The following is a 56,075-nucleotide window of genomic DNA, read 5'->3' as shown; positions in this document are numbered from 1 at the left end:
CGTGGTCACCCAGCGCCCCTTGCGGATGATGACCGGCGAAGGATGCCCGTAGCACGCCCAGGAGAGCGTGCCGGTCCGCAGGTCGAGCTCGGCCAGCACGGCCGTGACGAACCGTCCGCTGCTGTCCTGCTCGGCCAGCACCTCCTCGATCCCCCGCCCGACGTCGATGAGGTCGGCGCCCCTGAGCCGGTGCTTGCGGAACGCGGCGACGGTGAGGGCGGTGGTCAGCCCCGCGGTGGTGTCGTGGCCCATGGCGTCGAAGACCCCGAGGTGGACGGTCTCGCCCGCCAGCGCGTAGTCGAAGGTGTCGCCGCCGAGCCGGTAGGCGGGCTCCAGCGCCGCGCTGATCACCACCTGGTCGTTGGCGAAGGTGACCGGCGGCAGCAGCCGCCACTGCATCTCCGCCGAGACCGTCATCTCTCGCGTGCGCACCAGCCGGGAGAACGAGTCGCTGTACGGGCCCTTGCTCACGATGATCAGCGCGACCATCCCGGCCAGGTACTCGGCGTCGTCCCGGCTCTGCGGATCGTCCTGCCGGATGGTCGCCCTGATCACCCCGAGCCGCTCCGCGCCGTCGAGGATCGGCATCCAGTACTGGCAGGTGCCGTCGTCGAAGGTCTGGCCGACCACCGGGGCGACGGTCTGGTACGCCCGGCCCGCGATGGTGCCGGAGATCTTGATCTCCGGGAGCTCGTCCCCGGGGTCGGCTCCGGCGTCCGGCCCCTTGCCGGTCAGCAGCCGCAGGACGTTCTGCTGGAGGTCGGCGACGTAGATCAGCACGTCGTGCAGGCCGACGTCGGCGGCGTGCCGGGCGGCCGCGCCCGGCAGCTGCTCCATGGACATCAGGTGGCTCTCCGCCACCAGTTCCCTCAGCATCCGCTCACCGTCCTCAACGGCCCTCGTCCGTACGGGTCCGGGCGTACCTACCCGCCATCGGGCGCGCCATGGGGTCCACCGTCCCCGCCGCGCGGTTCCCTACGCGGCTTCTCGCGCCGGTCGGAGTCGGGCCAGACGTAGGGCAGGTCGTCCGGCACCCCGGGGAAGACGGGCCCGTAGAACTCCGGGTCCTTGCGGACGAGCGCCGAGCGGTGGCTCCGGTGGAACGCCGGATCGCCCAGCCAGGGCGGCAGCTCCCCCGCCGCGGCGAGCAACTCCTGGTCGCGCGGCTCGCGCACGCCCCGCGCGCCGGACAGGTCGGCCGCGAGCGTCGCGGCGCAGGTGTCGGCGTGGCCGAGGTCGCACCACCGGGCGCACATCTCCAGGCCGTACCGGACGAGCGCCTCCTCGTAGCCCGTCCACATCAGCGCGGCCGGGTGGTGGCGCCAGCCGTAGCCGGGCACCGTGAGCGCGCGCAGCACCTGGATCGTCTCGACGCGCTGCTTGCCGAGCCGCCGCCGGTCCAGCACCCGCGCGGTGGCGGCGAAGTCCGCGTACGGCAGAAACGTCTGCACGTCCGTCCCCCTGTCAGTCCCCCGTGCCCCGGTCCTACCCTCGCGGGCGCCGCCGCGCACGGCGGGTGAGATGGGACACACCCGCCGCCGCGGCGGCCGGCGCGGCGGAACGTTCGAAGGCACAGGTCACGGGCCGGGCTTATCGCTTTCTGACAAACCGCTCCGGAAAGGCGGGCCATGAATTCCCGGAAGGACTGTGCTAAAACCCGTCAGGGGTTCGGCGAGGCGGAAGGAACGTCATGGGCGCGGCGGAGTCTCTCGCACAGGTGGCCGACACGGAACGCTATCCGCTGGCCGAGCCGGACGGCCCCGGCTGGGCCGAGGCCGTTTCCCGCACGCGCGCCGAACTGGCGGAAACCGGGTGCTGCGTGCTGCCCGACTTCATTCGCCCCGCATTGCGGGACGTGCTGCGGGATGAATGCGCGCGGATCGCGCCGTCGGCGCATTATGACGTCGAAACGGTGAACGCCTACAACATCGACATCGGCACGCCTTTGCCCGACGACCACCCCGGCCGCATCACGGTCCAGCGGGGGAACGCGTTCGTCGCGCGCGACCGGGTCCCGGCCGGCGCCGTCATCCACCGGCTCTACACCAACGGGCTGTTCCAGCGGTTCGTCGCGAGCTGCTTCGGGCTGCCGCGGGTGCACGAGCTGGCCGACCCGCTGTCGGGGCTGGTCCTCAACGTGGTCAAGCCCGGGATGGAGCACCCCTGGCACTTCGACACCAACGAGTTCACCGTCAGCCTGCTGACGCAGGAGCCCGAGGAAGGGGGCGTCTTCGAGTACTGCCCGAACATCCGGACGGCGGAGCGGGAGAACTTCGCCGACGTCCGGGACGTGCTGACCGGCCGGGGCGGCCGCCTCGTCCGCCGGCTGGCGCTGCGTCCCGGCGACCTGCAGCTGTTCAAGGGCAGGTACTCGCTGCACCGGGTGAGCACGGTCCGGGGGGACACGGCGCGGCATACGGCGATCTTCGCCTACAGCGAGCGCCCGGGGGTCATCGGCAGCGTCGCGCGCACGAGGCAGCTCTTCGGCCGCGTCCTGCCCGAGCACCTGGCGGCGGAGGGGCGCGCCGTCCGGGTGGACCAGCTGCTCGACTAGCGCCTGCTGCTCGACTAGGAGGCCCGCCGTTGCGCGTCGACACGACCGGCAAGATCTCGCTCGACCACATCTACACGCGGCCCGATCCCCGCGCCTATTTCAGCACGCTCCGCGATCTCGGTTACAACATCCCGGAACTGGCCAAACCGCATTTCCAGCGGCTCATCGCCGAATACCGGAAGGCGCGCGGCGTCCCGGTCCCGACCGTCCTGGACATCGGCTGCTCCTACGGAATCAACGCGGCACTCGTGAAACACGGCGCCACCATGGCCGAGCTGTACGATCGCTACAGCGGCCGCGACGCCCACCGGCGGACGCGCGCCGCACTGGTGACCCGCGACCGGGAGCTGGTCGAATCCGGTGCACAGGCGAATGCCGTCCGCTTCCTCGGCCTCGACGCGTCCGGCAGCGCCCTCGCCTACGCGCTGGACGCCGGATTCCTGGACGGCGCCGTCCACGCCGACCTGGAGGACGCCGAGCCGACCGGCGGGCAGCGGGCCCGGCTCGCGGCGGCCGACCTGGTCATCTCCACCGGCTGCCTCGGCTACGTCACCGAGCGCACCATCGCGCGGATCGTCGCCGCCGCCGGGGAGTACCGCGGGGGGCGGCTGCCGTGGATGGCGCACTTCGTCCTGCGCATGTTCCCGTTCGACCCGATCGCCGACACCCTCGCCGCCGCCGGGTACGAGACCGTCCGCCGCGACGGCCTGTTCCGGCAGCGGCGGTTCGCGACGCCCGAGGAGCGGGCGTCGGTCCTGGAGCGCCTCGAAGAGGTCGGCGTCGACCCGGGCGGGCTGGAGACCGACGGCTGGTTCTACGCGCAGCTCTACGTCTCCAGACCGCGCGGCTGAGACGCCGGGCGCCGACGCTCCGGCGCCGGCAGGCGGCCTCCCCCGCACAGCCGCTCTCCCCAGCGCTTTCCGCACACACAGCAGCTCCGGTACCGACAGCAGAGGAACGAAGTGAACGCCAGCGAAGAACTCTCGGCCCGCACCTTCGGCAACGAGGAGGGGCTGCCGCGCGTGCCCCTGCCCACGCTCGACGCGACCTGCGAGCGGTTCATGGAGTGGTGCGGGCCGCTGCTGATTGAGGACGAGCGGGCCCGGACGGAGTCGGCGCTCGCCGCGTTCGTCCGGCCCGGCGGCCCCGGCCGGACGCTGCACGCCGCGCTCGAGCGCTACGACGCCGCCGAGGGCGTGCACAGCTGGCTCGACACGTTCTGGCCGTACCGCTACCTCGGCCGGCGCGACCGGATCGCGCTGAACGCCAACTTCTTCTTCCTGTTCAAGGAGTCGCCGGAGGGGCAGGCCGAGCGCGCCGCCGGGCTCATCGCCGGGGCGCTCGACTACAAGCTGCGGCTGGACGACGAGCGCATCGCGCCGGCCGTGCAGCGCGGCCGCCCCCTGTCGATGGTGCAGAACCGTTTCCTGTTCTCCACGACCCGCATTCCCGGCGCGGAGCAGGACACCGTCCGCGCGCCCTACACCGACGCGTGGCCGGGCCCGTCCGACGCCCGCCACATCGTGGTGTTCTTCCGCGGCACCATGTTCCGGATGGACGTCCTCGGCCCGGACGGCCGCCCGCACACCCTCGACGAGCTGCGGGCCGGGCTCGGCACGATCCTGAAGGCGGAGGCGGCGGAGGAGCCGTCCGCCGGGCACCTCACCACCAAGGCCCGCGCCGAGTGGGCGGCGAGCCGCGACGCGCTGCTGAATCTCGGCAACGCCAAGGCCCTGGACGAGGTCGAGACGGCGCTGTTCTGCGTCTGCCTGGAGGACTTCGCCCCCGCGGACACCCTCGACGCCTGCGACCACCTGCTCCACGGCGACAGCGGCAACCGCTGGTTCGACAAGGCGGTGTCCTTCGTCGTGTTCGCCGACGGCACCGCGGGCATCAACGTCGAGCACTGCGGCCTGGACGGCACCACGATCCTCAGCTTCGTGGACGAGCTGCTCGGCTCACCGCCCGAGGAGCTGTCCCGCCGGTCCGGCGCCGCCGAGCAGGGCCTGCCCGCGATCGAGCCGATCCGGTTCGCCCTGGACGACGACCTGCGCCGCGACATCGAGGAGGCGGCGGCCTCCTTCGCCGCCTACGCCGCCGCGACCGCCACGGCCGCGGTCTCGTTCGACGACTTCGGCTCGACCGAGGCCAAGCGGCTGAAGACGTCCCCGGACGCGTTCGTCCAGATGGCCTACCAGCTCGCCCACAAGCGCGCGAAGGGCCTCACCGGCACCACCTACGAGTCGATCGCGACGCGCCAGTACCGGCACGGCCGCACCGAGGCGATGCGGGTCGTCACCCCCGAGGCGCTGCGGTTCGTCGCGGCCATGGACGACCCGGCGGCCGGCCCCGAGGAGCGCCGGAACGCGTTCCGCGCGGCCGCCGAGGCGCACGTGCGCCGAGCGAAGGAGTGCCAGGCCGGGCAGGCCCCCGAGCAGCACCTGTGGGAGCTGCAGCTGATCGCCAAGCGGCGCGGCGCCGACCTCGGCGTCACGGGGCCGCTCCCGCTGTTCGACACGCCGGGCTGGGTGAAGATGCGGGACGACTACCTCAGCACCAGCTCGGCGCCGTCGGTCAACATCCGGTACTTCGGGTTCGGGTCGACCAGCGAGCAGTGCATCGGCGTCGCCTACGTCCTGCTGCCGGACCGCTTCAACCTCTACCTGAGCACGCCGCGGCCCGTCGCGGACGCCATGTACGCGTTCGCGGACCGGCTGCGCGAGGCCGTCCGCGAGCTGCGCGACCTGCTCTCCTGATCGGCGGCCGGGCCCGTCGGCGGCCCCGCCCGGGGCCGGTCAGCGGTCGGCCCGGGCGGGGCGCTGGCTCCGCCCGGGCGGGTACAGCCAGCGCCGCAGCAGCCGGCTGAGCGCGGGCATGATCACCACGGTGAGCAGCGGGATCACGATCACCGGGAACGTGAGCGCCTGGAGCGGTACCGGCCACGACTTCGTCAGCGGGGTGGCGAACGCGTTCAGCAGCAGGCTGAGCGGATACACCGCGCAGAACGTCACGGCGATCATCTTCGCCTTGGACGGCGCCGGGACCGCCTCCCCGGGCACGCTGAACCACGTCTCCAGCCCGGTGGTGTCGAGCTGGTGCTCCTCGGCGATGCCGGTGAGCCGGTCCAGCCATTCGGCCCGGTCCGCCGACCGCAGCCACCGGTCGAGGGAGTCCTGGTCGGCGAAGTGGACGACGGTGTAGTACCGGTGCCGTGCGCCCTCCGCGCGCAGCCAGGTGGCGCCCAGGTGCCCCGGGTACCCGGTCGCGACCCGGTGGAGGCCCTGCGCCCATCCCTCGAAGTCGCGCTCCCGGCCGGGCTTGACGTCCCAGGTGGCCACGACCGTGACGGGCTCGCTCTCCGCGTTCGCCATACCGGAGGTCTCACCCGTCCCGCCCCGTCCATGCCCGCGCCCCCGGGTGGCGGCGAGCACACACCCGGGTGGCCGCGAGCACGGGCACGGGAGGCGAGCGCGGGGGCACGCGGCGGCGAGCGGGGTCAGGTGGCGGCGAGCGCCTCGGTCGGGCTGAGCCGGGACGCCCGGACCGCCGGGTACAGCCCCGCCGCCGCGCCGATGACCAGCGTCGCCGCGACGCCGCCGAGCACCGCCCAGGCGGGGATCACCACCGGCCACCCCTGGTAGAGGGCGTAGCCCGCCGTGACCAGCGCCCCGATCAGCGCGCCGCCGAGCCCGCCGAGCGCCGACAGCAGCAGCGACTCGGCGAGGAACTGGGTGCGGATCTGGCCGCGGGTCGCGCCGAGGGAGCGGCGCAGCCCGATCTCCGCGCGGCGCTCCAGCACCGAGATCACCATGGTGTTGGCGACCCCGACGCCGCCGACGAGCAGCGCCACCGCGCCGAGGCCCAGCAGCAGCCCGGTGAACGCCTCCCCGGCCGCCTTCCGCGCCGCGAGCGCGTCCGACGGGCGCGACACCTCCACCTCGTTCGGCGCCGCCGGGTTCGCGGTCGGGCCGAGCACGGCGCGGACGTCCTCGACGCTCGCGTCCGCCGACCGGGTGTAGATCGTCGTCGGATGCCCGTCGAAGCCGAGCACGGCGCGCGCGGCGGGCCAGCCGACCAGCGCCGCGGTGTCCAGCTCGGGGGCCAGCGGCACCGGCGCGAGGATGCCGATCACCGTGAACCGGTGGCCGCCGACGAGCACCTGCACGTCCGGTGACGCGTGCCCGATGCCGAGCCGTTCGGCCGCCTTCGCGCCGAGCACCACCGCGGGGAACTCGCCGGTCGCCGCGGTCAGCCACACGCCGCGGCTCAGCTCCGCGCCCGTCGCGGCGCGCAGCCCGGTGCGGGCCGCGTAGGCCGCGATGCCGTTGGTCTCGGTCTCGGGGACCTTGCCGGACCGGTACACCTTCGCGTCGTCCAGCAGCCCGATCGCCGACACCTCCCGCACCGGGGCGATGTGCGCCACCATCCGCTCCGACTCCAGCGGCAGCTGCGCCTCCTCGCCGGTGAGCGTGCTGCCCGGCGACACCGTCAGCAGGTTCGTGCCGAGGGCGGCGAGGGCCCGGTCCAGCTCCGCGCGGGACGAGGAGGACACCCCGACGACGGCGACCATCGCGGCGATCCCGATCGCGATGCCGAGCGCGGACAGGAACGCCCGCATCGGGCGCGTCCGCAGCCCCACCGCGCCGACCTTGACGACGTCCCCCGGACCCAGCCGCGCGGGGCGCAGCGTCCCGGCCGTCACGGCGCCGCCTCGGCCGGCACGGAGTCGGCGGGCCCGGAGACAGCGGGCCCGGAATCAGCGGGCCCGGAATCAGCGGGCCCGGAATCAGCGGGTCCGGAATCAGGGGGCTCGGACTCGGCCGCCCCGGAGCCGGTGCGCGCCGAGTCGGCGACCACGCGGCCGTCGCGCATCCGGACGCGGCGCGGCAGCCCGGCCGCGATCTCCCGGTCGTGCGTGATGACCACCACGGTGGTGCCCGCGGCGTGCAGCTCGCGCAGCAGCGCCATCACCCCGTCCCCGGACGCCGAGTCCAGCGCGCCGGTGGGCTCGTCGGCGAGCAGCAGCGCGGGCTCCCCGGCCACGGCCCGCGCGATCGCGACCCGCTGCCGCTCCCCGCCGGACAGCTCGTGCGGCTCGTGGTCCAGCCGGTGGCCGAGCCCGACCCGCTCCAGCGCCGCCGCGGCCCGCCGCCGGCGGGCCGACGCGCGGAGCCCGGTGTAGAGCAGCCCGTCGGCGACGTTGTCGATCGCCCGCGTCCCGCCCGCCAGGTGGAAGTGCTGGAACACGAACCCGATGCGGGTCGCGCGGAGCGCCGACAGCCTGGCGTCGGTCAGCCGCCCCACGTCGTGCCCGTCGATGCGGACCTCGCCGGACGTCGGCCGGTCCAGCGTGCCGAGGACGTTCAGCATCGTCGACTTGCCCGACCCGGACGGCCCGACGATCGCGACCAGCTCGCCCGCGCCGATGTCCAGCGACACCCCGGCGAGGGCGTGCACGCCGCCCGGATACCGCTTCACCACGTCCCGCAGCACGATCATTTCGGTACCCCCACGACGGTGCCGGCGGTGATGCCCGGCCCGGAGATCTCGACCTTGCCGTCCGCGAACAGGCCCGTCTCGACCGGGACGTACGAGGACGCCGCCCCCTTGACGACCTCCACCCCGAACCCGCCCTCGCTCAGCGCGACCAGCGCGGTCACCGGGACGGTCAGGACGTCCTCCCGCTTGCCCGCGGTGAACGTGACATCGGCCGAGGCCAGCGCGTACCGCGCGGCGGCCTTCTTCGCCTTCGCCGAGTCGAGCCAGATCGTCACCTCGACCTTCGTCGTCGGGTCCTGCCCCTGCTCGCCCGGCTCGATCACGGTGGTGACCTCGTCGATCTCCGCGGTGACGGTCTCGTTCTCCGGCAGCGTCACGGTGACCTTCGCGCCCTTCTTCGCCAGGCGCTGGTCGGCGGTGTCCAGCTCGACGGTCACGGCCTGGACGGTGCCGGTGCACGACAGCACCTTCTTTCCGGGCGCTACCGGCTCCCCCGCGCTCGCTTGCACGCTGTCGACCCGGACGGGCCCGTCGGCGAACGCGACCCGGCCGAGCTCGACGGTCCCGGTCTCCTCGACGCCGATGTCGTCCTGCCATTCCCGGACGGCGTCGGCGGTGTCGGCGGTGTACTCGCCGTCCACGGTGAAGCCGCCGTAGCCGAGCGCGGCGAGGTTCTTCTCGAACCGCTTCACGTCGGCGCCCTCGGTGCCGACGGTGAGCGGCCGGTAGGACGGCCTGGACCCGTACATCAGCACGACCGGGTCGCCGTCGACCTCGTACAGCTCGTGGCCCCGGGTGATCTCGGACCCGCTCTCGGGGAGCTTCGTCAGCGTGCCGCGAAGCTGGCTCGTCACCGCGGTCGCGGGGCCGTAGCCGAGCCGCCCGTCCTCGGTCTGCGCGTCGTCGAGCGTCTGCCGGGCGACCTTCACGGTGGCGGGCGGCAGCGCCGGATCCGCCCCGCCGCCGGAGTCGCCGCCGCCGAGCGCCGCCGCGGTCGCCACCCCGCCGGCCGCGACCAGCGCGGCGACCCCGAGCGCGAGCAGCGGCCGGGGCCGGCGGCGGGCCCGCGCGGGCCCCCGCGCCCGCGCCGGCGCGCTCTCGTCCACGGTGGTCCCGCCCATCACTTCCCGCCCTGGAGGATCTTCTGGCACTCCTGCTCGGCGGCCTCGAAGTCGGGGTCCTGGCCGACCTTCCCGTCGATCCGGATGCCGCGCTGGCCCGGCTTCGGGTCGGGGAACGCCTCGACCCCGTGCTGCCGCATGCACTCGGCGTGCTCGCGCGCCCGCTCCTGCATCTCCGGGTCGGGCGCACCGGTCGCGTTCGCCTGCGGGTTGTACTGCCGGCACGCCTCCATCGCCTTCTCGACGATCTCCTTCTTGCCCTTGACCTTGAGCTGGACGCCCTTGCCGGGCTTCGGGTCCTCCATGTCGACGCCGTGCTCGCGCATGCACTGGGCGAACTTCACGCCCATCTCGTCCGGGTTCGGCTTGGCGCCGCCGGCCGCGCCCTCCTGCTTGGCGCCGCCCGCCGACGCCACGCCGGTATCGCCGCCGTCATCCGAGCCGCAGCCGGTCAGCGCCAGCGCCAGCGCGAGCGGCAGCGCCGCCAGGATCCGCAGTCGCATGTCTCCTCCTCACCGCCGGCCGGATCCGTTCCGGCCCGACGCGGAGCGATGCAACCCGGCCGGACGTTTCCCCCGCGTTTCCGCGGCCCGCGCCCGCGGCGGCTAACGCCGAGGAAACACGCCGTGGGGCACCATCGGCCGTCGGAGGAGGAGCGCCCGGAGGAGGAGCGCCCGGAGGAGGAGCGTTGAGAGTTCTGGTGGTGGAGGACGAGCGGCTGCTCGCGGACGCGATCGCCGAGTGGCTCCGCGACGACGCGCACGCCGTGGACCTCGCCTACGACGGCGCGGCGGCGCTGGAGCGCGCGGGCGTCAACGACTACGACGTGATCGTCCTCGACCGCGACCTGCCGCTCGTCCACGGCGACGACGTGTGCCGGGAGGTCGTGCGGGGCGGGGCCGCCACGCGGATCCTGATGCTGACGGCCGCCGCCGAGATCACCGACCGGGTCGCCGGCCTCGGGCTCGGCGCCGACGACTACCTCCCCAAGCCGTTCGCGTTCCCGGAGCTGGCCGCCCGCGTGCACGCGCTCGGCCGCCGGTCCCGCCCGGCCGCGCCGCCCGTCCTGCACCGCGCCGGGATCACCCTGGACCCGGCGCGCCGCGAGGTGTTCCGGGACGGCCGGTACGTGCCGCTCGCGCCCAAGGAGTTCGCCGTCCTCGCCGAGCTGCTGCGCGCCGACGGCGCCGCGGTCTCCGCCGAGCAGCTCCTGGAGAAGGTGTGGGACGAGCACGCCGACCCGTTCACCGGCGCCGTCCGGCTCACCGTCCTCAAGCTGCGCCGCAAGCTCGCCGACCCGCCCGTGGTCGAGACCGTCAAGGGAGCGGGGTACCGGATCCGATGAAGCTGTCGCTGCGCGCCCGGCTCACCCTCACCTACTGCGGCCTGTTCCTCGTCGCCGGGGTCGTCCTGCTCGGGGTGACCTACGCCCTGTTCACCCAGCAGCTGTCCCGCTCGGGCACGAAGGTCCTCGCGACCCGGCTGTCCCCGGCGCCGGGCACGTCCCCGGCGCCCGGCACCGCGCCCGTCCCGGACCGGCGCGTCCAGGAGGAGCAGATGATGGCCGACAGCGAGAACTGGATGAAGCTGCAGCGCGCCGAGCTGCGCGACGCCGCCGTCACGTCCCTGGTGACGCAGGGGTCGATCGCGCTGCTCGTCGTCGGCGGTGCGGCGGCGGGCCTCGGCTGGCTCATCGCGGGCCAGGTGCTGTCCCCGCTGCACCGCGTCACCGAGACCGCCCGCCGGATCGCCGGGGCGCCCGCCGCGGACCGGGGCCTGCACGAGCGCATCGCCCTCAAGGGCCCCCGCGACGAGGTGAAGGAGCTCGCCGACACCTTCGACACGATGGTGGAGCGGCTCGACCGGTCCTTCGACGGCCAGCGCCGCTTCGTCGCCAACGCCTCGCACGAGCTGCGCACGCCCCTCACGCTGGGCCGCGCCCTGGTCGAGGTCGCGATGCACCGCGAGACGGCGTCCCCGGACGTCCGGCAGCTCGGCGAGACCCTGCTGCAGATCAACGCGCGGCACGAGCGGCTCATCGGCGGCCTGCTGCTGCTCGCGCGCTCCGAGAACGAGATCACCGGCCGCGCGCCCGTCGACCTCGCGGACGTCGTCGCGCACGTCGCGGCGCAGACCGCGCCCGAGGCCAAGGACACCGGCATCACCATCGAGACCTCCGCCGAGGAGGCCATGACGTCCGGCGACGCCCTCCTCCTCGAACGCGTCGTGCAGAACCTCCTGGAGAACGGCCTGCGCCACAACACCGAGGGCGGCTGGGTCACCGTCGCCTGCCGCACCGAGGACGGCCGCGCCGTGCTGGAGGTCGCCAACTCGGGCCCGCCCGTCCCGCCCTACGAGGTCCCGGCGCTGTTCGAGCCGTTCCGCCGCCTCGACGGCGACCGGGTCGTCACCGCGAAGGGCGCCGGGCTGGGGCTGTCGATCGTCCAGTCGATCGTCCGGGCGCACGGCGGCACGGTCGCGGCCGTCCCCCGCGCGCAGGGCGGCCTGGCCATCACGGTCGCCCTGCCCGGCGGCTGACCGCGCGGACCGCGGCGGGAAGGGCTATGTGAAGGGCTGAGGGACGGGGCTAGCCGCGCGGGAAGAGCGCGTCCACGAACGCGTTGCGGAACTTCCCGCCCGGATCCACCGCGGCCGCCAGCCCGGCGAAGTCGGCGGCGCGCTCGTAGCGGGCCGCGACCTGCTCGGCGGGCGTGGTGCTGACCTTGCCCCAGTGCGGCCGCGCCCCCAGCGGGACGAGCCGCTCCTGCAGCGCCTCCACCGCGGGCAGCACCCCGGCGAGGTCGTCGTGCCAGGTGAAGTGGAAGGTCACCGTGTCCCGGCCGTACGCCGGGCTCAGCCACAGGTCGTCGCCGCGGACGGTGCGGATCTCGGAGATGTGCAGCACCGGCGCGACGACGTCGGCGAGCCCCCGCACCGCCTCGATCGCTGCGGCCGCCGCCTCCCTCGGCAGGAACCACTCCGACTGCAGCTCGCGTCCGGCGCTCGGCGTCAGCTCGGGCCGGAAGTGGGGCAGCCGCTCGTGCCACGGGCCCGGCTCCCCGAGCTGGACGGTGCAGGCCGCCGGGTCCATGCCCGGCACCGGATGCTGCGCCGCGTCCGCCGGGCGCCCGCCGCCCCACACCGGCTCGGGCGCGCCCGCGCGGCACTTGAGCCAGACCACGGCCTCGCCGCCGCGCCACCCGGTGAACGCGCTGACGCTGTAGGCGGCGCCGAAGACCTCGTCGAACCGGGCGGCCAGGTCGCCGAGCGGGACGCCGAGCCGGACGTGCTGCGCGACCTCGAACGCGGGCTCGACCTCCAGCGTCAGCCGCGTGACCACGCCGAGCGCCCCGAGCGCGACGACCGCGCCGGGGAAGGCGGCGTCGCGGTCCCGCCGCAGCTCCAGCAGGTCGCCGTCCGGACCGACGAGTTCGAGCGCGGTCACCGACGCGGGGAGGCAGCGCAGGCCGTCCCCCGACCCGTGCGTGCCGGTCGCGCAGGACCCGGCCACCGAGATGTGCGGCAGCGACGCCATGTTCGGCAGCGCGAACCCCTCGCGGTGCAGCTCCGCCGCGACGTCCGCGTACCGCATCCCGGCCGCGACCGTCGCGGCCTGCCGCGCCGTGTCGATCTCCACCAGCGGCGGCAGTCCGTCGAGCCGGACGAGGTCGCCGGTGGTGTCGGCGACGAGGCTGAACGAGTGCCCGCTGCCGAGCGCCCGCACCCGCCGAGCGCCCGCCACGACGCGGCGCAGCGCCTCCAGCGACTCGGGCCGATGCACCCGCGCGGCCCCGTAGCCGACGTTCCCGGCCCAGTTCCTGAGCCGCCCAAGTTGATCCACACCGGCACCGTACGCCGAAGGAGGAGTTACCGGGCGGTCAGCGGGGGCCGGCACCGCGGCGGAGGTCGCGGGGGCTGATGCCGAAGCGGCGGCGGAACGCGTGGCTGAGCGCGCTCGCGGAGGAGAAGCCGCTCGCGTGCGCGAGGTCGGTGATCGTGACGTTCCGGTAGAGCGGATCGCGCAGCCGGTCGCGGACGAGCCGGAGCCGCTCCTCGCGGATCAGCTCGCGCGGCGTGGTCCCGGCCCGCTGCAGCGCGAGCTGGATCTGCCGCAGCGACCAGCCGAGGTCCTGCGCCATCGCGGCGCCGGTGAGGCCGGGGTCGGCGGCGTGCCGGCGGACGTGCCGGCGCACCACCGCCTCCACCTCGGCGAGGTGGCCGGACGCGGGCGGGCGGGCGCGGCCCGCGACGAGCAGGCACAGCAACTCGGTGATCCGGTCGCAGGCGGCGTCGAACTGCGGATCCGACAGGCTCGCGCGCTCCTCCCCGACGGCCCGGACCATGTCGGCGACGACGCGGCCGAGCCCCGCGGTCAGGTCGATCCCGGTCACTGGCAGCGCCGGGAGGTTGAGCCGCCCGGACAGCTCGCGCGCCGGGATCGTCAGCACGAGCGCGCGGCCGGGCCGCCGCCGGTCGACGCGCAGCGGGGCGGCCGGCGGGACGAGCCCGCCCGTCCCGGGGCGCAGCCGCGACTCCCGGCCGCCGGCGAGCATGAGCAGCTCGCCGTTCAGCGGCAGCAGGAACCGGTAGCCTTCCGCGCCGGGCTCGGGGCGGCCCTCCCCGTACAGGACGAGCCGGTAGGCGTCGCGCCGGACCGGCCGGTCGAGGAGGTCGTCCACCCGCAGGCCCCTTCCGCCGGTCCGCACCGCCCCGGACCAGGTCCGGCCGGTGATCGCTTCCGCCCGAGCGTAGTACGCGCGGTACCGCCGATTCACCTGAATCCAGCGGAAAGTAGCGTGATTCGGACTGTCAGTGATCTTGCCGTGCGCCCGGCGGCAGGTTCCTTGCGCGCGGGCACAAGCACGCGCCCGCGAAGCGCCCTACGGTGCCGAACCTGTGGCGTGTACCGCGCCACTCCCCCACCCTCCGGCCCCGCGGCCGGTCCCACCTCGCCCGACACCCCTCTGCACCGAGGATCTGATGGAGCAATTCCTCCTGGCGGCGGCGTTCGTCCTCGTGGCGGGCGCCGGCATCGCCGCCGCCGTCCTGCTGGTCCGCCAGCGGCGGGCGACCGCCGAGCTGCACGAGCAGAACTCCGTGCTCGCCCGCGGACTGGAACTGCGGGAGCGGGAGCTGCGGCACCTCGCCGAGGTCCGGCTGCCCGAACTCATGGAGTCACTGACCAACCCGGGAGTGCGGGTCACCGGACCGCTGCACGACCTCGACCGCGAGGCCCCCGCCTACGGCCAGGCCATCCAGACCGTCGTGGACCTGTTCGCGGGCTCGGCCGCCGGCGTCCGGGAGCGCGCCGACCGGTCGGCGAAGTCGACGCTGCGCGCGATGATGCGCGCCGTGCAGAGCCTCGCCAACGAGCAGCAGCTCGCCATCTCGCACATGCAGGAGCGCCACGACGACCCGGCCGTGCTGGAGGGCCTGCTCCGCATCGACCACATGAACGCCCAGCTCGGACGCCGCGCGCAGGCCACCGCCGTGCTCTGCGGGTCGTGGCCGGGGCAGCAGCGGTCGGCGTCCTCGCTGACCGACGTGGTGCGCGGCGCGACGTCCCGCATCCGCGACTACCTGCGCATCAACCTGGAGGGGTCGCTCAACGCCGCGGTGACCAGCCGGGCCGTCGAGCCGATCGTGCTGACCCTCGCCGAACTGCTGGACAACGCCGCCCGGCACTCCCGTCCAGACACCGCCGTCGAGGTCAACTTCCGCTCCGCGCACAACGGCGTGGCCATCACCATCGACGACGCGGGCGTCGCGATGGACGCCGACGAGCTGCAGCGCGCGTCGGAGCTGCTGTCCGGCGACGCGTCGGTGGACATCCACCGGCTCGGCGACCCGCCCCGCGTCGGGTTCGCGGTCGCGGGCGTGCTCGCCGCCCGGTACGGCTTCCGGGTGTCGGTCGACAGCCACTCCCCCTACGGCGGCGTGCGCGCGGTGGTGTTCGTGCCGTCCGCGCTGCTCACCACCGTCCCGGACGAGCGGGTGCCCGCACCGGCGGCGGCGGAGCGCCCCGCGGCCGCGCCGCCCGCCGCGTCGACGGCCGGCGGGCTGCCCAAGCGCAGCCGCGTCGCCCTCGCCGAACGTCCCGCCGAGCCCGAGGGCGGCGAGGGCGGCGAGGGCGAGGCCGGCGCGGCGGGCGTCCCCGACGGCGAGGACGCCGCCGCGCCGCCACCGCCGCGGCCGCCGCGGGAGACCGCCGCCGGCCTCGGCGCCTGGCAGCGCGGCACGCGGTCCGGCCGCGCCGCGACGCCGTCCGGCGAGGCGCCCGGGTCCGGATCCGGCGCCGACAGTAAGGATCTGCGGGCATGAACGAGGGATGGAACGGCGCGATGGACGACGGAACGAACCGGCTCGGCTGGATGCTGGACGACGCGCTGCGGATGCCGGAGACCCGCTACGCGATCCTGCTGTCGGCCGACGGCCTGCTCATGGCGCACTCCGAGCGGATCGACCGGGACGAGGCGGAGCGGCAGGCGGCCGGCATGGCGGGCCTCCAGTCGCTCGCCCGCAGCACCGCCGAGTTCTGCGGTGACGCGGGCACCACCTGGCGGCAGACGGTCAACGAGTTCGACGACGGCTACGTGTTCCTCGTCGCCGCCGGCCCCGGCGCCTACCTCGCGGTGTCGGCCACCCAGCACGTCGACATGGAGACCGTGTCGTTCCGGCTCCAGGAACTGGTGCAGCGGCTGGGCAAGGAGCTGACCAGCCCGCCGCGTCCCGGCGCGGGCAGTCCCGCATGACCCCCCGGCGGAACGAGCGCGCGCTGGTGCGCCCGCACGTCGTCACCGGCGGGCGGGCGCACCCGACCCGCAACGTCTTCGATCTCGTCACCCTCGTCATCGCCACCGGCGACCTGCCCCTTCACTCCGGGGGGGCGACCCCCCAGGCCCCCCGGCAACCGCTCTCGAATAAGGGCCTGACCCCGGAAAAGGTCCGCATCGTCGAGCTGTGCCGCGGCGGCGCGCTGTCGGTCGTCGAGATCTCCGGCCACCTCGGCCTGCCCGTCGGGGTCGTCAAGGTGCTGCTCTCCGACCTCGTCGACAGCGGGCACCTCACCACCCGGGCCGCCGCGCCCGCCGCCCAGCAGCCGAAGGTCCGGCTCCTTCAGGAGGTGCTCGATGGGCTCCGCGCTCGCCTCTGACCCGTCCTACGTCCGGGACACCGTCCGGACCGCCGTCAAGATCCTCATCGTGGGGCACTTCGCGGTCGGCAAGACCACCTACGTCGGGACGCTGTCGGAGATCCGCCCGCTGCGCACCGAGGAGCGGATGACGCAGGCCGGCGCGACCGTCGACGACCTCGCCGGCATCCGCGACAAGACCACCACCACCGTCGCGATGGACTTCGGCCGCCTCACCCTCAGCGACGACCTCGTCCTGTACCTGTTCGGCGCGCCCGGCCAGCAGCGGTTCACCCGGCTGTGGGACGACCTGGCGCGCGGCGCCCTCGGCGCGCTGATCCTGGTGGACACCGCCCGCCTCCAGGAGTCGTTCGCCGTCATGGACATCGTGGAGAAGCAGGGCCTGCCGTACGCGGTCGCCGTCAACCACTTCGACGGCTCGCCCGTGTTCCCCGAGGCCGAGGTCCGCGAGGCCCTCGACCTCGCGCCCGGCACGCCGCTGGTCACCTGCGACGCCCGCGACCGCAGGTCCTCCACCCAGGCGCTGATCTCCCTCGTCGACCACCTCCTCACCCTGGACACGGAAACGGCATGACCGCGCAGATGACCGAACCGGAGCGCTTCCCCCTCTACGGCCCCGAGTACGCCCGCGACCCCGCCGCCGTCTACGCCCGGATGCGCGCCCACGGCGACCTCGCGCCCGTCGAGCTGGCCCCCGGCGTCCCGGCGACGCTGGTCATCGGCTACGAGGCCGCGCTGGAGATCCTGCGCGACCCGGACACCTTCCCGCGCTGCAGCGAGGTGTGGGAGGAGGAGGTCGGCCCGAGCTGCCCCGTGCTGCCGATGATGATGTCCCGGCCGAACGCGCTGTTCACCAACGGCGCCGTCCACGCGCGGCTCCGGTCGGTGATCGTCGACAGCATGGACCGGATCGACCCGGTGTCGCTGCGCGACCACACCCAGACCGCCGCCGACACGCTCATCGACCGGTTCGCGGCGGACGGCAAGGCCGACCTGATAGGGCAGTACGCCCGCTCGCTGCCGCTGCTGGTGTTCAACCGGATGTTCGGCTGCCCGAGCGAGATCGGCGACAAGCTCGTCCGCGGCATGAGCGCGATCTTCGACGCCGTGTCCGCCGAGGAGGGCAACGCGCTGCTCGCCGAGGGCACCGGCGAGCTGGTCGCCCACAAGCGGGCGAACCCGGGCGCGGACGTGACGTCCTGGATGATGCGCCACCCGGCCGCCCTCGACGACGAGGAGATGGCCCACCAGCTCACGCTGCTGCTCGGCGCCGGCACCGAACCGGAGCAGAACCTCATCGCCAACGGCATCCTCCTGCTGCTGTCGGACGACCGGTTCGCCGGCGACCTGGCCGGCGGCAGCATGCCCGTCGAGGACGCGCTCGACGAGATCCTGTGGACCGACCCGCCGATGGCCAACTACGGGTCGACCTTCCCCCGCCGCGACATCGACTTCCACGGGCACCGGCTGCCCGCCCACCAGCCCGTCCTGATCGGCTACGCCGCCGCGAACACCGACCCGTCCCGGGCGGTCCCCGACCGGAAGGGCAACCGCGCGCACCTGTCGTTCGCCGGCGGGCCGCACACCTGCCCGGCCAAGAGCCACGCCCGGCTGATCGCGTCCGCCGCCATCGAGGTGCTGCTGGACCGGCTGCCCGACGTGGAGCTGGCCGTCCCGCGGGACGCGCTGGAGTGGCGCCCCGGCCCGTTCCACCGCGCCATGGTCGCCCTGCCGGTCGTCTTCCCCCCGGCGGGCCCCGCCGACCCCCGCCCGCGCTGAACCCCGCCCACGCCGCCCCCCGCCCACGCCGAACCCCGCCCCGACTGAACCGGGGGCGGGGCCGGACGCGTACCACCGGCCGTGACGGCACCCGAGGCGACCCCCGGCCCGCCCGCGGCCCGCACCGACCGGACGATGCTCGGCATCGGCGCCGCCGCGGTCGCGCTGGTCGTCCTCGCGCTCGTGGTGCGGCTCGGGGGCGCGTTCAGCGAGACCGCCGTCCCCGGCCTGTCGCGGGCGGGGGCGCTGACCAAGACCGGCCTGTCGGTCGCCAAGCTCGGCGGCGACGTCGCGGCGGTCCTGACGGTCGGGTGGCTGCTGGTCGCCGCCGTGTTCGTGCCGGGGACGTCCCGCACCGGCCGCCGCTGCCTGCGCGCCGCGTCGCTGACCGCGCTGGCGTGGGCGCTGTGCACGCTGGCGCTGATCGTGTTCACCGTCCTCGACCTCTTCGGGACGGGCCTCGGCGGCGTCACCGGGAACATGCTGCGGACGCTGCTCGTCGAGCTGCCGCAGGGCCGGGCGCTGCTGCTGGTCCTCGCCGCCGCGCTCGCCCTCTCGGTCGCCGCGAGCCTGCCCCGCGCGGCGGGCGGCGCCGGGTACCTGCTCGCGGGCGCGCTCGCCGCCATGCTGCCGCCGCTGTTCACCGGGCACGCCGCGAGCGCCGCGAACCACGCGCTCGCCGTCTGGAGCCTCGCCGCCCACGTCACCGGCGTCGCGCTGTGGGTCGGCGGGCTCGTCGCCCTGGTCACCCTCGCGCCGGACATGCGGGGCGGCCTCCCCCGCGTCGCCGAGCGCTACAGCGGCCTCGCGCTCGCCGCGTTCGCCGTCGCCGGCGCCAGCGGCGCGGTCAACGCCTGGGTGCGGCTCGGCGGCGTCCACCTCGGCTCCCGGTACGGGATGCTGGTCGTGGCGAAAGGCGCCGCGCTCGTCCTGCTCGGCGCCATCGGCTGGTGGCACCGCCGCGCGACGCTCCCCGCGCTGCGGGACGGGACGGGCCCCCGCCCCTTCCTGCGCCTCGGCGCGGTCGAGGTCCTCGTGATGGCGGCGACGATGGCGCTCGCCGCCGGGCTGTCCCGCACGCCGCCGCCCGAGAACGCCCCGGACACCCTCGACGTCGTCGCGCTGCGGCTCGGCTTCCCGCTGCCCGGCCCGGCCGGCGTCGGCCCGTACCTGCTGGACTGGTGGATCGACCCGCTGTTCGCCGTGCTGATCGCCACCGCGGCCGTCCTGTACGGGGCGGGCGTCGCACGCGTCCGGGACTGGCCGCCGCGCCGCACCGCGGCCTGGGCCGCCGGCCTGCTCGTCCTGCTGCTCGCCACCGCGAGCGGCATCTCCCGGTACAGCATGGTGCTGTTCAGCGCGCACGCCATCCAGCACGTCCTCGTCGGGCTCATCGCGCCGCCGCTGCTGCTGTACGGGGCTCCGGCGCGGCTGGGGCTGCGGGCCATGCGCGGGGAGAGCCGCGCTCTGCTCACCGCCGCAGCGGACAGCCGGGGGCTGCGGGCGCTCAGCCGTCCCGTGGTCGCGTGCCCGCTGCTGCTACTCAGCCTCTACGCGTGGTACGTGTCGCCGCTGTTCCCGCCGTCGCTCTCCAACCACGCGCTCCACTCGCTCACCATGGTCGCCTTCCTCGCCGCCGGACTGGCCTACTTCCACGGCTCGACGGGCACCTCGGCCCCGGCGGCCGTCCTGCCGCTGCACGTGATCGCCGGGGTGGCGCTCATGCGGGACGGGACCGTCCACGGCAACTGGTACGAGGACCTCGGCCGCACGTGGGGCGCACCACCGCTGGACGACCAGCACCTCGGCGCGCTGCTGCTGTGGACCACCGCCGCGGCCGTCACCGCGGCGCAGGCCGCCCACACGCTCGCCCGGCGCCGCCGCGGGCCGTCCGCGCGTCATGGACCGTTCGCACGTTACGGACGGGGCCGCCGGTCCACGACGCGGCTCAGCGCCTCCACGACCGTCGGGTCGTACTCGGCGGCCGAGTCGAGCCGGAGCCGCTCCAGCACGGCGGCGCCCCGGTCGCGGTCGGCGGAGTCGCCGACGAGGTCGTCATAGGCGTTGGCGACCTTGATGATGCGGCTGGCGAGCGGCGGCGGCAGCGGCCGGTCGGCCGCGTCGCCGGACGCGTCGCCCGCCGGGTCGCGGCCCGTCCGGTACGGGTGCGAGGACAGCTGCACGACGTGCGCCACCCGGTCCAGTACCCCGGTCTGCTTGATCACCTCGGCGCCCAGCTCAGCGATGCGGCGCTGCTCGGCCGGGGAGGCCAGCACGGTCGCGCCGCCCGGGATCGGGTCGCCGAGCGACAGCTGCCCGATGTCGTGCATCAGCGCCGCGTACTCCAGTTCGAGCAGCTCCTCCTCGGCCATGCCGAGCTCGCGGCCCATCGCGACCGCGAGCCGCGCGACCCGCCGGGAGTGCCCGGCCTCCACGTACCCGCCGACCTCGGTGACCCGCGACAGCGCCCGGACGGTCTCCAGGTAGGTGGCGCGGATCCCGGCGTAGCGGCGGAACGCGAACTGCGTCACCAGGATCGGCACGGTGAAGATCAGCAGCGCGGCCGCGCCCATCGCGGTCGTCGCGACCGCGATCAGCATGGCGGTCGCGCTGGTCGCCGCGCACAGCGCGATCTTCGCCTCGATCTCGTCGCGCAGCGCGATGCCGAACCGCGCCCGGACGGCCTCCGCCCGGATCACCGCGGCGATCAGCACGTCGCTGAAGCAGGACGCGACCACGACCAGGCCCATCACGGCCAGCAGCAGGTACCAGGCGAGGTCGAGGGTGAGCACCGGCCGGAAGCACAGCGCGATGACGGCGACGTTGAACAGCCGGCGGGCCATCGCGTCCGGCCGCGGCATCCGGCCCACCGCGATGTGCGGCAGCGAGCCGACCAGCATGCCGACCGCGGTGACGGCGACGACCTGCAGCGCGGAGTGCGCGGCGGGGACGACGCCGAGCGGCGCGTCCGGCGGGGCGCCCTCGGGCCCGACGCCGACCAGCAGCGCGTACCCCATCGCGCCCGCGGTGGCGATCGGGGCGACCTCCCGGTTGCCCGGCATCACCATGCGGAACAGCTCGCCCAGGGCGATCAGCACGCCGAAGATGATCGCGATGTCGGCCTGCCGGAGGCCGACCGCGGCGACCTGGGTGACGGCGACGACGACGAACAGCCCGGCGGTCGCGATCAGCAGCAGCTGGCCGGAGTCGATGGTCTGCCACGCGGCCCGCTCCCGGGCGTGGAGGCGGCCGGTCGTCACTGGTGCCGCACCTCGTCGCCGCCGGTGACCCGCAGCGGCGCGCTCGGGTCGTCGTGGTCCTGACGGGTGGTCTCGACGATGTCGTCGTCCGGCAGCACGACCGGGTCGGGCGGCTCCCAGCCCTCGCGGTCGAGCGCGCGCAGGAACGCCTCGACCATCTCGGGGTCGAAGTGGTCGCCCATCCCGCGGCGCAGCTCGGCCACCGCCTCCTCGATGCTGCGGGCGGCCCGGTAGGAGCGCGTCGAGGTCATCGAGTCGAACGCGTCCGCGACCGAGATGACCCGGGCGAACTCGGGGATCTCGTCGCCGGCCAGGCCCATCGGGTAGCCGCGGCCGTTCATCTTCTCGTGGTGGTGCATGATCCCGGCGAGCGCCTCGTCCAGGAACCCGATCTCGCGGACGATCTCCAGCCCGCGCATCGGGTGCAGCTGGATCGCGGCGAACTCCTCCTCCGTCATCGGCCCGTTCTTCTGCAGCACCTTCGTGGGGACGCCGAGCTTGCCGACGTCGTGCAGCATCCCGGCGTAGCGGATCGCCTCCACCCGGTCGGCGCGCATCCCGATCTCCTGGGCGATCATCACCGAGCCGCGGGACACCCGCTCGGAGTGGCCGCGGGTGTAGAAGTCCTTGGTCTCGACCGCCTGGCAGAGCGCGGCGAGGGTGGCGGCGTGCGCCTGCTGCTGCGCGTACGCCTGGTCCATCGCCCACCGGGCGATGAACAGCGGGAGCAGGACGAGCACGGCGGCGAACGGCCCGACCCGCGGCCACAGCCCGGCGATCAGCAGGCCGACCATGCCGTAGCCGAGGCAGCCGACGGCGAGCTGGCCGCTCTCGTGCAGCAGCTCGCGCGGCGCGGCCTGCCGGCTGAGCAGCAGGACCCCGGCGGTGAGCGCCAGGTTGACCACCACGAACGCGACCAGCGCGCCGAGGAACGGGCCGATGACGTGCTCGACCCAGCGGGCCTTCTCCGGGTGGAAGCGGTCACCGCCGAGCAGCTCGAAGACCGTCCCGGAGGCGAAGCCGCTGAGCGCGAACTGCGCGCCGTTGAACACGCGCTTGACGGGGGCGAAGAACCGCTGCCCGGTGACGACGGCGACCAGGCCGAGCAGCGCGGCGCCGGTGGGGCCGAGCAGGACCACCGAGGCCAGGCTCGCGGCGAAGCTCAGCGACACCCTGGCGCGCGCGACGTTCAGCCGCGCGGGCGCCGAGTCGCAGACCAGGAACAGCAGGGCCAGCACGACCAGCTTGCCCCAGTCCAGCTCCGCGAAGGACGAGGTCGCGATGAGGCCAGCCGCGACGGCCACCACACCGCTGACGTACGCCCAGGCAGCGAGAGGAAGTCCACGCATTGCCGCCCCTCGGGGAGTGACGAGATGGCGGGCCGCCGCCGGGGTGCTGTGCGCCTGCCGACGCCTAGACCCAGGACACGCCCTTGGTCAGCATCAACGACGACGCCGAGGCGATCGGGCTCCGGCCGTGTCCCGCCGGCGACACGCGTTCGTGCATGGCTCCTTGCCTCCCCCCGCCGATCCGGGCCGTCCCGGCCTCGCGGCCGGCCTACCGAGGGGCCGGGCGCGGGGCCCGGCTTCCCGGGCGAGCACATACCCCGAATTGCATCGGCGCGCACGTGCTCCCGTCGCTGATTTCGGCATAAGCCTAACGCGAACTGCCCAGGTCACACAGGCGTCAGGGAAAAACTGAGCAAAGCGTGAACCGACCGTCACCATAGGTGATCAATTGCCCCGGGGAATACACCCAACGTAAGCGCACAATCCGGCTGCACACCAACATGCACGTGCATCGGCAAACTCGGCGCCAACCCGAGCCTTTTTCATCCCCGCCGGTCACGGCGCCGCCGCGATACCGTACCTCTCGGATAAAAAAGACTCACCCCATGGAAATAACCGCAATGCGACAACGCCGTGTTTCGGGGTATGCAGCCGAATTCAGCCGGTCCACCGCGGATCAGCCGCGCACGGCGTAGCCGATGAGCCGCGCACGGCGTAGCCGATGAGCCGCGCACGGCGTAGCCGATGAGCCGCGCACGGCGTAGCCGATGAGCCGCGCACGGCGTAGCCGATGAGCCGCGCACGGCGTAGCCGATGAGCCGCGCACGGCGTAGCCGATGAGCCGCGCACGGCGTAGCCGATGAGCCGCGCACGGCGCCCGGGAGCGTGCGCGCACCCCGTCAGCCGTGCACGGCGCCGCGCTCGCGCGCCCAGGCGACGGTCTCGGCGATCCCCTCCGGAAGGGCGGTCATCGGCTCCCAGCCGAGCACCTCGCGCGTCGCCGCCGGGTCGACGGCCATCGCGGGCAGGTCGCCGAGCCGGGGCGGGGCGAACTCCGGGTCGTCCGGCGCGCCCGCCGCCTCGGCGACCAGCGTGTGCAGGTCCCGGTCGGTCGTCTGGAGGCCGGTGCCCACGTTGAAGCGCCCGCCGCCGCCCGCCTCCCCGGCGGCGCGCGCGAACGCGTCGACCACGTCCAGGACGTAGACGTAGTCGCGGGTCTGCGTGCCGTCGCCGTAGACCTTCGTCGGACGGCCGGACAGCAGCGCGTCGGTGAAGATCGACACGACGCCCGCCTCGCCCTCGGGCGTCTGCCGCGGCCCGTACACGTTCGCCAGCGTCAGCGTCGTGAAGTCGATGCCGTGGAGCTGCCTGTACATCCCCGCGTACACCTCGCCGGCGACCTTCGAGGCCGCGTACGGCGACGCGGGACGAAGCTCGGCGTCCGCCGGGACGGGGAGCGCGTCCGGCACCCCGTACACCGCGCAACTGGAGGTGACCACGACCTTGCGCCCGCCGGCGGCGCGGGCCGCCTCCAGCACGTTGGCGGTGCCCACCACGTTCGTGCGGGCGTCGCCGAGCGGGTCGGACACGCTCACGCGCACGCTGACCTGCGCGGCCAGGTGGCAGATCACCTCCGGGCGGCGGGCCGCGGCCCTCTCCACCAGCGCCGGGTCGGCGACGTCCATCTCCCACAGCTCGACGCCCGGCCGGATGTTGGTGCCGGACGACAGGTCGTCCACGCCGATGACCTCGTGGCCGTCGGCGAGGAGCCGGTCGACGAGGTGGGAGCCGATGAACCCGGCCGCGCCGGTGACGAGTGTCAGCACCCGCAGCACGATACCGAAGCGCCCGCCCGGCGCCCGGCCGTCGGACGCTCTCGGACAGGCGTCAGACGCTCTCGGACCTGTCCGCGCCTCCGGACGCCTGGATCTCGCCGCAGATCTCCTCGATGCGGCCGAGGACCTTGGCGCGCAGGTCGGTGGGCGCCTGCTCGCACCCGCAGGACTTGTTCACCAGTTTCTTGACGGCCTCTTCGAGCCCGTACTCGCGCAGGCACGGCCCGCACTCGTCGAGGTGCTGGCGCACCTCGCCGCAGCCGCCCTGGTCGAGCTCGCCGTCCAGGTAGGTGTAGACCCGCGCGAGGACCTCGTCGCAGGGCGTCTCGTGGTGGTTCCCACAGCTCATGATGACCCCCTGGTGGCGCGCGTCAGGCCGCGCTCCTCAGCGTAGTCCTCCAGCATGCCGCGGAGCTGCCGCCGGCCGCGGTGCAACCGGGACATCACCGTGCCGATGGGCGTGCCCATGATCTCGGCGATCTCCTTGTAGGCGAAGCCCTCGACGTCGGCGAGGTAGACGGCGATCCGGAACTCCTCCGGCAGGTCCTGCAGGGCCCGCTTCACGTCCGAGTCGGGCAGGTGCTCCAGGGCCTCGGCCTCCGCCGACTTGAGCCCGCTGGAGGTGTGCGACTCGGCGCGCGCGATCTGCCAGTCCTCGATGTCCTCGGTGGCGGCCTGCTGCGGCTGGCGCTGCTTCTTGCGGTAGGAGTTGATGAACGTGTTGGTCAGGATGCGGTAGAGCCACGCCTTGAGGTTCGTCCCCTCCTTGAACTGGTGGAAGGACGCGAACGCCTTGGCGAACGTCTCCTGGACGAGGTCCTCGGCGTCGGCCGGGTTGCGCGTCATGCGCAGCGCGGCCGAGTACAACTGGTCCAAGAACGGGAGCACGTCGCGCTGGAACCGCTCCTGGCGCTGCTCCACGGTCTCCGTGGTGCCCGGTACCTGTCCCACCCCCTCGGCTGTGGCGCCCTCGGCCCTGGCCCGGCCTGCGGCGTCGTGTCCCACAGACGATATCGGTCCGCGCGGCCTGCCGATGCGGACGGGTGGTCGCGCGTCGCCGCGGGACGCGGCGGTACCCGCCTCCCGCTGCTGGTCGGCGACGGCTGTGGTCATCGGCACGCACCTCCGTATTGCTCGTGTGAGACGGTGCAACACCGGAACGGCCCCGCCGATTCCCGGGGTGGGGCCCCGGCCGGATCCCCGTCGCGCCCGCTGCCGCGTCACTCAGGGTGATGATCGGGGCCGGACGGGGAAGGTAGTGACATACACGGCGAGAACAGGAGCATTTGGTGCACTCCGTGCCATCGGCGCGACCTTCCGAGCCCAGCATCGCCAGCCTGCGCGACACCTCCGGAGCCGCGGCCGGGGATTCCCTGGCCAGCTACTGGAGGTTCTACCGGGCGGTGGCCGACGCCCAGCTCGCCCGATGGCTGCCCCGCCGGCCGTCCCGCGTGCTGGACATCTCCGGCGGCCAGGGCCACAGCGCGGGCCGCGCCGCGGGCGCCGGCCACGCCGTGCTGGAGGTGCGCGACCCCGACCGCCCCGGCAGGCCCCCCGCCCGCGCACACCTCGACGCCACCCTGCGGGACGGCCCGCTCCCTGACGGGGCGCTCCAGGACGGGCGGGGCCGTCCGCTGCGGGGGCCGGTACCGGTGGTGGGCGACTCCGGCGCTCTCACCTACCTCACCGACGCCTCGATGGACGCCGTGGTCGCCGAGAACCGGGTGCTGTCTCGGCACCTGGCCACCGAGGCGACCGTCGCCGAGATCGCGCGCGTGCTGCGTCCGGGCGGCCGCGTCCTGTTGTGCGTCGACTCCCTCACGCTCGGGATGGCGCTGCTCGCGGAGCGGAACTACTGGGCGCACCTGTCGGACGTCCCGAGCGCCGAGGTCGTCCTCGTGCCGTGGCCGGACGGGACGATCACCCGCTCGTTCTCCGCCCACCAGCTCCGCGAGCTGCTCGCCGACGCGGGCCTCGACGTCGAGTGGATCAGGCCGCGCACGGTGCTCTCCCCCTCCACGGTCGAGCACGTCCTCGGCGAGTCGCCCCGCGCGCTCGCCCGCCTGGTGCGGACCGAGCTGAACGCCCGGCAGACGGACGAGTCCCTGGGCATCCACCTGCTGGCGAGCGCGCGCCGGACCGCCTAGGAGAGCGCCGGACCGCCTACGCCCGCGCCGGACTACCTAGGCGGGCACGGGTCCGCGGTCAGTGCCCGCGGTCGCGCCTGGACTGGCAGCCGATGCAGCGGGCGGCGTCCGGGCGGGCCTCCAGGCGTCCCTCGGGGACGGTCTCACCGCAGTCGACGCACAGGCCGTAGGCGCCGGCGGCGATCCGCTCCAGGGCGGCGGCCACCCGGCCGCGCCGGCGTTCGAGGGAGCCCAGCGCCGCCTCCACCCGGTCGTGGTCGGTGAGCCCGGCCCCGGCGTCCGCGGCGGAGCCGTCCCGCTCGGGCGACTCGCCGCGGAGAATGGCGATGGAACGGTCCAGGTCGATCAGCATGGCCTCAAGGCGGGAACGGGCGGCGGCGGTGTCCACGGGCGGCGCACTCCTCGCGCTGGAGCCGCCTCCCCCCGCGGCGGCGCGGTCCGGACGACCGGTCAGAACAGGCTGCCGGCCTGATCATCAGGACTATCCCCGGAAATGACCGGCTCTATGAGTTCCGGGCCGTTGTTCCGGACGCTGTTGACCGCCTTCGACACCGGGTAGGCGTCCATCGTCCCGGCCATGGCGGGCACGAGCAGCCCGCGGACCTGCTCGGTGTCGGTGAGCTCCGGGTCGAGCCAGGCGTCCCAGCGGTCCCGCTCGACGATCATCGGCATCCGGTCGTGGATGCGGCCGAGGTCGTCGGGGGCGTCGGTGGTGATGACGGTGCACGTCCACACCCACTCGCCCTCCTCGAGCCCGGCCTCCGCGGCGGCGTCCTTCGGCGCCTTCCACAGCTCGTAGAGCCCCGCCATCGCCATGACCTCGCCGTCGTTCGGCCTGATGAAGTAGGGCTGCTTCTGCGGCTTCTTCTTCTTGGCCCTCTTCTCGCCCTCCGCGGGGTCGGGCGAGCCGCCCTGGTCCTGGATCGTGTACCACTCGAAGTAGCCGTCCGCGGGCAGCAGGCACCGGCGGCGGGCGAACGCCCGCCGGTACGACGGCTTCTCGTGGACGGTCTCGAACCGCGCGTTGATCATCCTGGAGCCGATCGAGAGGTCCTTGGCCCAGGACGGGACCAGCCCCCACCGCACCGTCCGCAGCTGGCGGACCGCGGCCTCGCCCTCCGGGGCGTCCTTCGGGCGCCGGTTCAGCACCGCCGGGACCTGCTTCGTCGGCGCGACGTTGTAGTCGGGCTGGATGTCCCCGTCGACCGCGTCGACCTGAACCTGGAACTCGTCCAGGAGCTCCTGACGCGCGCGGGTGGTGGCATAGCGTCCGCACATGGGTCCCATAACACCACGAGCCGGCGACAGCCCGCCGCCACGGCGCGGCGGCGGGCGCGACTCCCCTTCCCACGGCGCTTGAGGCGCGGCGCGTTGGGCATGTAGCCGGTCATGCGACCCTTCACGACCATGGCCCGCCCGCTTGTGGCGGCGCCCTACATCACGACCGGCCTGGACGCCATCCGCGATCCCCGCGAGCGCGCCGAGCGGGTCGGCCCGGCCGTCAAGCCGGTCGCCGACCGGATCGAGTGGATGCCCAAGGACCCCGAGACGCTCGTCCGCATCGAGGGCGCGATCAGCCTCGGCACGGGCGCGCTGCTGCTGACCGGCCGGTTCCGGCGGCTGACGACGCTGCTGCTCGCCGCGCAGCTGGTCCCGGCGCTGGCGACCGAGCACCGCTTCTGGACCGAGGACGACCCCGAGCGCCGCGCCGACGAGCGCGCGCACCTGCTGAAGAACGCCGCGCTGTTCGGCGCGCTGCTGATGGCGGCGACCGAGCCGCGCCGCCCGCCGCGGGCCGCGGAGCTGCGCCGCGCGGTGCGCGAGTCGCAGATCAGGAGCGGCGCCGAGGCGAAGGCGATGCGCCGGGAGGCCGCCGCCACGCTGCGGGACGCCCGCCGGGAGGCCGCCCGCCAGCTGCGGATCGCGCGCGCGGAGGCCGCGCGCAAGACCGCCCGGCAGGGGACGAAGGCTGCGAAGATGAAGGCCGCCACGATGCGGAAGGGCGCCAAGCCCGGCGGCATGCTGAAGGCTCTGGGCATGGCCAAGCAGGGCATGGCCAAGCAGGGCGGTAAGGCCGGCAAGGCGGGGGGCAAGGCCGGCGGCATGCTCACGAAGGCGGGTGCCGCGGGCGCGTTCAAGGCGGGGAAGGCGACGAAGGCGGGCAAGTCCGCGGGCAAGAGCGTGAAGGCGGGCACCGCCACGCAGGCGGCGAAGGCGATGAAGGCCGGCAGGACGGTGAAGAGCGGAACGGCCGTCCAGGCGGGCAAGGTCCTGGAGGCGGTCAAGCGCTGACTTCCCGAAGAGAGCCTTAAAAGAATCTCAAGACGGTTGAACCCGGGGGCGGAGCGGTCCCGTACTGCTTGACGACCGCCCGCGACGAGCACCCCGGAGACGCCCCGGCCATGGCACTTCCCGGATCGACCGGCCGCCGGCCCGGCGGGCTGCGGAGCCTGCTCCGCCGCCCCGGCCCGGCACGCCCGCCCGACGGCGCCGCAATCGACGACGAGGACATGGTCACCGCGCTCTACCGCGAGTACCATCGGCCCCTCCTCGCGTTCGTCCTCCGGCTGACCGGCGGTGACCGCCAGTGGGCCGAGGACGTGGTGCAGGAGACCATGATCAGGGCGTGGCGCAGCGCGGACCGGCTGGACGACCGGACTTCCTCGCTGATGCCGTGGCTGGCCACGGTCTCCCGTCGTATCGTGATCGACAACCGGCGGCAGCGCGAGGTCCGGCCGCCGGAGGTCGGCGACGGCCCCCTGGAGAACGTGCCGATGGCGGACGAGCTGGACGGCCTGCTGCGCAAGGTCGTCGTGGCGGAGGCGCTGGAGTCCCTGTCGCCCGCGCACCGGCAGGCGCTGACGGAGACGGTGCTGCGCGACCGGACGGTGAACCAGGCCGCCGAGTACCTCGGCATCCCGGTGGGGACGGTCAAGTCCCGCGTCTACTACGCGCTGCGCGCCCTGCGCGTCGCCTTGGAGGAGAGGGGGGTGACCTCGTGAGCTCCCAGATCGAGCACACCGATGTCGGTGCCTACGCGCTCGGCCTTCTCGAGGCCCGCGACCGGCAGGCGTTCGAGGCGCATCTGGCCGGCTGCGCGCGCTGCCAGGCCGAGCTGGGGGAGCTGTCCGGGACGGCCGGGGCCCTCTTCGCGCTGGCGTCCGAGCCGGGCGCGGTCCCGGGAGCGGACGAGGCGGAGGCGGGTGAGGACGAGCCGTCCACACCCCCGCCCGCAGTGCTCGACATGGTGCGCGGCCGCCGGCGCGCCGACCGGAGGTTCCGCCGGGGCGCGTACGTCGTCGGCACCGCCGCCGCAGCGGTGGCGCTAGGCGCGGGCGTCGCGATCGGCGCGGTGCTGAACGACGAGGGCGAGCGGCAGGCGCCGCCGGTGGCGCAGTCCGTCACCGGACGCCAGTTCCACGCGACCGACCCGGGCACCGGCGCGTCCGGCACCGTCGGGCTGGTCGACAAGGGCTGGGGCACCCAGGTCAGCCTGGAGCTGCGCGGTATCAAGGGGCCGCTGCGGTGCCACCTGGAGGCCGTGTCGCGGGACGGCGAGCGCAGCGTCGTCGCGGGCTGGCGCGTCCCCGACAAGGGCTACGGCGTGCCGGGCCAGCCCAAGCCGCTCGTCATGCAGGGCGGGACGGGGCTCGACATGGAGCAGATCAGCAGCTTCGTGGTGCGGCTGGACGGCGCCGACGGCGGGACGCTCCTCACCATTCCGCTGTGACCCCGCCGTCCGCTGTGACCCCGCCGTCCGCTGTGACCGCCCTTCCGTTATGACCCGCCGGGGCCCGATAGCCTTGGGGCATGCCCTCTCCGCACTGGTCCGCCCCGGTCGCGCACGCCCCGGTGGACGCCGTGGTCCCGCTCCCCGGCTCGAAGTCGATGACGAACCGGGCGCTGGTGCTGGCCGCGCTCGCCGAGGCGCCCGGCCGGATCGTCCGGCCGCTGCGCAGCCGCGACACCGACCTGATGGCCGGGGGGCTGCGCGCGCTGGGCACGCGGGTGGCGGAGGACGGCGACGACTGGCGCGTCGTCCCCGGTGAGCTGCGCGGCCCGGCGAGCATCGACACGGGCCTGGCCGGGACGGTGATGCGGTTCCTGCCGCCGGTCGCGGCGCTCGCCGCCGGCGAGGTGGCGGTGGACGGCGACCCGCGCGCCCGGGAGCGGCCGATGGGCCCGATCATCGCCGCGCTGCGGGCGCTCGGCGCCGCGATCGACGACGGCGGGCGGGGCGCGCTCCCGTTCACCGTGCGCGGGACGGGCGCGCTGGGCGGCGGCGCGGTCGTGATCGACGCGTCCGGGTCGTCCCAGCTGGTGTCGGGGCTGCTGCTGGCCGCGCCGCGCTTCGCGAAGGGCGTGGAGGTCCGGCACGAGGGGCCGCCGGTGCCGTCCGGCGCGCACCTGGCGATGACCGTCGAGATGCTCCGCGAGGCGGGCGCGGCGGTCGAGACCGGCGACGACCTGTGGCGGGTGGCCCCCGGCCCGCTGCGCGGCCGCGACTGGGTGATCGAGCCCGACCTGTCGAACGCGGCGCAGTTCCTCGGCGCCGCGCTCGTCACCGGCGGGCGGGTGACCGTGCCGGGCTGGCCGGCGCGGACGACGCAGCCGGGCGACGCGCTGCGCGGCCTGCTCGCCGAGATGGGCGCCGAGGTGTCGCACGGCCCGGACGGCCTGACCGTCCGGGGCCCGGCGGGCGGGTTCCGCGGGCTGGACGCCGACCTGCACGAGGTCGGGGAGCTGACCCCGGTGCTCGCCGCGCTGTGCGCGCTGGCCGGCTCGCCGTCCCGGCTGACCGGCATCGCGCACCTGCGCGGGCACGAGACCGACCGGCTGGCGGCGCTGGTCGCCGAGATCAACGGGCTGGGCGGCGACGCCGCCGAGCTGCCGGACGGGCTGGAGATCCGGCCGCGCCCGCTGCACGGCGGCGTGTTCCGCACCTACGACGACCACCGGATGGTCATGGCGGCGGCGGTGCTGGGGCTGGCCGTTCCCGGCATCGAGGTAGAGAATCCGCAAACCGTGGGCAAGACTCTTCCGAACTTCACCCGGTTGTGGGCGTCCATGCAGGCGCCCGCCTGACGGCAGGGGCGGACACTGGCTCGACGAGCACACGACTACGACGAGGACGACGTCCGGGTGCGGCCCGGGCGCCGCGGGTCGCGGCCGCGCACCCGCCGCCGTCCCGCGCACGAGGACGCCTCCCCCGGCTTCGTGACGGCCGTGGACCGGGGCCGCTACCGCTGCCTCGTCGACCCGGGCACGGACGACGAGCGCGCGGTGACCGCGATGCGCGCCCGCGAGCTCGGCCGCAAGGGCGTGGTCGTGGGCGACCGGGTGGCGCTGGTCGGGGACGTGTCCGGCGCCGCCGACACCCTCGCCCGGATCGTCCGGGTGGAGCCGCGCACCTCGGCGCTGCGCCGCACCGCCGACGACACCGACCCGTTCGAGCGGATCATCGTCGCGAACGCCGGCCAGCTCGCGATCGTGACCGCGCTGGCCGACCCGGAACCGCGCCCCCGCATGATCGACCGGCAGCTCGTCGCCGCCTACGACGCCGGGATGGACCCGCTGCTCTGCCTGACCAAGGCCGACCTCGCGGACGCGGACGCGCTGGTCGCCGAGTACGCGCCGCTCGGCGTCCCGTACGTGGTGACCCGGCGCGGCGGCGACCTGGCGGAGCTGCGCGAGCACCTCGCCGGCCGCACCACCGTCCTCGTCGGGCACTCCGGCGTCGGCAAGTCGACGCTGGTGAACGCGCTCGTGCCGGACGCCGAGCGCGCGGTCAGCCATGTGAACGCGGTGACCGGACGCGGCCGGCACACCTCCTCGTCGGCGATCGCGCTGGAGCTGCCCGGCGGCGACGGCTGGATCATCGACACCCCGGGCGTGCGGAGCTTCGGGCTGGCGCACGTCGACCCGGAGAACGTGATCAACGCGTTCGACGACCTGGCCGAGGGCGCCGCCGAGCGCTGCCCGCCGCACTGCGACCACTTCCAGGACGACTGCGGCCTGGACGGGTGGGTCGCCGACGGGCACGCCTCGCAGGCCCGGCTGGACTCGCTGCGCCGCCTCCTCGCGAGCCGGGACGCGGACGCCGAATAGCGCCGCCATTCCCCGCGCCGGACGGGGCGTACGTCGGTAAGGTCCCCTTCATGCCTCAGTTGATCGCGGCGCGGTACGAGCTCGTGGAGCTGCTCGGCCGGGGAGGGATGGGCGCCGTCTGGCGTGCCCGCGACCGGACGCTGGACCGCGAGGTCGCGATCAAGGAGGTGACGCTGCCGCAGGGCCTGGACGAGGCGCAGGTCGAGCGGCTGTACGCGCGCACGTTCCGGGAGGCGCGGTCGGCGGCGCGGCTCGACCACCCGGGCATCGTGACGGTCCACGACGTCGTCGAGGAGGACGGCCGCCCGTGGATCGTCATGCAGTTCGTCCGGGCCGAGGGGCTGGACCGGGTCATCGCCCGGGAGGGGCCGCTGCCGCCCGCCCGGGTCGCGGCGATCGGCCTCGACCTGCTGGACGCGCTCGGCGCCGCGCACGCGGCCGGGGTCGTGCACCGCGACGTCAAGCCGGGGAACGTGCTGCTGCCGGACGGCCGGGCCGTGCTCACCGACTTCGGGATCGCGACCGTCGCGGGCGACGAGACCCTGACGCAGGCGGGCGCGATCGTCGGCTCCCCCGCGTACCTGGCGCCGGAGCAGGCGCGGCACCAGAAGGCGACCCCGGCGTCCGACCTGTGGTCGCTGGGCGGGACGCTCTACGCGGCCGTGGAGGGGCGCCCGCCGTTCGGCCGGCCGGACGTGTGGGGCGTGATGGCCGCCGTCCTGTCGGACGACCCGGACCCGCTGCGCCTCGCCGGGCCGCTCGCGCCGGTCCTGCACGGGCTGCTGCGCAAGGACCCCGCGCAGCGGATCGGCCCCGACGAGGCCCGGCGGCTGCTCCGGCAGGTCGTCCACGCGGCGCCGCCGCCGGCCCCGGCCCCGATGGCTCCCGGCCCGCCGCCGCACGACGTCACGCTCCCGCCGCTCGGGGCCGCCCAGACGGCGCCCGCTCCCCCTCCCCCGGCGCCGCGGCGCGTGCCGTGGCCGCTGATCGTGCCCGCGGGCGCACTCGCGGCCACGCTGGTCGCCGCCGCTGTCGTGCTCGTCGTCTTCATCGGCAACGGCGACGAGGAGAACCCGGACGGCCGGCCCGGCGGCTCGTCGGGGACGCCGTCCGCGGCGTCCTCCACGGGACCGTCCACGGGGTCGCCCACAGAGCCCTCCACACCGGCCGGCTACCGGATCTACCGGGATTCGAACTTCGTCGCGGCCGTCCCCCAGGGGTGGAAGGACGAGGCGGAGGGCGACGACGTGACGTTCACCGACCCGACGAGTGGCCTGACGCGCGGGCTGGCGTTCCAGCGCATCGGCTTCTCCCTGCAGAGCCCGGGGGACGGCGTGGCATCGGCGCTCAGCCAGATGAAGAACGACAGCGCGGCGTATCCCGACTTCAAGCAGGAGAGCTTCAACCGGAGCGTCCCGTTCAAGTACGGGGAGGCGGCCGAAGCGCAGTTCACCTTCACCAAGAACGGCACGCCAGGCCGCGCGCGCGTGCGGGTGTTCAAGCACGGCGGCATCTTCTACCAGGTCCTGCTGGCGACCGACCAGGCGCACTGGGACGAGAGCGTCACGTACTACGAGTCGTTCCTGCACAGCCTGACGATGAAGTAAGCCCGCCCGGGGCTACCCGCGGGACTCCTCGAACAGGGTGCGGGCCCTTGCCTCGGCCTCGTTCAGCGCCTCGACGTGCTGGGGGGCGAGTTCCTCCACGCAGCGGGTCATCTCCTCGGTGACGTGGCTGAACGCGCTCTCCTCCGCGCCGCGCAGCGCCGCCCGCACGGTCGCCGACCGGGCGCCGAGCGCGGACCACTCCAGCTCCAGCCGCGCGACGGCCTCGTCGAACGCGCGGGACGTCTCGGCGCCCGCGCCCCTCAGCTCGTCGGGGACCGGCCCGCGTCCCGCCTTGCGGGCGTGGCCCGACAGCGCCGAGATGCGGCTGGCCAGCTCCAGCCCCTCGCGGGCGAGCGGCAGCACGTCGTGGATCAGGTCGGTGACGGCCTTGGCCAGCTCCTCCACCCGCGTCAGCAGGGTCTGCGTCGCCGCCTCCAGCGCCTTGGAGGTGCGCTCGGCGACGCGTCCGGCCACGTCCTCCTGCTGCCGGGACAGGGCGGGCACGATGTCGCGGTCGAGCAGCCGGCGCAGCTCGCGCTCGCGCGCGCCGCGGTCGCCGGGCCCGGCCCGGCCGGCCCAGTCGGCCCAGACCCGCTCGATGCGCTCGGCCCCGGACGCGGCGATCTCCGCCGTGATCTCGTCCAGGGCCTCGCCCACCCGGGCCTTCAGCCGCTCCACGCGCCCGTAGAGCGCCTCGCGTTTGAAGGGGTCGTTCAGCTCGTTGAGCTGCGCCTGCAACCGGCGGGAGACGTCGATCGCGTGCTCGGCGAGGGGGACGAGGCGGTCGGCGAGCTCGTCGAGCGTCTCCGCCCGGCGCGGGTCGGTCAGCTCGGCCACCCATGCGGGAAGGTCGTGCGCCATGGCCCCCATGCTGCCACCAGACGCCCGCCGAAACCGGCGATCGCGGCCCGGCGCGCCCCGTCCGGGCCGGAAAAGCCGGAACGGCCCGGACAGGTGTGTCTGGACGGGGGGCGATCAGGGTAGCGTTGCACGCCGTGGCGGGCTATTCCGATGACCTCCGTCTCGCGCACGTACTGGCGGACGGGGCCGACGACATCACGACCAGGCGTTTCCGCGCCCTGGATCTCGACATCGAGACCAAGCCGGACCTCACGCCGGTCAGCGACGCCGACCGCAGCGTGGAGGAGCAGATCCGCGGCACGCTGAAGCGGGCCCGCCCGCGGGACGCGGTCATCGGCGAGGAGTACGGCAGGACGGGCTACGGGAACCGCTGCTGGATCATCGACCCGATCGACGCGACCAAGAACTTCGTGCGCGGCGTCCCGGTGTGGGCGACGCTGATCGCGCTCATGGAGAACGACGAGATCGTGGTCGGGGTGGTGTCGGCGCCCGCGCTGAACCGGCGCTGGTGGGCGGCCCGGGGCGGCGGCGCCTGGACGGGCCGCAGCCTCACCCGCGCCACCCGGATGACCGTGTCGTCGGTGGGCGACCTCGCCGACGCGTCGCTGTCGTTCTCCAGCCTGAGCGGCTGGGAGGAGCAGGGGCGCCTCACCCAGTTCCTCGACCTGACCCGGTCGGTGTGGCGGACGCGGGCGTTCGGCGACTTCTGGTCGCACATGATGGTCGCCGAGGGCGCCGTCGACATCTCCACCGAGCCCGAGGTGTCGCTGTGGGACCTCGCCGCCCTCCAGGTCATCGTAGAGGAGGCCGGCGGCATGTTCACCGACCTGACCGGCGTCCCCGGCCCGGACGGCGGCAGCGTGGTGTGCACGAACGGCCGGCTGCACGCCGACGTCCTGCGCGCCCTGGGCGGCGGGCAGCTCTCCCTGCGCATCTGAGACCGGCGCATCTGAGACCGGCGCATCTGAGACCGGCGCATCTGAGACCGGCGCATCCGAGACCGGTGCGTCCGACCCGCGCATCTCCCCCGCGGGCACTGGGCATACCCACCTCGGGTCCGATCATCATGGCGGTTCGCCAACTCGCGACATATCGTGGAACAAGCGTCACGACACGGTCGTTCTCTCGGTAAGAGCCCGGAGGTGCAGGTATGGGAACGAAGGTTGTCTATGTCATCGGCGGTGTGGTGGTCTCGCTCATCGCCCTCAAGATTCTCGGCCCGCTCATCGCCTTCCTCATCGTGCTGGGCGTCGTGGCACTGCCCGTCGTCGGGTACATGATGCTCGACCCGTCGCAGCGCAGGCGGCTGCGCGCGCAGGGCCGCAAGCGGCTCGGGAGCTGACGCCCGGCGCCCGTTAGGGTGCGGGGGTGGCGGAAACACGGGTCGGCGTCGTCGGCGCGGGGATCATCGGGCTGGCGATCGCGCGCCGGCTGGCGGAGACGCGTCCCGGCGTCCGGGTGACGGTCCTCGATAAGGAGGACCGCGTCGCGGCGCACCAGACGGGCCACAACAGCGGTGTCGCGCACGCGGGCCTGTACTACGCGCCGGGCTCGCTCAAGGCGACGCTGTGCAGGCGCGGGATCGGGCTGCTGAAGGAGTACTGCACCGACCGCGAGCTCCCCTACGAGGAGTGCGGCAAGGTCGTGGTGGCGCGCGAGGCGTCCGAGCTGGCCGCGCTGGACGAGATCGAGCGGCGCGCCACCGCCAACGGCGTCCCCGGGCTGCGGCGGCTGACGGCGGGCGGGCTGCGGGAGATCGAGCCGCACGCGGCCGGGGTCGCCGCGCTGCACTCCCCCACCACGGCGATCGCCGACTTCCCGGCGGTCGCCCGCGCGTTCGCCGCGGACGTCACCGCTGCCGGCGGCGAGATCAGGCTCGGCTTCGAGGCCGTCCGGATCGGCCGGGCCGGCGACCGCGTCACGGTCGCGTCCCCGCACGAGAAGCTGGTCTTCGACCGGCTCGTGGTGTGCGCGGGCCTCCAGTCGGACCGGGTGGCGCGCCTGGCGGGCGACGCGCCGGCCCCCGCGATCATCCCGTTCCGGGGCGAGTACTACCGGCTCGTCCCGTCCCGGACGGACCTGGTCCGCGGCCTGATCTACCCGGTGCCCGACCCCCGCTACCCGTTCCTCGGCGTCCACTTCACGCGCCGCGTCGACGGCGGCGTGGACATCGGCCCCAACGCCGTCCTGGCGCTCGCCAGGGAGGGCTACCGGCGCCGGGACGTCCGGCCCGCGGACGTGTGGGAGACCGTCCGCTGGCCCGGCTTCCGGCATCTGGCGCGGCGGCACTGGCGGACCGGCGCCAGGGAGCTGTACGGGTCCGCGGTGAAGCGGGCGTTCGTCGCCGCGGCGCGCGGGTTCGTTCCGGAGCTCGCGGCGGCCGACGTCGTCGCGGCGCCCGCCGGGGTCCGCGCGCAGGCGGTGGACCCCGACGGCTCGCTCGTCGACGACTTCCGGATCGGGCGCGTCGGGCCGGTCGTGACCGTCCGGAACGCCCCCTCACCGGCGGCGACGTCCTCCCTGGCCATCGCCGAGCACGTGGTCGAGCGGCTCTAGTCCCAGAGCTTGCGGACGTCGCCGCGCGGGTCGGCGGCGGTCGCGTCGCCCGCACCGTCGAACGTCCGCACCGCCCGCGTGGACGGGTCGAAGCGCTCCCAGCCGGGGTCGCCGTTCGCCGCGAAGTCCACCCAGTGGCGGTGCATCCGGTCGGCGAGGTCCTGCGGCGGGTTCGGCCCGGTGAGCCCCTCCGGTTCGGCGGTGAGGTTGTCGAACACGAAGCCGAGTTCGAGGGCGTGGCAGGCGCCGAGGCCGTGGTTCGGCGACCGCCACGCGAACTCGTACATCCAGGTGCGGCCGCCGGAGGCGGCGTGCCCGGCGGCGGCGCGGTGGGCCGGGATCCGGAACAGGTGGTCGGTGATGACCGTCGCCATCAGCTCGCCCTCGGTCTGCTCCGCGTACCGGTCCCGGTAGGCGGCGGTGAGCGCGGGAGGGACGCCCATCCCGGCGGTGACGAAGTCGACGGCCTCCCGGTCGAGCTGGTCCGCGATGCCGGCCGGCATCAGGAAGAGCCGGAACTCCTCGGAGGTGTAGCCGGTGAGGAGATCGACGTCGCGGCCGGCGCCGGCGGCGATGGCGTCCTCGGGCCGCCGGGCGAGCAGCGCGCCGTCCAGTACCGGGGTGAGGGACATGCCGCCCGCCGCGGTGGTGGCGCCCCACCGGCCGGGGTCGGGCACCATCGAGACGTCGGCGGCGACGGACGCCTGGGCGGGCAGGATCGCGGCCGGGTCGAGCGCGGCGAACGCCTCCGCGGTCGGCTCTATCCCGAGCCGGGCCGCCATCTCCTTGGTGACGAGCATGGCGTCGTCCGGGTCCTGCGCGATGCTGCCGGCGCCGCTCTGCGCGATCGCGCGCCGGAACAGCCCGAGGTCGAGGGAGAGCAGCGTGGTGACGCTCATCGCGCCCGCGGACTCGCCGAACACGGTGACGTTCCCGGGGTCGCCGCCGAAGCCGGCGATGTTGTCGCGGACCCACTCCAGCGCGGCGATCTGGTCGAGCAGCCCCCGGTTCAGCGGGGCGCCCGGCAGGTTCGCGAAGCCCTCGACGCCGAGCCGGTAGTTGATGGTCACGCAGACGACGCCGTCGCGGGCGAAGTTGCGCCCGCTGTACACGGGGACGGCACCGGACCCGTTGCGGAACGCGCCGCCGTGGATCCACACCATGACCGGCAGCCCACCGGCCCCGCCCACCGGCGTCGTGTCGTTCAGGGGGGACGACCCCCCTGTACCCCCCGCGAAGTGGGGCGTCCAGACATTCAGGTTCAGGCAGTCGTCACCGGGGATGTCGGGGTCGGGCAGCAGCGTGTCGAACGGCTTGGGATAGCCGGGCTTCGGCGCGGTCGGTCCGTATGCGAAGGCGTCGCGGACGCCGTCCCACGGCTCCGGCGGGCGCGGCTCGCGGAAGCGGTTCGGCCCGAACGGCGGCGCGGCGTAGGGGATGCCGAGGAACGCCGTGACGCCGTCCCGCGTCCTGCCGCGCACCTTCCCGTGGGACGTCTGGACGACCGCCTCCATGCCACGCCTCCGGTTCTAGAACGAAATTCGACAACCCAGAGCGTACGGGACGGACCGGCGGCGGCGGAACGGCCCCCGGCACCCGTCGGTCATCCGTGCCGGGGCGCGGGGTGCAGCATGCGGGTGAGGTAGTCGCGGGCGAACGCGCGGGTGGCGTCCTCGTCGTCCAGCCGCAGCCCGCCGCCCGGCACGAGCAGCAGCGACACCGCGAGCCGCAGCAGCACCTCGGCGACGGTGTCGTAGTCCTGCGCGTCGCCGGGGCGGGCGCGGCGCAGCCGGTCGGCGAGGATGTCGCGGGCGGCGAGCATCACCGCGCCGCCGTTCATGCTGAGCTGCGGCAGGAACGCCTCCGGCTCGCTCTCCAGGACGCGCCTCATCAGCGGATGGGTGCGAGCGCTGCGCAGCCCCACCACGAACCCCTCCACCACGGCCTCCTCCGCGGAGCCGAGGTCCTCGGTGGCCTCGGCGATCGCAGTGAGGAACCGGTGGCACTCGCGCAGGATCACCGCCTGGAGCAGTTGCTCCTTGTTGGTGAAGCGCCGGTAGATGGTGGTGCGCGCGACCCCGGCCCGCTTGGCGACGTCCTCGACGCTGACCCTGCGCAGCCCGTAGGTCTCGAACTCCGCGAGCGCGGCGTCCAGGATGCGGGTGTCGAGGTCGTCGGCCCCGGTGTCGGGCTCGGCCAGGCGCGCGAGCAGCCCGTCCGAGGTGGTCGCGTCCGTCGTCATAGCCGCACCCTAGCCGGATCGGGCACCCGGCCCGTGACCGCCGGATGCTACACAGATACAATAATCGTCGTTCTGTACTTCTGTCTCACACTCGCGGTGGTGCACATGACGGACCAGGCCGAGACGCAGTCCCCCGCCCCGCTCGGACCGGGCTCGCTGACTTGGCGCTACTTCGGCGACACCCGGATGGTCCTCGTCGGGCCGCGGGCGGCCGTCCTGCAGAACATGCTCCCGGCGCTCGGCCAGGGCGTCCTCGACCACTCGGTGTTCTTCAAGGAGACCTTCGCGCGGGTCAAGCGGTCCGCCGGGCCGATCCTGGACACCGTGTACGGCGCGGAGCGCTCCGCCGAGACGGGCCGCAAGGTGCGCGACTACCACCGCGACATCAAGGGGACGATGCCGGACGGCACCCGCTACCACGCCCTCGACCCCGAGACCTACTACTGGGCGCACGCGACGTTCCTCGACAACATGCTCTACGGCGTCGAGACGTTCATCCGCCCGCTCGGCGAGGCGGAGAAGCGCCGCATCTACGAGGAGTCGAAGACCTGGTTCCGGATGTACGGGGTCAGCGACCGCGCCATGCCGGACGACTGGGAGGCGTTCCAGGCGTACTGGAAGCGGATGCTGGACGAGGAGATCGTCCCGCACAAGACCGCCCGGTACGGCGTCGGCTACGTCACCAAGGGCCTGCCGCGCCCAAAGCGGGTGCCGGCGCCGCTGTGGCGGGCGGTGTCGCCGCCGCTGAACGCCGTCGCCCGCTTCATCACGGTCGGCGGCATGCACCCCCGCATGCGCGAGCTGCTCGACCTGCCGTGGAGCGCCGCCGACGAGCGCCGCCACCGCCGCTTCGCGGCGGCCGTCCGCGCCGGCAACCGGCTGTGGCCGCTGCTGCCCGAGTCCGTCCGCTACCTCCCGCAGGCCCGCCGTGCCTTCCGGGAGGCACGGAAGGCACGGCGGGCCTGAGCGAGAGGCTCGAGAGGGCGGGGATCCGCCTCGCTCAAGAACTAGAGCGGATCCTCGCGTCGTACTCCTTGCGGGCGTCGGGGTCGTACTCCAGGAAGATCTTGTCGAGGCCGAGGCGGCGGGAGGTCGCCTGGCGGAGCCGCTCGGGGAGCAGCGCGCCGAGCCGGACCTGCGTGCCGAGCTTCTTCGGCACCGCCACCTGCGGGCGCGGCTTGCCGATCAGCTCGACGACGGCGGCGGCGATGTCCTCCGGCTCGCAGTTCTTCTGCCCCTTCGGGCTGCGCGTCCCGGCGACCAGCTCGGTGTTGGTGAACGTCGGCAGGACGGCGCTGACGTGGACGCCGCGGTCCTGCACCTCCAGCCGGGTCGCCTCGGTGAAGCCGACGACGGCGGCCTTGCTGGCGTTGTAGAGGGCGAGGCCGGGGGTGAACATCACGCCGGCGAGCGAGGCGATGTTGACGATGTGGCCGGACCCGCGCGGCAGCATCCGGGCGAGGGCGAGCTTGGTGCCGAGCATCACGCCGTGGACGTTGATGTCGATGCAGCGGCGGGCGTCGGCGTCGCTCTCGTCGGTGACGGGCCCGATCGGCATGATCCCGGCGTTGTTGATGAGGACGTCGAGGGTCCCGGCGGCCTCCTCCGCCGCGTCGAGGAACGCGGTGAACGACTCGCGGGAGGTGACGTCCACGGTGAGGCCGGTGACGCCGAGCGACGCGGCGGCGTCCTTGACGGCGGCCTCGTCGATGTCGCCGATGACGACGGTGGCGCCCTTGGCCTTGAGGGCGCGGGCCGTGGCGAGGCCGATCCCCCGCGCGGCTCCGGTGATGGCGATGACCTTGCTCATGAGTGCTCCAGGCGGTCGAGCCGGACGGGAAGCCCGTCCTTCGGCGAAGGGAGGGACGTGGTGTCCAGGGGCCATTCGTACCGCGCGGGGACGCTCCAGCGGTAGCGCTGGAGGACCTGGTGCAGGATCGTCTTCACCTGCATCCCGGCGAAGTACAGCCCGATGCATTTGTGCGCGCCGCCGCCGAAGGGGGCCCACGCGTACTTGTGGACCTTGTCCTCGCGGCGCTCCGGGGCGAAGCGCTCGGGGTCGAAGCGCTCCGGGTCCGTCCACCACTGCGGCATGTGGTGGTTGCTGAGCATCGGCACCACGACCAGCGTCCCGGCGGGGATGTGGTAGCCGAGGATCGAGGTGTCCTTGACGACCTTGCGGGGCAGGGCCGGGACGGGCGGCAGCAGCCGCAGCGACTCCTTCATCACCATGTCGATGCCGGTGAAGGCGTCGAGGTCGGCGTAGGACGGCTGCGCCTTGCCGAGGCCGAGGGACTCCTCGCGCAGCCGCTCCTGCCATTCGGGGAACTTGGCGAGGTAGTACGCCATCGTCGTCAGCGTGATGGTGGTGGTGTCGTGCGCCGCCATCAGCGCGAAGATCATGTGGTTGACGACGTCCTCGTCGGTGAACCGCTGCCCATCGTCGGTCTCGGCCTGGCAGAGGGCGGCGAACAGGTCGTCGCCGCCGTCGCGGCGCTTGGCCGGCAGGTGCCGGTAGAAGAACTCCTCCAGCACCTTGCGGGCCTGCAGGCCGCGGTGCCAGCGCAGCCCCGGGACGGGGAACCGCACGTAGGCCGTCCCCGCGCGGACGGCGTCGATGAACGCGCCGTTGACCCGGGTGCGCTCCGCGTCGTCCAGGTCGACGCCCATGAACACGTCCACGGCGAGGTCGAGGGTGAGCTTCTTGATGCTGTCGTACACCTTGAAGCCGGGGCCCGGCCGCCACGCCTCGACGCCCTTGACGATGCCGGGCGCCATGGCGTCCATGTAGGCGCGCAGCCGCGCGGGCGTGAACGCCTGCTGCATGATGCGGCGGTGGTGCAGGTGCTCCTCGAAGTCGAGGAGCATGATGCCGCGCTTGAAGAACGGGCCGATGAAGTAGCTCCACGCGGGCCCGCTCGAGAACGCCTTGTCCCGGTTGACCAGGACGACCTCGGCGGCCTCCGGCCCCTGGACGGTGCAGGTCCGCTGCCCGAGCAGCCAGCCCCACGCGACGGGCCCGTACTGGTCGTAGCGCTTGCGGGCCATCCCGATCGGGTCGCGCATGACCGCGAGCGTGCTGCCGATGTAGGGGAGGCCGGGCACGCCCGGAACCGGTTTCAGGCCGCTGCCCTGCGGCGGCGGCGCGAGGACGCTCGTCATGGACCCTCCGGGACGCGTGCAACAAAAGACCGGTTTCTGTTGCTTTGTTCTAACGTAGCGGACGCCCGTAAGTCCAGACTTATCGCTCGTGAGTTGCGCGCCGGCGCGCCGCGCGGGCCGGCTCAGCGCGCCTCGCGGGCCGACGGGGCCCGGAGCAGCCGCCGCCGCGCCGCGTCCGTCAGCGGCCGGTACGCGCCCGCCCGGTCCCGGTAGTAGGCGCGGCCGTCGCCGGCGGCGGGGACGCCCTCCTCGCGCAGCGGGGCCGTGCGCAGCCGCCGTCCCGCGGTCACGGGGATCTCGTCCACGACCCGCACCAGCGCGGGCCGCAGCCCCGGTTCGACGCGCAGCAGGGCCTCCGACAGGTCGATCGCCTTCAGCTCGCCGCCGTCCCGCAGGCTGACGGCGGCGGCCGCCAGCTCCGTGTCCCCGACCGGGATGCCGTACACGGCGACGCTGTCGACGTACGGCAGGTCGCCGAGCGCGTCCCTGATCGGGCCGGGCGGGACGATGCCGTCGGCGGTGCGGATCAGCTCGGTCTCCCGGCCGACGAGCCAGTAGTCGCCGTCGGCGTCCCGGCGGAACAGGTCGCCGGTGATCGTCCAGGCGTCCTCGGGCCAGAACACGCCCCGCACCGGGCGGGCCGCGGCACCGAGCGCCGACAGCCGGACGCGGGCGAGCAGCATGCCGATCTCGCCGGGCTCGCTGCGGACCGCGAACCCGTCCGGGCCCTCGGCGAGCCGCCCCCGCTCCAGGTCGTAGCGCGCGAGCCGGACCCGCGCGCTGCCGGGCAGCGGGCGGCCGAGCGAGCCGGGCTTCTTGCCGCTCAGGTTGACCAGCACCGCCTCGCCCTCCGTCGAGGCGTAGAACTCCAGGACCCGCGCGGGGGCGAACCGCTCCTCGACCCGCCGCCACAGCCCGCGCGGCATCCCCGACCCGATGAACAGCCGGACGGCGTGGTGCCGCTCGGCCGGGTTCGGCGGCGCGTTGACGAGCTCGCGCAGCATGGTCCAGGTGTAGGACGCGACGGTCACCCCGTAGCGGCGGGCCTCGTCCCAGAACGGCTCCGGGTCGAACGAGCTCGCCAGGGCGAGCCGCGCGCCTCCCGCCACCGCGCCGCCGAGGCTCATCAGCAGCGCCGACGGATGCTGGAGCGGGGTGATGCTGTAGACGGTGTCGGACGAGGACAGCGCCGCCGACGAGGCCGTCCCGAACGCCGACAGGGCCCACCGCCGGTTCGTGATGCGGCTGGCGCGCAGCTGGTCCCCGTCGCCGCGGAACACCACGAAGGCGAGGTCTCCGGCCCGTCCCGGATTGGCCCGGTACCACCCCGGCAGCTCCACTTGCGCGGGGTCGATGGTCTCCATGTCGGTCAGCGCGCCGCGGTCGCCGCGGCCCGCGCCGCCGAGCAGGTAGCCCTGGACGCCCTCCAGCCGCGCGGCCATCGCGGCGTGCTCGGGGTCGGCGATGACCCGCGTCACCCGGCCCAGCCGCGCCTCCGCGGCCGGGTCGCCGTCCGGGCGCAGCAGCACCGCGACGGCGCCGAGCCGGCTCAGCGCCGCGACGAGCGCCAGCGCGGTCGGCCGCGTGCCCATCAGCACGCCGACCGCGTCGCCGCGCCGCACCCCGATGTGGATCAGCCCCCGCACCACCGCGTCGATGCGGCGCTTGGCGGCGTCGTGGGTGTGGGCGCGCCCGTGGTACAGGAAGAAGACCTCGCCGGGCCGGTCGCGGGCCTGCTCGTCCAGCAGCAGCCCCATCGACATGCGCGTGTCGGACTGGATGCGCTCCAGCCGCGCGAGCCGGGGCAGGTTCTGCGCGGCCTCCCCGCCGAGCTGCCGGGTCCCGTGGACGACCTGCGAGGCCGTCCGCAGCGCCGACCGCGCGGCGCTGGTCCCGATGCCCATCGCCAGGTGGAGCCCGTACCCCGCGGCGCCGCCGGGCAGGCCGGCGGGCTCGGCCTCCTCGTCGCCCGCGACCGGCGCGACGATGTCCGGGAGCTCGCTCCCGCCCTCCCGCCACAGCGCCCACGACGCGACGGCGGGCCACGTCTGCGCGATCGCGAGGCTGCCGACGACGAGCCCGAAGTGCCCGGCGCGCAGCGACGCCTCGTACACCTGCGCGCGCGGCGCCGCGCGCCGGATGCCGCGCACCATCGGCGGCGACGCGATCTCGTCGACCTCGCCGACGAACGTCAGCACGGGGCAGGTGATGTCGGCGAGCGTCACCAGCCGGTCGCCGATGACGAATCCGCCGGTGAGCATCCGGTTGTGCTGGATGAACTGGCGGAGGAACTCGGCGAGCGCGGGACCGGGCCACGACACCCACCCGTCCCGTTCCAGGAACCGCCGCTGCCGCTCCCTGGGCGCGAGCCGCTCCCGGTCGTGCAGTTGCAGGATGAAGTCGACCCGCGACCGGACGGACTTGACCGGGCTCAGCACCTGGAATCCGAGGCGCGTCACCCATCCGGGGACCGCGAACCCACCGAGCATCCAGTCGGGGATGCGCTCGACGCCCTCCGCCGCCAGCCAGCCGGGGAGCCCGAAGGGCAGCCCCTGGCTGGTGTCGGCCGGGCTGCCGAACGTCACGACCGACTCGATGCCGTCGCTGCGCCGGTAGGCGGCGGCCTGGTAGACGAACATGCCGCCCTGCGAGTACCCGGCGAGGTGGACGTCCCGCCCGGTCTCCTTGCGGATCCGGTCGACGGCGTCGCTGACCGCCAGCACGTGGTCGCTGACGGTCCGCTCCAGCCCGCCGGGCTCGCGCTCGGGCGCGCCGAAGTCGACCACCCACGGGTCGGCGCCGCGGTCGTGCAGCACGCGCACGGCGCTGACCCGCGAGGAGATGTCGTACACCTCCGCGGTGATCATCAGCGGCGGGACGAGCAGCACGACGGGCCCGCCCGCCGCGTCCGGGAAGTAGTGCCGCAGCCGGTAGACGCGCTGCTCGGTCACGACCTCGCACGGGGAGGCGTCCTCGTCGGTGTCGAATCCGCCGAAGCGAGCCACCTCCAGGGCGTTTTGTGCAGTGGAGCCTAGGCGGGAACCCAGGCGAAGGAGCGTTCTGGCAACAGCCGGCATCGTCGACCTCTCACAGCGTCACCGCCATGTTGTCGTGTTATCACCGGCTTTAGCAATCAGCGGACGACCCGTGCGCCGTCCATCTGCCCGCTCTGCAGCCGCTCCCACATGTACCGCCGCCGGGGCTTGCCGCTGGAGGTGCGCTGGATCAGCCCGGTGCCCACCACGATCGTCAGTTCGACGTCGTCGCCGACCCGGCGCCGCAGCGTCTCGCGCACGGCCGGGATCCAGTCCTCGTTCTGCGTCTCGGCGAACAGCGCGAGCCCCTTCTGCCCGGCGCCCGGCACGCCGACGACCACGATGCGGCCCTTGCCGAGCCCGCTCACCTCGGCGATCTTGGACTCGAGGTCCTCGACGTAGACCGACCGGCCGCGCACCTTGATGCTGTCGCCCATCCGCCCGAGGACGAACAGCTGCCCCTCGTGGAAGAACCCGGCGTCCCCGGTGTAGACCTTGCCGTCGGCGAACCGCGTCGACTTGGCCTCGGCGCCCGCGTAGTACCCGGGGCAGGCCGAGGCGCCCCCGACGACGATCTCGCCGAGGAGCCCGTCCTCCAGCTCGCGGCCCTCGTCGTCGACGATGGAGACCGGCACGTCGCTCTCGGGCGTCCCGCAGCCGACGACCCACCCGGCCTTGGCGCCGAGCGACTGGGACCCGAGCCGGTGCTGGTCCAGGATCCGCACGGGCTGCCCGAAGGCCAGCGCCTCGGGGTCGGGCCGGACGGCGAGCGGGTCGCGGGGCGCGTTGTCCATGGTGACCAGCAGCGTGGTCTCGGCCATCCCGTACGCCGGCTTGAACATCGTCCGCGAGAACCCGTAGGGCTCCGCGAGCTGGGCGAACACCTCGAGCGTGTGCGGGTCGATCGGCTCGGCGCCGATCAGCGCCATCTTCCACCCGGAGAGGTCGAGGCCCTCCAGCTGCTCCGGCTTGACCCGCCGCGCGCAGTACGCGTAGGCGAACGGCGGCGCCGCCGTGTGCTGCGCCTCGGCGAAGCAGCGGATCCACCGTGCGGGGTCGCGGATGAAGTGGTCGGGCCGCATCAGCCGCAGCATCCCCTGCCGCGCGATGGGCGTGATGAACGTCCCGATCAGCCCCATGTCGTGGTAGAGCGGCAGCCACGTCGCGACGACGTCGCCGTCCTCGTAGCCCGCCATCCGGGCGATGAGGTCGCTGTTGGCCTCCAGGTTCTCCCAGGTGACCATGACGCCGCGCGGGGCGCCGCTGGACCCGGACGTGAACTGCAGCAGCGCCAGCTCCCCGGCGGGCTGGACGTCGGCCTCGACGCCCTGCCTCGGCTGCCAGGGCTCGCCGCCCAGCCCGGCCTGGTCCATGGCGCGGCCGGCGTACTCGGACAGCTCCTTGGACGCGATCACGAGCGCCGGCGACGCCTGCCGCAGGATGGCCGCGACGTGGGCGACGTAGTCGTCCCCGTCCTGGAAGAGCGGCGGCGTGATCAGGCAGACGGTGGCCCCGGCCGCCCACACCGCGAAGTAGGTCTCGATGCAGGTGAAGTCCGTGGGCAGGATCAGGCAGACGACATCGCCCGGCCGGACGCCCTCCTCGATCAGCGCACCGGCGGTGCGCCGCGCGGCGGACGCCAGCTCACCGTAGTCGCGGTACTCCCAGCCGCCGTCGTCGGCCGCCAGGTGCACGCCGCGTCCGGTGTTCGGCCGCTCCAGCCATTCGCGCAGCGCAGATGCCATCGTCTTCCCTTCACCCTGATCCGCCACCCACGTGACTCGCGGGTAACTTCACCAGGACGGGGCGTCTCCGTCAACCGGTTCTCCCGGCCAAAGAGACCGGGCGGTCATTTGGAGGTCCCCGACAAGCGCGTCACCCCGCGGGGGCGGACGTCCGGCGGCCCGCCGCGACCCGCGCCACGAGCCGCCACCCGAGCAGCGCGGCCCCGAGGAACAGGGTGGCGACGATCACGAACGGGAGCGCCGTCCCCTGCCCCGAGACGGCCCGCAGCAGCATGCCGACGGCGACGGCCGACACCCAGACGCCGACCCCGGCGGGCACCAGCGCGTCCGCCCGCCGCCAGGCCCGGGTCAGCCCCCACCCGACCCCCGCTCCAGCAAGGAACGGCCAGGCGGTCGTGGCGAAACCCGCCAGGCTGGCGGCCTCCTCATGGGAGGCCCGCCCGATCGCCACGAAGACGAGCACGGAGCAGACGTCCGCCAGCCCCGCCAGATAGTTGCGCATATCTCCAGGCTAGAGCTGGAACCCCGTGCCCTGACACGGGGCCACCGGGTGCATCGTCACACCACCGGCGGGGTATCAGCCCACGACCCGGTCACCCGGTGACGACCAGTCATTTTGGAGGCGTGATGCCCGAGCGAGGCGACGACGGAAGCTGGCCGAGGCTGCGGCTCGCGGACTGGCCCGATACCCGCACGACCCTGCACATGTGGGCACAGATCGTCGGGAAGGTCCGGCTGGCGCACGAGCCCCTGCTGAACCACTGGTGGCAGGTCACCCTGTACGTGAGCCCGAGGGGCCTGACGACGTCCTCGATCCCGTACGGGAACGGCGTCTTCGACATCGAGTTCGACTTCGTGGACCACGTGCTCCGCGTCCGGCGCAGCAACGGCGAGTCCCGCGAACTCCCCCTGGCGCCCCGCCCGGTCGCGGAGTTCTACCGGGACCTGATGGCCACGCTGGACGACCTGGGCCTCCAAACCCGGATCAACGCGACCCCGAACGAGGTGGACCCCGCGATCCCCTTCGCCGAGGACGACCGGCACTCGTCCTACGACCCGGAGGCCGCGAACCTGTTCTGGCGGCAGCTGATTCAAGCCGACCGCGTCCTGGGTGCGTTCCGCGCCCACTTCACCGGCAAGGTGAGCCCGGTGCACTTCTTCTGGGGCGCGATGGACCTGGCCTGCACCCGCTTCTCCGGCCGCCCGGCCCCGACCCACCCCGGCGGTGCCCCGAACTGCCCCGACTGGGTGATGACGGAGGGCTATTCCGGCGAACTCTCCAGCGCGGGCTTCTGGCCGGGCGGAGGCGAGGAGGGCGCGTTCTACTCGTACGCCTACCCGGAACCGGAGGGCTTCGCCGACCACCCGGTCCCCGCGGGCGCCCGCTACGACCAGGCACTGGGCGAGTACGTCCTCCCTTACGAAGAGGTAGCGACGTCCAAGGACCCAGACGCCACAGCAGCAGCCTTCCTACAGGCCACCTACGAGGCAGCAGCAGAAAACGCGAACTGGCCGAGAGAAACCCTGGAAGACACCCCAACCCGCCTAAACGACCAAATGGGGGCCTAGGGGCAAAGCCCCAAGGGGGTCTAGGGGCGAAGCCCCAGGGGCGGGCGGGCGGGGGAGGAGGCGGAACGGGGGGTCCGGGGGGTCGCCCCCCCGGGAAATGGCGAAGGGTCCCCTCGGGGAAGCCGCAAAGCGGCGACCAAGGGGACCCTAGGACCAGTAGCGGGGGCAGGATTTGAACCTGCGACCTCTGGGTTATGAGCCCAGCGAGCTACCGAACTGCTCCACCCCGCGGTGATGAGTTAACTGTATGGGGTGGGCAGTGCTTAGGCAAACGGGATGGGCGGGGCGTCGTCCGGCTGTCGTGGAGGGGGTCAGCCCATGTGCGGGTAGCGGTGGTCGGTCGGCGGGACGAAGGTCTCCTTGATGGATCGCGGTGAGGTCCATCGGAGGAGGTTGAAGATGGATCCGGCCTTGTCGTTGGTGCCGGATGCGCGCGCGCCGCCGAAGGGCTGCTGTCCGACGACGGCGCCGGTGGGCTTGTCGTTGATGTAGAAGTTGCCGGCGGCGTATCGCAGTACGTCGGCGGTGTGGGCGGCGGCGGCGCGGTCGTTGGCGATGACGGCGCCGGTGAGCGCGTAGTCGGCGACGGATTCCATCTGGGCGAGCATCTCGTCGTACTGGTCGTCCTCGTAGACGTGGACGCCGAGGATGGGGCCGAAGTACTCGGTGCGGAAGATGTCGTTGCCGGGGTCGTCGGAGACGAGGACGGTGGGGCGGACGAAGTAGCCGACGCTGTCGTCGTAGGTGCCGCCCGCGAGGACGTGGACGGCGGGGTCGGCGTGGGCGCGGTCGATGGCCGCCTTGTTCTTGGCGAACGCCCGTTCGTCGATGACGGCGCTCATGAAATTGCTCAGGTCGGTGACGTCGCCCATGGTGAGGGAGTCGACTTCGGCGGCGAGTTCTTCCTTGAATCCCCCGTCCCAGAGGGACCGCGGGATGTAGGCCCGCGACGCGGCGGAGCACTTCTGCCCCTGGTATTCGAAGGCCCCCCGGATGAGCGCGGTCTTGAGCACCGCGGGGTCGGCGGACGGGTGGGCGACGACGAAGTCCTTGCCGCCGGTCTCGCCGACGATCCGCGGGTAGCCGCGGAACTTCTCGATGTTGTTCCCGACGGTCTTCCACAGGTGCCGGAACGTCGCGGTCGATCCGGTGAAGTGGATTCCGGCCAGGTCGGGGTGCTGGAGCGCGACGTCGGACACGGCGAGCCCGTCTCCGGTGACGAGGTTGATGACGCCGGGTGGCAGCCCTGCCTCCTCCAGCAGCCGCATGAGCAGGACGGCCGAGTACGTCTGCGTCGGCGACGGCTTCCACACGACGACGTTGCCCATGAGCGCGGGCGCGGTCGGCAGGTTGGCGGCGATCGCGGTGAAGTTGAACGGGGTGATCGCGTAGACGAACCCCTCCAGGGGCCGGTGGTCGGACCGGTTCCACACCCCGTCGCCGCTGATCGGCTGCTCGGCGAGGATGCGCCGCGCGAAGTGGACGTTGAACCGCCAGAAGTCGACCAGCTCGCACGGGCTGTCGATCTCCGCCTGCTGGACGGTCTTGGACTGGCCGAGCATGGTCGCGGCGAGGAGCGTCTCGCGCCACGGCCCGGCGAGGAGGTCGGCGGCGCGCAGGAAGATGGCGGCGCGGTCGTCGAAGGCCATGTCCCGCCAGGCGGGCGCGGCCTTGAGCGCGGCGTCGATGGCGTCGCGCGCGTCGTCCTGCGTGGCGGTGCCGAAGGTGCCGAGCACGGACGCGTGCCGGTGCGGCTGCACCACGGCGACCTTGGGGCCGGCGCCGAGCCTCCGCTCGCCGCCGATCGTCATCGGCAGGTCGATCGGCGCCTCGGCGGTGAGCTCGGCGAGGCGCGCCTCCAGCCGGGCCCGTTCGGCGCTGCCCGGCGCATACCCGCGGACCGGCTCGTTGGCCGGTGCCGGCACGTTGGTCACGGCGTCCATCAGGGGGCCTCCTTAGCGGGAGATGAACGAACGGAGAAAGAAGACGAGGTTGGCCGGACGTTCGGCCAGGCGCCGCATGAAGTAGCCGTACCAGTCGGCGCCGTAGGGGACGTAGACGCGCATCCGGTGGGCTTGGGCGAGCCGCCGCTGCTCGGCGGCCCGGATCCCGTAGAGCATCTGGAACTCGTACGACCCGGGCTGCCGCCGCGCGGCGAGCAGCTGCGCGATCTCGATCATCCGCGGGTCGTGGCTGGCGACCATCGGGTAGCCGTCGCCGTCCATGAGCAGCCGCAGGCCCCGCGCGTAGGCGCGGTCGACCTCGTGCCGCCCCTGGAAGGCCACGGAGGCGGGCTCGGCGTAGGCGCCCTTGACCCACCGGACCCGGGAGCCCTCGTCCACCAGGTCGCGCAGGTCGCCTTCGCTGCGCCGCAGCATGGCCTGGACGGCGACGCCGACCCAGGGGAAGTCGCCGCGGAGCTTGCCGAGGACCTCCAGCGTGGAGTCGACGGTCGTGTGGTCCTCCATGTCGAGGGTGACGGTCATGCCGATCCGCCCGGCGGCGGCACAGATCTCCCGCGCGTTGTCGAGCGCCAGCTCGCCCGGCAGCGCCTGCCCGAGCGCGGACAGCTTCACCGAGGCGTCGGCGCCCGCGGCGAGCCCGCCCTCCTCGAAGACGGAGAACATCCGCAGGTAGGCGTCCCGCGCGGCCTCGGCCTGCGCGCGCTCCCGGGTGTCCTCCCCGAGGTGGTCGAGGGTCACCGAAAGCCCGGCCGCATTCAGCTCCCGCACCGCCCGGACCGCGTCGTCGAGACCGTCCCCGGCGACGAACCGGTCGACGACGCCCCTGGTGAGGGGCATGGACGTGACGAGACCGCGCATCCGCTCGCTGCGCGCGGCGGCGAGGAGGGCAGTGCTGAGCATGGGAGCCTCCAACGTCGAGGAACACCTCGAACGGTAGAAGCGCGGCTCCCGTCCCCCAATAGCCGAATGTCACTTTCGAGCGAGCTACTCTTCATACAAACGTATGAAGGGAGCCTGATGCCTCCGGACCTCCAGGAGATCGCGGAACAGGCGGCCGACCTCCTCCAGGCGCCCGCCACGCTGGAGGACCGCGACTTCCACCTCGTCGCCTACGCCGCCCACGGCGACACGATCGACCCGGTCCGCCTGGACTCGATCCTGCGCCGCCGCTCGTCCGAGGACGTCCGGGCCCGGTTCGAGCGGCACGGCATCGCCCGCGCGACGGGCCCGGTGCGGATCCCGGCGGACGCGTCCCTGGGCCAGCTCGCCCGGCTCTGCCTGCCCGTCCGCTGGCACAACGTGACCTACGGCTACCTGTGGCTCCTGGACGACCAGGAGCGCATCACCAGCGCCCAGGCCGCCAAGGCCATGCCGCTCTGCGAACGGGCCGCGCTCCTGATGGCCCGCCAGGCCCGCGAGCGCGACGACCTCGGCTGGAAGGTCGCCGATCTCCTCTCCGCCCACCCGGACACCCGCACCCAGGCCGCGGACGGCCTGACCGAGGCCGCCTCCCCCGAGCCGCCGTTCGCCGTGGCGGTGCTGCGGACCCCGAGCCCGGAGCCGCTCAACCCGTGGCAACTCCCCCACTCCGTCCTCACGACGGTGTGGCAGCGCGACCACGTCCTCGTGATCCCGGCATCGACCCCCACGCCCTCGACCGTCGACCGGGCCCGCCGCCTCCTGGAGGAGCGCAACGCCCCCGTCCAGGCCGGCGTCTACGCGCCCTGCGCGACCCTGGAGGACGTCCACGAGGGCTGGCTGCGCGCCCGCGTGGCAGCGCGCGCCGCCACCCCTGGTGAGACCCGTGACTGGACGACCCTGGGCGTCCTGCGCCTACTCCGCACCGCGGGCGACGAGGCCCTGACCCAGGCGATCCAAACAGCAGCCACCAACCGCCTGCTACAGGACAAGGACTTGGCAGAAACGGCCCGCACCTACCTGGACCTTGCAGGCAACGTCCAGCAGACGGCGAAGGCCCTGAACATCCACCGCCAGACCCTCTACCACCGCCTGCGCCGCATAGAGGAGCTGACGGCCCTGAGCCTCACCGACGGCCAGGACCGCCTGACCCTCCACCTGGCCCTGACCCTGGCCCCTCACCTGTCTCCCTCGCCCTAGGAGAGATCACCCCTCGGCGAGGTCGGCGTGCCGTTGCCGCAGTTCCCGCTTGAGGATCTTGCCGCTGGGGTTCTTGGGCAGCGCGTCGGCGAACACGACGTACTTGGGCCGCTTGTAGGGCGCGAGCCGCTCCCGGGCATGAGCGCTGACGTCCTCGGCGGAGAGCCCCGACCCCGCCTTTGGGACGACCACGGCGGTCACGGCCTCGATCCAGTGCGGATGGCTGATGCCGAAGACGGCGACCTCCGCGACGCCGTCCAGCTCGTAGATGGCCTCCTCGACCTCGCGGCTGGCGACGTTCTCCCCGCCCGTCTTGATCATGTCCTTCTTGCGGTCGACGACGGACAGGTAGCCGTCGGCGGTCATCACCCCGAGGTCGCCCGAGTGGAACCATCCGCCGCGGAACGCGTCGGCGGTCTTCTCCTCGTCCCGGTAGTACCCGAGGGCCGCATGCGGGCTCCGGTGGACGATCTCGCCGATCTCCCCCGCCGGCACGGGGTTCCCGTCGTCGTCGACGACCATGGTCTCGACGTTGATCGCGGCCCGCCCCGCGCTCCCGGCCCGGCCGAGCTGCTCCTCGGGCCGCAGGATGGTCGCCAGCGGCGCCATCTCGGTCTGCCCGTAGAAGTTCCACAGCCGCACGTCCGGCAGCCGCCGCAGCAGCTCCCGCAGCACCTCGACCGGCATGGGCGAGGCCCCGTAGTAGCCCTTCCGCAGGCTGGACAGGTCGCGCCGGTCGAAGTCGGGGTGCCGCAGCAGCGAGATCCACACGGTGGGCGGGCAGAACAGCTTGGTGACCTTCTCCCGCTCGATCGTCTCCAGCAGCGCCCCGGGTTCCGGCGACGGCAGGATGATGCTGGTCGCGCCGAGGTAGACGTCGACCGAGAAGAAGCAGTCGAGCTGCGCGCAGTGGTACATCGGCAGCGTGTGCACCTCGACGTCGTCCGGGCTCATCTCGCCGTCGACGACGCAGCTGACGTACTGGGAGATCAGCGAGCGGCTGGACAGCATCACGCCCTTGGGCCGCGACTCGGTCCCGGACGTGTACATGAGCCGCAGCGGGTCGTCGTCCCCGACGAGGACGTCCGGCGCCGTCTCGGGCCCGGCCGTCCACCAGGCGTCGACGTCCTCCCAGCCCTCACCCGCCGGGGCCCCGGAGAGCCCGATCCACCCCCGCACGCCGCCCTCGACCCCGGCGGCCGCGAGCGCCTTCTCCGCCGTCGGGGCGAGCGCGTCCTCGGCGATGATCCCGGACGCCCCCGAATGCCCGACGATGTAGGCGACCTCGTCGGCGTTGAGCATGAAGTTGACGGGCACGAGCACCACGCCGAGCTTCGCCGTCGCGAAGGCGATCACCGCGTACTGCCAGCAGTTGTGGCTGAGCAGCGCGATCCGGTCCCCCTTGGCGAGCCCCCGCGCCGCCAGCGCGTGGGCCGCCCGGTTGACCGCGACGTCGAACTCCGCGTACGTGACCCGGAGCTCCCCGCTGACCACGGCGAGCTTCTCCGGATACCGCCGCGCGGTCCGGTGCAGCAGATCACCCACCGAGTGCTGCCGTGCACGAGCCACCGAGTCGGACATAGGCCGTCCCTCCCCCAAAGTCCCAGGTGAGCCGCATGAAACCACACCCGAGAACCCGGCCACCACCCCCGAAAGGGGGTATAGAGACGCCCGAAAGGGGCCTACCCCTCCGGATAGAACAGGAAGAGCGTGCAGCCCTCCGCCGACTGGGGCACGTGGCTGGATCCCGCGGGCGCGTGGATGAAGGAGCCGGCGGGATAGTCGCGCTCGCCGTCGTTGAAGACGCCGGACACGACGAAGACCTCCTCGGGCCCGGGCGAGTGCACGTCGACGCCCTCCCACCGGCTGCCGGGGTCCATCTCCAGCACGAACGCCTTCGCCGTGTCACCGGCCCACAGGGGCCGCAGCCGAATACCAGGGAAGAGCTCACGCACAGGGGCGTCCTGCACCGACGCCCACACATATCCAGGAGTCATAAGACCACCCTGGCCGCGAACCACGCCTCGGACCGAGTGTCAGAAAAGACGTCTTACGGTACTTTCCTGCCATGCACCGCGTAGTGGCGCTGGTCCGCCCGAACCAGTCGACGTTCGAACTGGGCTGCGCCGCAGACGTCTTCGGAACAAGACGCCCCGACCTGGCCCCCCGCTACACGTTCGACGTGTGCGCGGAACACCCCGGACGCATGACCACAAGCGCCGGCTACGACCTCGTGGTGCCCAACGGCCTCGAGAAGCTGGACGAGGCCGACACAGTGATAATCCCAGGCTGGCTCCCAGTAAGAGAGAAGCCGTCCCCCGCCCTGGCCGAAGCACTCCGCGGAGCACACAAACGCGGAGCCCGCATGGCCAGCATCTGCACCGGCGCCTTCGCCCTGGCGCACACGGGCCTCCTGGACGGCCGCCGAGCAACGACACACTGGGCGCGCACAGACGACCTGGCCGCATGGT

At 73.7% G+C, this 56,075-nt stretch carries 52 protein-coding genes, 1 tRNA gene and 1 pseudogene (2 of these 54 running past the window's edge); 25 read left to right on the top strand and 29 right to left on the bottom strand.

The window, feature by feature from the left end:
• Nucleotides 1-876, bottom strand: partial view of a PP2C family protein-serine/threonine phosphatase gene (locus CHF16_RS13150; RefSeq protein WP_089326274.1) — the 5' portion only. It extends 363 nt beyond the left edge of the window; only the first 876 of its 1,239 coding nucleotides appear in the window; its start codon is at nt 874-876; its stop codon lies off the left edge, out of view.
• 47 nt (nt 877-923) lie between these two features.
• Nucleotides 924-1,451 (bottom strand): MSMEG_6728 family protein, encoded by a 528-nt coding sequence (locus CHF16_RS13145; protein WP_089326273.1) that lies wholly within the window; start codon nt 1,449-1,451, stop codon nt 924-926.
• A 266-nt stretch (nt 1,452-1,717) separates the two neighbouring features.
• Here CHF16_RS13145 and CHF16_RS13140 point away from each other — a divergent pair, with 266 nt between their 5' ends.
• The 3 genes from CHF16_RS13140 (at nt 1,718) to CHF16_RS13130 (ending at nt 5,310) form a co-directional block, all read left to right on the top strand.
• Nucleotides 1,718-2,554 carry a HalD/BesD family halogenase gene (locus tag CHF16_RS13140; protein ID WP_245868445.1) on the top strand — a complete coding sequence of 279 codons (837 nt, stop codon included), beginning with the start codon at nt 1,718-1,720 and terminating at the stop codon, nt 2,552-2,554.
• Nucleotides 2,555-2,583: 29 nt separating this feature from the next.
• Nucleotides 2,584-3,405: a methyltransferase type 12 gene (locus tag CHF16_RS13135; protein ID WP_089326271.1), complete on the top strand. Its 822-nt coding sequence runs from the start codon at nt 2,584-2,586 to the stop codon at nt 3,403-3,405.
• A gap of 111 nt (nt 3,406-3,516) precedes the next feature.
• The gene (locus tag CHF16_RS13130) at nt 3,517-5,310 is read left to right on the top strand and encodes a choline/carnitine O-acyltransferase (protein WP_089326270.1); all 1,794 of its coding nucleotides are present in this window, start codon (nt 3,517-3,519) and stop codon (nt 5,308-5,310) included.
• Nucleotides 5,311-5,349: 39 nt separating this feature from the next.
• On the opposite strand, the gene CHF16_RS13125 is transcribed toward CHF16_RS13130, so the two are convergent.
• The 5 genes from CHF16_RS13125 to CHF16_RS13105 all read right to left on the bottom strand — a co-directional run bounded on the left by CHF16_RS13125 (nt 5,350) and on the right by CHF16_RS13105 (nt 9,677).
• Nucleotides 5,350-5,925, bottom strand: coding sequence for an antibiotic biosynthesis monooxygenase (locus CHF16_RS13125; protein WP_089326269.1), 576 nt, complete (start codon nt 5,923-5,925; stop codon nt 5,350-5,352).
• 125 nt (nt 5,926-6,050) lie between these two features.
• Entirely contained in the window at nt 6,051-7,256 is a 1,206-nt protein-coding gene (locus tag CHF16_RS13120) for an ABC transporter permease (RefSeq protein ID WP_089326268.1), read from the bottom strand.
• Nucleotides 7,253-8,053 carry an ABC transporter ATP-binding protein gene (locus CHF16_RS13115; protein WP_089326267.1) on the bottom strand — a complete coding sequence of 267 codons (801 nt, stop codon included), beginning with the start codon at nt 8,051-8,053 and terminating at the stop codon, nt 7,253-7,255. Before CHF16_RS13115 ends, CHF16_RS13120 begins: the two co-directional genes overlap by 4 nt.
• A complete protein-coding gene (locus tag CHF16_RS13110) occupies nt 8,050-9,174 on the bottom strand; it encodes a peptidoglycan-binding domain-containing protein (protein ID WP_089326266.1) in 1,125 nt (374 codons plus the stop codon). The genes CHF16_RS13115 and CHF16_RS13110 overlap by 4 nt, the downstream gene beginning before the upstream one ends.
• Nucleotides 9,174-9,677: a hypothetical protein gene (locus CHF16_RS13105; RefSeq protein WP_089326265.1), complete on the bottom strand. Its 504-nt coding sequence runs from the start codon at nt 9,675-9,677 to the stop codon at nt 9,174-9,176. The genes CHF16_RS13110 and CHF16_RS13105 overlap by 1 nt, the downstream gene beginning before the upstream one ends.
• 185 nt (nt 9,678-9,862) lie before the next feature.
• Here CHF16_RS13105 and CHF16_RS13100 point away from each other — a divergent pair, with 185 nt between their 5' ends.
• Both CHF16_RS13100 and CHF16_RS13095 read left to right on the top strand, forming a co-directional pair.
• The gene (locus tag CHF16_RS13100) at nt 9,863-10,519 is read left to right on the top strand and encodes a response regulator transcription factor (RefSeq protein WP_089326264.1); all 657 of its coding nucleotides are present in this window, start codon (nt 9,863-9,865) and stop codon (nt 10,517-10,519) included.
• Nucleotides 10,516-11,712, top strand: a complete 1,197-nt coding sequence (locus tag CHF16_RS13095) for a sensor histidine kinase (protein WP_089326263.1) — start codon at nt 10,516-10,518, stop codon at nt 11,710-11,712. Before CHF16_RS13100 ends, CHF16_RS13095 begins: the two co-directional genes overlap by 4 nt.
• A gap of 49 nt (nt 11,713-11,761) precedes the next feature.
• Here the strand turns inward: CHF16_RS13095 and CHF16_RS13090 are convergent, their stop codons facing one another.
• Together CHF16_RS13090 and CHF16_RS13085 are read right to left on the bottom strand one after the other, a co-directional pair.
• A complete protein-coding gene (locus tag CHF16_RS13090) occupies nt 11,762-13,015 on the bottom strand; it encodes an FAD-binding protein (protein WP_089326262.1) in 1,254 nt (417 codons plus the stop codon).
• A gap of 37 nt (nt 13,016-13,052) precedes the next feature.
• Nucleotides 13,053-13,853, bottom strand: a complete 801-nt coding sequence (locus tag CHF16_RS13085; RefSeq protein ID WP_245868443.1) for a helix-turn-helix domain-containing protein — start codon at nt 13,851-13,853, stop codon at nt 13,053-13,055.
• A gap of 301 nt (nt 13,854-14,154) precedes the next feature.
• Between CHF16_RS13085 and CHF16_RS13080 the strand changes: the two genes are divergently transcribed.
• From CHF16_RS13080 to CHF16_RS42050, 6 genes and pseudogenes are all read left to right on the top strand, one after another.
• On the top strand, nt 14,155-15,495 hold the full coding sequence (locus CHF16_RS13080; RefSeq protein WP_089326261.1) for an ATP-binding protein: 1,341 nt from the start codon (nt 14,155-14,157) through the stop codon (nt 15,493-15,495).
• On the top strand, nt 15,492-15,926 hold the full coding sequence (locus tag CHF16_RS13075) for a roadblock/LC7 domain-containing protein (RefSeq protein ID WP_245868441.1): 435 nt from the start codon (nt 15,492-15,494) through the stop codon (nt 15,924-15,926). The genes CHF16_RS13080 and CHF16_RS13075 overlap by 4 nt, the downstream gene beginning before the upstream one ends.
• Complete coding sequence (locus CHF16_RS13070; protein WP_089326260.1) at nt 15,923-16,327, top strand: DUF742 domain-containing protein; 405 nt, start codon at nt 15,923-15,925, stop codon at nt 16,325-16,327. The genes CHF16_RS13075 and CHF16_RS13070 overlap by 4 nt, the downstream gene beginning before the upstream one ends.
• Nucleotides 16,305-16,901, top strand: a complete 597-nt coding sequence (locus CHF16_RS13065; protein WP_089326259.1) for a GTP-binding protein — start codon at nt 16,305-16,307, stop codon at nt 16,899-16,901. Before CHF16_RS13070 ends, CHF16_RS13065 begins: the two co-directional genes overlap by 23 nt.
• A complete protein-coding gene (locus tag CHF16_RS13060; RefSeq protein ID WP_218826650.1) occupies nt 16,898-18,106 on the top strand; it encodes a cytochrome P450 in 1,209 nt (402 codons plus the stop codon). Before CHF16_RS13065 ends, CHF16_RS13060 begins: the two co-directional genes overlap by 4 nt.
• Nucleotides 18,107-18,241: 135 nt before the next feature.
• Nucleotides 18,242-19,969 (top strand): annotated as a pseudogene (locus tag CHF16_RS42050) (bifunctional copper resistance protein CopD/cytochrome c oxidase assembly protein); the annotation flags it as partial.
• A gap of 53 nt (nt 19,970-20,022) precedes the next feature.
• Here CHF16_RS42050 and CHF16_RS41325 read toward each other — a convergent pair.
• The 5 genes from CHF16_RS41325 to CHF16_RS13030 form a co-directional block, all read right to left on the bottom strand.
• Nucleotides 20,023-21,366 carry an HD-GYP domain-containing protein gene (locus tag CHF16_RS41325; RefSeq protein ID WP_089326257.1) on the bottom strand — a complete coding sequence of 448 codons (1,344 nt, stop codon included), beginning with the start codon at nt 21,364-21,366 and terminating at the stop codon, nt 20,023-20,025.
• Nucleotides 21,363-22,715 carry an HD-GYP domain-containing protein gene (locus tag CHF16_RS13045; RefSeq protein WP_089326256.1) on the bottom strand — a complete coding sequence of 451 codons (1,353 nt, stop codon included), beginning with the start codon at nt 22,713-22,715 and terminating at the stop codon, nt 21,363-21,365. The genes CHF16_RS41325 and CHF16_RS13045 overlap by 4 nt, the downstream gene beginning before the upstream one ends.
• A gap of 839 nt (nt 22,716-23,554) precedes the next feature.
• Nucleotides 23,555-24,481 (bottom strand): NAD-dependent epimerase/dehydratase family protein, encoded by a 927-nt coding sequence (locus tag CHF16_RS13040; protein ID WP_089326255.1) that lies wholly within the window; start codon nt 24,479-24,481, stop codon nt 23,555-23,557.
• 61 nt (nt 24,482-24,542) lie between these two features.
• The gene (rsrA, locus tag CHF16_RS13035; RefSeq protein WP_179271511.1) at nt 24,543-24,839 is read right to left on the bottom strand and encodes a mycothiol system anti-sigma-R factor; all 297 of its coding nucleotides are present in this window, start codon (nt 24,837-24,839) and stop codon (nt 24,543-24,545) included.
• A complete protein-coding gene (locus tag CHF16_RS13030) occupies nt 24,836-25,603 on the bottom strand; it encodes a sigma-70 family RNA polymerase sigma factor (RefSeq protein WP_425427492.1) in 768 nt (255 codons plus the stop codon). The genes rsrA and CHF16_RS13030 overlap by 4 nt, the downstream gene beginning before the upstream one ends.
• A gap of 176 nt (nt 25,604-25,779) precedes the next feature.
• Here CHF16_RS13030 and CHF16_RS13025 point away from each other — a divergent pair, with 176 nt between their 5' ends.
• Entirely contained in the window at nt 25,780-26,637 is an 858-nt protein-coding gene (locus CHF16_RS13025) for a methyltransferase domain-containing protein (protein ID WP_245868439.1), read from the top strand.
• A 58-nt stretch (nt 26,638-26,695) separates the two neighbouring features.
• On the opposite strand, the gene CHF16_RS13020 is transcribed toward CHF16_RS13025, so the two are convergent.
• Both CHF16_RS13020 and CHF16_RS13015 read right to left on the bottom strand, forming a co-directional pair.
• Complete coding sequence (locus CHF16_RS13020) at nt 26,696-27,025, bottom strand: TraR/DksA family transcriptional regulator (protein WP_218826649.1); 330 nt, start codon at nt 27,023-27,025, stop codon at nt 26,696-26,698.
• Nucleotides 27,026-27,087: 62 nt separating this feature from the next.
• On the bottom strand, nt 27,088-27,915 hold the full coding sequence (locus CHF16_RS13015; protein ID WP_179271510.1) for an SOS response-associated peptidase: 828 nt from the start codon (nt 27,913-27,915) through the stop codon (nt 27,088-27,090).
• A gap of 129 nt (nt 27,916-28,044) precedes the next feature.
• On the opposite strand from CHF16_RS13015, the gene CHF16_RS13010 reads away from it, so the two are divergent.
• The 6 genes from CHF16_RS13010 (at nt 28,045) to CHF16_RS12985 (ending at nt 34,352) form a co-directional block, all read left to right on the top strand.
• The gene (locus CHF16_RS13010) at nt 28,045-28,929 is read left to right on the top strand and encodes a DoxX family membrane protein (protein WP_245868437.1); all 885 of its coding nucleotides are present in this window, start codon (nt 28,045-28,047) and stop codon (nt 28,927-28,929) included.
• A 110-nt stretch (nt 28,930-29,039) separates the two neighbouring features.
• On the top strand, nt 29,040-29,639 hold the full coding sequence (locus tag CHF16_RS13005) for a sigma-70 family RNA polymerase sigma factor (RefSeq protein WP_089326342.1): 600 nt from the start codon (nt 29,040-29,042) through the stop codon (nt 29,637-29,639).
• Nucleotides 29,636-30,367 (top strand): anti-sigma factor family protein, encoded by a 732-nt coding sequence (locus CHF16_RS13000; protein WP_089326251.1) that lies wholly within the window; start codon nt 29,636-29,638, stop codon nt 30,365-30,367. The genes CHF16_RS13005 and CHF16_RS13000 overlap by 4 nt, the downstream gene beginning before the upstream one ends.
• Nucleotides 30,368-30,447: 80 nt before the next feature.
• Nucleotides 30,448-31,722 (top strand): 3-phosphoshikimate 1-carboxyvinyltransferase, encoded by a 1,275-nt coding sequence (gene aroA, locus CHF16_RS12995; protein ID WP_089326250.1) that lies wholly within the window; start codon nt 30,448-30,450, stop codon nt 31,720-31,722.
• Between the two features lie 57 nt (nt 31,723-31,779).
• Nucleotides 31,780-32,745 (top strand): ribosome small subunit-dependent GTPase A, encoded by a 966-nt coding sequence (gene rsgA / locus CHF16_RS12990; protein ID WP_218826648.1) that lies wholly within the window; start codon nt 31,780-31,782, stop codon nt 32,743-32,745.
• Between the two features lie 50 nt (nt 32,746-32,795).
• Complete coding sequence (locus tag CHF16_RS12985; protein WP_089326248.1) at nt 32,796-34,352, top strand: serine/threonine-protein kinase; 1,557 nt, start codon at nt 32,796-32,798, stop codon at nt 34,350-34,352.
• A 12-nt stretch (nt 34,353-34,364) separates the two neighbouring features.
• On the opposite strand, the gene CHF16_RS12980 is transcribed toward CHF16_RS12985, so the two are convergent.
• Entirely contained in the window at nt 34,365-35,213 is an 849-nt protein-coding gene (locus CHF16_RS12980) for a hypothetical protein (protein ID WP_089326247.1), read from the bottom strand.
• 134 nt (nt 35,214-35,347) lie between these two features.
• On the opposite strand from CHF16_RS12980, the gene hisN reads away from it, so the two are divergent.
• The 3 genes from hisN to lhgO all read left to right on the top strand — a co-directional run bounded on the left by hisN (nt 35,348) and on the right by lhgO (nt 37,769).
• Entirely contained in the window at nt 35,348-36,151 is an 804-nt protein-coding gene (hisN, locus tag CHF16_RS12975) for a histidinol-phosphatase (protein WP_089326341.1), read from the top strand.
• Nucleotides 36,152-36,363: 212 nt separating this feature from the next.
• Nucleotides 36,364-36,555 (top strand): hypothetical protein, encoded by a 192-nt coding sequence (locus CHF16_RS12970; RefSeq protein ID WP_089326246.1) that lies wholly within the window; start codon nt 36,364-36,366, stop codon nt 36,553-36,555.
• Nucleotides 36,556-36,581: 26 nt separating this feature from the next.
• Entirely contained in the window at nt 36,582-37,769 is a 1,188-nt protein-coding gene (gene lhgO, locus CHF16_RS12965) for an L-2-hydroxyglutarate oxidase (RefSeq protein WP_089326245.1), read from the top strand.
• On the opposite strand, the gene CHF16_RS12960 is transcribed toward lhgO, so the two are convergent.
• Together CHF16_RS12960 and CHF16_RS12955 are read right to left on the bottom strand one after the other, a co-directional pair.
• On the bottom strand, nt 37,766-39,283 hold the full coding sequence (locus CHF16_RS12960) for a carboxylesterase/lipase family protein (protein WP_089326244.1): 1,518 nt from the start codon (nt 39,281-39,283) through the stop codon (nt 37,766-37,768). The genes lhgO and CHF16_RS12960 overlap by 4 nt on opposite strands.
• Nucleotides 39,284-39,372: 89 nt before the next feature.
• Nucleotides 39,373-40,011 carry a TetR/AcrR family transcriptional regulator gene (locus tag CHF16_RS12955; protein ID WP_089326243.1) on the bottom strand — a complete coding sequence of 213 codons (639 nt, stop codon included), beginning with the start codon at nt 40,009-40,011 and terminating at the stop codon, nt 39,373-39,375.
• A 105-nt stretch (nt 40,012-40,116) separates the two neighbouring features.
• On the opposite strand from CHF16_RS12955, the gene CHF16_RS12950 reads away from it, so the two are divergent.
• Nucleotides 40,117-40,977 (top strand): oxygenase MpaB family protein, encoded by an 861-nt coding sequence (locus tag CHF16_RS12950; protein ID WP_089326242.1) that lies wholly within the window; start codon nt 40,117-40,119, stop codon nt 40,975-40,977.
• Between the two features lie 34 nt (nt 40,978-41,011).
• On the opposite strand, the gene CHF16_RS12945 is transcribed toward CHF16_RS12950, so the two are convergent.
• The 5 genes from CHF16_RS12945 to CHF16_RS12925 all read right to left on the bottom strand — a co-directional run bounded on the left by CHF16_RS12945 (nt 41,012) and on the right by CHF16_RS12925 (nt 48,455).
• On the bottom strand, nt 41,012-41,821 hold the full coding sequence (locus tag CHF16_RS12945) for an SDR family oxidoreductase (RefSeq protein WP_089326241.1): 810 nt from the start codon (nt 41,819-41,821) through the stop codon (nt 41,012-41,014).
• Nucleotides 41,818-43,173 carry a cytochrome P450 gene (locus CHF16_RS12940; RefSeq protein WP_089326240.1) on the bottom strand — a complete coding sequence of 452 codons (1,356 nt, stop codon included), beginning with the start codon at nt 43,171-43,173 and terminating at the stop codon, nt 41,818-41,820. The genes CHF16_RS12945 and CHF16_RS12940 overlap by 4 nt, the downstream gene beginning before the upstream one ends.
• Before the next feature lie 122 nt (nt 43,174-43,295).
• Nucleotides 43,296-46,250 carry an AMP-binding protein gene (locus CHF16_RS12935; protein ID WP_089326239.1) on the bottom strand — a complete coding sequence of 985 codons (2,955 nt, stop codon included), beginning with the start codon at nt 46,248-46,250 and terminating at the stop codon, nt 43,296-43,298.
• A 56-nt stretch (nt 46,251-46,306) separates the two neighbouring features.
• Nucleotides 46,307-47,953: an AMP-binding protein gene (locus CHF16_RS12930; protein ID WP_089326238.1), complete on the bottom strand. Its 1,647-nt coding sequence runs from the start codon at nt 47,951-47,953 to the stop codon at nt 46,307-46,309.
• A 130-nt stretch (nt 47,954-48,083) separates the two neighbouring features.
• The gene (locus CHF16_RS12925) at nt 48,084-48,455 is read right to left on the bottom strand and encodes a DUF3054 domain-containing protein (RefSeq protein ID WP_089326237.1); all 372 of its coding nucleotides are present in this window, start codon (nt 48,453-48,455) and stop codon (nt 48,084-48,086) included.
• 125 nt (nt 48,456-48,580) lie between these two features.
• On the opposite strand from CHF16_RS12925, the gene CHF16_RS12920 reads away from it, so the two are divergent.
• Nucleotides 48,581-49,522, top strand: a complete 942-nt coding sequence (locus tag CHF16_RS12920; RefSeq protein ID WP_089326236.1) for a DUF5996 family protein — start codon at nt 48,581-48,583, stop codon at nt 49,520-49,522.
• A gap of 157 nt (nt 49,523-49,679) precedes the next feature.
• Here the strand turns inward: CHF16_RS12920 and CHF16_RS12915 are convergent.
• From CHF16_RS12915 to CHF16_RS12905, 3 genes are all read right to left on the bottom strand, one after another.
• Nucleotides 49,680-49,753 (bottom strand) — tRNA-Met (locus CHF16_RS12915).
• 80 nt (nt 49,754-49,833) lie between these two features.
• The gene (gene pruA, locus CHF16_RS12910) at nt 49,834-51,465 is read right to left on the bottom strand and encodes an L-glutamate gamma-semialdehyde dehydrogenase (protein ID WP_089326235.1); all 1,632 of its coding nucleotides are present in this window, start codon (nt 51,463-51,465) and stop codon (nt 49,834-49,836) included.
• 12 nt (nt 51,466-51,477) lie between these two features.
• The gene (locus CHF16_RS12905) at nt 51,478-52,386 is read right to left on the bottom strand and encodes a proline dehydrogenase family protein (protein WP_089326234.1); all 909 of its coding nucleotides are present in this window, start codon (nt 52,384-52,386) and stop codon (nt 51,478-51,480) included.
• Between the two features lie 117 nt (nt 52,387-52,503).
• On the opposite strand from CHF16_RS12905, the gene CHF16_RS12900 reads away from it, so the two are divergent.
• On the top strand, nt 52,504-53,604 hold the full coding sequence (locus CHF16_RS12900; protein ID WP_179271509.1) for a PucR family transcriptional regulator: 1,101 nt from the start codon (nt 52,504-52,506) through the stop codon (nt 53,602-53,604).
• Nucleotides 53,605-53,610: 6 nt separating this feature from the next.
• Here CHF16_RS12900 and CHF16_RS12895 read toward each other — a convergent pair whose 3' ends face one another.
• Both CHF16_RS12895 and CHF16_RS12890 read right to left on the bottom strand, forming a co-directional pair.
• Nucleotides 53,611-55,185 (bottom strand): acyl-CoA synthetase, encoded by a 1,575-nt coding sequence (locus tag CHF16_RS12895; RefSeq protein ID WP_089326232.1) that lies wholly within the window; start codon nt 55,183-55,185, stop codon nt 53,611-53,613.
• A gap of 101 nt (nt 55,186-55,286) precedes the next feature.
• Nucleotides 55,287-55,601: a cupin domain-containing protein gene (locus CHF16_RS12890; RefSeq protein ID WP_089326231.1), complete on the bottom strand. Its 315-nt coding sequence runs from the start codon at nt 55,599-55,601 to the stop codon at nt 55,287-55,289.
• 71 nt (nt 55,602-55,672) lie between these two features.
• On the opposite strand from CHF16_RS12890, the gene CHF16_RS12885 reads away from it, so the two are divergent.
• Nucleotides 55,673-56,075 carry the 5' portion of a GlxA family transcriptional regulator gene (locus CHF16_RS12885; RefSeq protein ID WP_089326230.1) on the top strand. 560 nt of this gene lie beyond the right edge of the window, so the window shows 403 of its 963 coding nt (coding positions 1-403); its start codon is at nt 55,673-55,675; the stop codon falls past the right edge of the window.

Source organism: Actinomadura meyerae, assembly GCF_900188445.1.
GTDB classification, from domain to species: domain Bacteria; phylum Actinomycetota; class Actinomycetes; order Streptosporangiales; family Streptosporangiaceae; genus Spirillospora; species Spirillospora meyerae.
This window is presented reverse-complemented; position numbering and strand designations above follow the sequence as displayed.

Coding starts and splice junctions, on each gene's coding strand:
- CHF16_RS13065 (WP_089326259.1), top strand. CDS start 16,305: ATGGGCTCCGCGCTCGCCTCTGACCCGTCCTACGTCCGGGACACCGTC.
- CHF16_RS12955 (WP_089326243.1), bottom strand. CDS start 40,011: ATGACGACGGACGCGACCACCTCGGACGGGCTGCTCGCGCGCCTGGCC.
- CHF16_RS13075 (WP_245868441.1), top strand. CDS start 15,492: ATGAACGAGGGATGGAACGGCGCGATGGACGACGGAACGAACCGGCTC.
- aroA (WP_089326250.1), top strand. CDS start 30,448: ATGCCCTCTCCGCACTGGTCCGCCCCGGTCGCGCACGCCCCGGTGGAC.
- CHF16_RS12895 (WP_089326232.1), bottom strand. CDS start 55,185: ATGTCCGACTCGGTGGCTCGTGCACGGCAGCACTCGGTGGGTGATCTG.
- CHF16_RS13115 (WP_089326267.1), bottom strand. CDS start 8,053: ATGATCGTGCTGCGGGACGTGGTGAAGCGGTATCCGGGCGGCGTGCAC.
- CHF16_RS12920 (WP_089326236.1), top strand. CDS start 48,581: ATGCCCGAGCGAGGCGACGACGGAAGCTGGCCGAGGCTGCGGCTCGCG.
- CHF16_RS12935 (WP_089326239.1), bottom strand. CDS start 46,250: ATGCCGGCTGTTGCCAGAACGCTCCTTCGCCTGGGTTCCCGCCTAGGC.
- CHF16_RS12945 (WP_089326241.1), bottom strand. CDS start 41,821: ATGAGCAAGGTCATCGCCATCACCGGAGCCGCGCGGGGGATCGGCCTC.
- CHF16_RS12890 (WP_089326231.1), bottom strand. CDS start 55,601: ATGACTCCTGGATATGTGTGGGCGTCGGTGCAGGACGCCCCTGTGCGT.
- CHF16_RS13010 (WP_245868437.1), top strand. CDS start 28,045: ATGGCCCGCCCGCTTGTGGCGGCGCCCTACATCACGACCGGCCTGGAC.
- pruA (WP_089326235.1), bottom strand. CDS start 51,465: ATGGACGCCGTGACCAACGTGCCGGCACCGGCCAACGAGCCGGTCCGC.
- CHF16_RS13005 (WP_089326342.1), top strand. CDS start 29,040: ATGGCACTTCCCGGATCGACCGGCCGCCGGCCCGGCGGGCTGCGGAGC.
- CHF16_RS12925 (WP_089326237.1), bottom strand. CDS start 48,455: ATGCGCAACTATCTGGCGGGGCTGGCGGACGTCTGCTCCGTGCTCGTC.
- CHF16_RS12930 (WP_089326238.1), bottom strand. CDS start 47,953: ATGGCATCTGCGCTGCGCGAATGGCTGGAGCGGCCGAACACCGGACGC.
- rsrA (WP_179271511.1), bottom strand. CDS start 24,839: ATGAGCTGTGGGAACCACCACGAGACGCCCTGCGACGAGGTCCTCGCG.
- CHF16_RS13110 (WP_089326266.1), bottom strand. CDS start 9,174: ATGGGCGGGACCACCGTGGACGAGAGCGCGCCGGCGCGGGCGCGGGGG.
- CHF16_RS13125 (WP_089326269.1), bottom strand. CDS start 5,925: ATGGCGAACGCGGAGAGCGAGCCCGTCACGGTCGTGGCCACCTGGGAC.
- CHF16_RS13045 (WP_089326256.1), bottom strand. CDS start 22,715: ATGCGTGGACTTCCTCTCGCTGCCTGGGCGTACGTCAGCGGTGTGGTG.
- CHF16_RS12960 (WP_089326244.1), bottom strand. CDS start 39,283: ATGGAGGCGGTCGTCCAGACGTCCCACGGGAAGGTGCGCGGCAGGACG.
- CHF16_RS13080 (WP_089326261.1), top strand. CDS start 14,155: ATGGAGCAATTCCTCCTGGCGGCGGCGTTCGTCCTCGTGGCGGGCGCC.
- CHF16_RS12940 (WP_089326240.1), bottom strand. CDS start 43,173: ATGACGAGCGTCCTCGCGCCGCCGCCGCAGGGCAGCGGCCTGAAACCG.
- CHF16_RS13095 (WP_089326263.1), top strand. CDS start 10,516: ATGAAGCTGTCGCTGCGCGCCCGGCTCACCCTCACCTACTGCGGCCTG.
- CHF16_RS12900 (WP_179271509.1), top strand. CDS start 52,504: ATGCCTCCGGACCTCCAGGAGATCGCGGAACAGGCGGCCGACCTCCTC.
- CHF16_RS12950 (WP_089326242.1), top strand. CDS start 40,117: ATGACGGACCAGGCCGAGACGCAGTCCCCCGCCCCGCTCGGACCGGGC.
- CHF16_RS13070 (WP_089326260.1), top strand. CDS start 15,923: ATGACCCCCCGGCGGAACGAGCGCGCGCTGGTGCGCCCGCACGTCGTC.
- CHF16_RS13060 (WP_218826650.1), top strand. CDS start 16,898: ATGACCGCGCAGATGACCGAACCGGAGCGCTTCCCCCTCTACGGCCCC.
- CHF16_RS12985 (WP_089326248.1), top strand. CDS start 32,796: ATGCCTCAGTTGATCGCGGCGCGGTACGAGCTCGTGGAGCTGCTCGGC.
- CHF16_RS12980 (WP_089326247.1), bottom strand. CDS start 35,213: ATGGCGCACGACCTTCCCGCATGGGTGGCCGAGCTGACCGACCCGCGC.
- CHF16_RS13015 (WP_179271510.1), bottom strand. CDS start 27,915: ATGTGCGGACGCTATGCCACCACCCGCGCGCGTCAGGAGCTCCTGGAC.
- CHF16_RS13105 (WP_089326265.1), bottom strand. CDS start 9,677: ATGCGACTGCGGATCCTGGCGGCGCTGCCGCTCGCGCTGGCGCTGGCG.
- CHF16_RS12905 (WP_089326234.1), bottom strand. CDS start 52,386: ATGCTCAGCACTGCCCTCCTCGCCGCCGCGCGCAGCGAGCGGATGCGC.
- CHF16_RS13030 (WP_425427492.1), bottom strand. CDS start 25,603: ATGACCACAGCCGTCGCCGACCAGCAGCGGGAGGCGGGTACCGCCGCG.
- CHF16_RS12970 (WP_089326246.1), top strand. CDS start 36,364: ATGGGAACGAAGGTTGTCTATGTCATCGGCGGTGTGGTGGTCTCGCTC.